Origin of the sequence: Reyranella aquatilis, from assembly GCF_020880995.1 — a bacterium.
GTDB classification, from domain to species: Bacteria; Pseudomonadota; Alphaproteobacteria; order Reyranellales; family Reyranellaceae; genus Reyranella; species Reyranella aquatilis.
The window spans coordinates 394181-451851 of record NZ_JAJISD010000003.1 but is presented as its reverse complement, the minus strand read 5'-3'; the positions used below and the strand labels follow the sequence as shown (position 1 = coordinate 451851).

52 protein-coding genes and 1 tRNA gene (2 of these 53 running past the window's edge) are annotated in these 57671 nt (G+C 66.9%); 34 read left to right on the top strand and 19 right to left on the bottom strand.

What is annotated here, in order from left to right; translation table 11 throughout:
- A protein-coding gene (locus tag LJ725_RS10290) for a metal ABC transporter solute-binding protein, Zn/Mn family (protein ID WP_230550567.1) crosses the window boundary here: on the top strand, positions 1-588 show its 3' portion. It extends 327 nt beyond the left edge of the window; the window shows 588 of its 915 coding nt (coding positions 328-915); the start codon falls outside the window, past its left edge; the stop codon is at positions 586-588.
- On the opposite strand, the gene folD is transcribed toward LJ725_RS10290, so the two are convergent.
- From folD to LJ725_RS10260, 6 genes are all read right to left on the bottom strand, one after another.
- Positions 589-1491, bottom strand: coding sequence for a bifunctional methylenetetrahydrofolate dehydrogenase/methenyltetrahydrofolate cyclohydrolase FolD (gene folD, locus LJ725_RS10285; RefSeq protein ID WP_230550566.1), 903 nt, complete (start codon positions 1489-1491; stop codon positions 589-591).
- Entirely contained in the window at positions 1484-1756 is a 273-nt protein-coding gene (locus LJ725_RS10280) for a DUF167 domain-containing protein (RefSeq protein WP_230550565.1), read from the bottom strand. Before LJ725_RS10280 ends, folD begins: the two co-directional genes overlap by 8 nt.
- Positions 1757-1814: 58 nt before the next feature.
- Positions 1815-2108 (bottom strand): YggT family protein, encoded by a 294-nt coding sequence (locus LJ725_RS10275; RefSeq protein ID WP_230550564.1) that lies wholly within the window; start codon positions 2106-2108, stop codon positions 1815-1817.
- A 78-nt stretch (positions 2109-2186) separates the two neighbouring features.
- Positions 2187-2837 carry an FHA domain-containing protein gene (locus LJ725_RS10270; RefSeq protein ID WP_230550563.1) on the bottom strand — a complete coding sequence of 217 codons (651 nt, stop codon included), beginning with the start codon at positions 2835-2837 and terminating at the stop codon, positions 2187-2189.
- The gene (locus tag LJ725_RS10265) at positions 2838-3065 is read right to left on the bottom strand and encodes a hypothetical protein (RefSeq protein ID WP_230550562.1); all 228 of its coding nucleotides are present in this window, start codon (positions 3063-3065) and stop codon (positions 2838-2840) included. It lies immediately after the preceding gene.
- Positions 3066-3078: 13 nt separating this feature from the next.
- Complete coding sequence (locus tag LJ725_RS10260) at positions 3079-3471, bottom strand: RidA family protein (RefSeq protein WP_216957777.1); 393 nt, start codon at positions 3469-3471, stop codon at positions 3079-3081.
- Between the two features lie 102 nt (positions 3472-3573).
- On the opposite strand from LJ725_RS10260, the gene LJ725_RS10255 reads away from it, so the two are divergent.
- The 3 genes from LJ725_RS10255 (at position 3574) to LJ725_RS10245 (ending at position 5092) form a co-directional block, all read left to right on the top strand.
- A tRNA-Ala gene (locus LJ725_RS10255) sits at positions 3574-3649 on the top strand.
- Positions 3650-3747: 98 nt separating this feature from the next.
- Entirely contained in the window at positions 3748-4413 is a 666-nt protein-coding gene (locus tag LJ725_RS10250) for a hypothetical protein (RefSeq protein WP_230550561.1), read from the top strand.
- Between the two features lie 19 nt (positions 4414-4432).
- Positions 4433-5092: a hypothetical protein gene (locus LJ725_RS10245; protein ID WP_230550560.1), complete on the top strand. Its 660-nt coding sequence runs from the start codon at positions 4433-4435 to the stop codon at positions 5090-5092.
- A gap of 75 nt (positions 5093-5167) precedes the next feature.
- On the opposite strand, the gene LJ725_RS10240 is transcribed toward LJ725_RS10245, so the two are convergent.
- Complete coding sequence (locus tag LJ725_RS10240; RefSeq protein WP_230550559.1) at positions 5168-6235, bottom strand: ferritin-like domain-containing protein; 1068 nt, start codon at positions 6233-6235, stop codon at positions 5168-5170.
- Positions 6236-6380: 145 nt separating this feature from the next.
- Between LJ725_RS10240 and LJ725_RS10235 the strand changes: the two genes are divergently transcribed.
- Together LJ725_RS10235 and LJ725_RS10230 are read left to right on the top strand one after the other, a co-directional pair.
- Positions 6381-7403: a ferredoxin--NADP reductase gene (locus LJ725_RS10235; RefSeq protein WP_230550558.1), complete on the top strand. Its 1023-nt coding sequence runs from the start codon at positions 6381-6383 to the stop codon at positions 7401-7403.
- Positions 7337-8020 carry a YoaK family protein gene (locus LJ725_RS10230; protein ID WP_329958357.1) on the top strand — a complete coding sequence of 228 codons (684 nt, stop codon included), beginning with the start codon at positions 7337-7339 and terminating at the stop codon, positions 8018-8020. The genes LJ725_RS10235 and LJ725_RS10230 overlap by 67 nt, the downstream gene beginning before the upstream one ends.
- Before the next feature lie 8 nt (positions 8021-8028).
- On the opposite strand, the gene LJ725_RS10225 is transcribed toward LJ725_RS10230, so the two are convergent.
- A complete protein-coding gene (locus LJ725_RS10225; protein ID WP_230550556.1) occupies positions 8029-9096 on the bottom strand; it encodes a ferritin-like domain-containing protein in 1068 nt (355 codons plus the stop codon).
- Positions 9097-9170: 74 nt separating this feature from the next.
- Positions 9171-9869, bottom strand: a complete 699-nt coding sequence (locus LJ725_RS10220) for a response regulator transcription factor (protein WP_230550555.1) — start codon at positions 9867-9869, stop codon at positions 9171-9173.
- Between the two features lie 105 nt (positions 9870-9974).
- Between LJ725_RS10220 and ribA the strand changes: the two genes are divergently transcribed.
- The 14 genes from ribA to LJ725_RS10150 all read left to right on the top strand — a co-directional run bounded on the left by ribA (position 9975) and on the right by LJ725_RS10150 (position 25059).
- Positions 9975-11138, top strand: coding sequence for a GTP cyclohydrolase II (ribA, locus tag LJ725_RS10215; protein ID WP_230550554.1), 1164 nt, complete (start codon positions 9975-9977; stop codon positions 11136-11138).
- Positions 11139-11160: 22 nt separating this feature from the next.
- Positions 11161-12393 carry an ABC transporter substrate-binding protein gene (locus LJ725_RS10210; RefSeq protein ID WP_230550553.1) on the top strand — a complete coding sequence of 411 codons (1233 nt, stop codon included), beginning with the start codon at positions 11161-11163 and terminating at the stop codon, positions 12391-12393.
- A gap of 82 nt (positions 12394-12475) precedes the next feature.
- Positions 12476-13942: a GH1 family beta-glucosidase gene (locus LJ725_RS10205; protein ID WP_230550552.1), complete on the top strand. Its 1467-nt coding sequence runs from the start codon at positions 12476-12478 to the stop codon at positions 13940-13942.
- Positions 13943-14131: 189 nt separating this feature from the next.
- Positions 14132-14974: a VOC family protein gene (locus LJ725_RS10200; protein ID WP_230550551.1), complete on the top strand. Its 843-nt coding sequence runs from the start codon at positions 14132-14134 to the stop codon at positions 14972-14974.
- Positions 14975-15023: 49 nt separating this feature from the next.
- Positions 15024-16118: a M14 family metallopeptidase gene (locus LJ725_RS10195; protein ID WP_230550550.1), complete on the top strand. Its 1095-nt coding sequence runs from the start codon at positions 15024-15026 to the stop codon at positions 16116-16118.
- On the top strand, positions 16112-17611 hold the full coding sequence (locus tag LJ725_RS10190) for a class I adenylate-forming enzyme family protein (RefSeq protein ID WP_230550549.1): 1500 nt from the start codon (positions 16112-16114) through the stop codon (positions 17609-17611). The genes LJ725_RS10195 and LJ725_RS10190 overlap by 7 nt, the downstream gene beginning before the upstream one ends.
- A gap of 3 nt (positions 17612-17614) precedes the next feature.
- Positions 17615-18628 (top strand): zinc-binding dehydrogenase, encoded by a 1014-nt coding sequence (locus LJ725_RS10185; RefSeq protein WP_230550548.1) that lies wholly within the window; start codon positions 17615-17617, stop codon positions 18626-18628.
- Positions 18625-19053: a PaaI family thioesterase gene (locus LJ725_RS10180; protein ID WP_230550547.1), complete on the top strand. Its 429-nt coding sequence runs from the start codon at positions 18625-18627 to the stop codon at positions 19051-19053. Before LJ725_RS10185 ends, LJ725_RS10180 begins: the two co-directional genes overlap by 4 nt.
- Positions 19054-19116: 63 nt before the next feature.
- Positions 19117-20721, top strand: a complete 1605-nt coding sequence (locus LJ725_RS10175; RefSeq protein WP_230550546.1) for an ABC transporter substrate-binding protein — start codon at positions 19117-19119, stop codon at positions 20719-20721.
- On the top strand, positions 20706-21722 hold the full coding sequence (locus LJ725_RS10170) for an ABC transporter permease (RefSeq protein WP_230550545.1): 1017 nt from the start codon (positions 20706-20708) through the stop codon (positions 21720-21722). Before LJ725_RS10175 ends, LJ725_RS10170 begins: the two co-directional genes overlap by 16 nt.
- Positions 21722-22561, top strand: a complete 840-nt coding sequence (locus LJ725_RS10165; RefSeq protein ID WP_230550544.1) for an ABC transporter permease — start codon at positions 21722-21724, stop codon at positions 22559-22561. Before LJ725_RS10170 ends, LJ725_RS10165 begins: the two co-directional genes overlap by 1 nt.
- The gene (locus LJ725_RS10160; protein WP_230550543.1) at positions 22561-23538 is read left to right on the top strand and encodes an ABC transporter ATP-binding protein; all 978 of its coding nucleotides are present in this window, start codon (positions 22561-22563) and stop codon (positions 23536-23538) included. Before LJ725_RS10165 ends, LJ725_RS10160 begins: the two co-directional genes overlap by 1 nt.
- Before the next feature lie 2 nt (positions 23539-23540).
- Positions 23541-24482 (top strand): ABC transporter ATP-binding protein, encoded by a 942-nt coding sequence (locus LJ725_RS10155; RefSeq protein ID WP_230550542.1) that lies wholly within the window; start codon positions 23541-23543, stop codon positions 24480-24482.
- A gap of 19 nt (positions 24483-24501) precedes the next feature.
- Positions 24502-25059, top strand: coding sequence for a hypothetical protein (locus tag LJ725_RS10150; RefSeq protein ID WP_230550541.1), 558 nt, complete (start codon positions 24502-24504; stop codon positions 25057-25059).
- Between the two features lie 69 nt (positions 25060-25128).
- Here LJ725_RS10150 and LJ725_RS10145 read toward each other — a convergent pair whose 3' ends face one another.
- From LJ725_RS10145 to LJ725_RS10125, 5 genes are all read right to left on the bottom strand, one after another.
- Positions 25129-26052: a serine/threonine dehydratase gene (locus LJ725_RS10145; RefSeq protein WP_230550540.1), complete on the bottom strand. Its 924-nt coding sequence runs from the start codon at positions 26050-26052 to the stop codon at positions 25129-25131.
- A gap of 134 nt (positions 26053-26186) precedes the next feature.
- Positions 26187-26735: an HD domain-containing protein gene (locus LJ725_RS10140; protein ID WP_230550539.1), complete on the bottom strand. Its 549-nt coding sequence runs from the start codon at positions 26733-26735 to the stop codon at positions 26187-26189.
- Complete coding sequence (locus tag LJ725_RS10135; protein ID WP_230550538.1) at positions 26732-27802, bottom strand: alpha/beta hydrolase; 1071 nt, start codon at positions 27800-27802, stop codon at positions 26732-26734. The genes LJ725_RS10140 and LJ725_RS10135 overlap by 4 nt, the downstream gene beginning before the upstream one ends.
- Positions 27799-30471: a spermidine synthase family protein gene (locus LJ725_RS10130; protein ID WP_230550537.1), complete on the bottom strand. Its 2673-nt coding sequence runs from the start codon at positions 30469-30471 to the stop codon at positions 27799-27801. Before LJ725_RS10130 ends, LJ725_RS10135 begins: the two co-directional genes overlap by 4 nt.
- 179 nt (positions 30472-30650) lie before the next feature.
- A complete protein-coding gene (locus tag LJ725_RS10125) occupies positions 30651-31520 on the bottom strand; it encodes a protein-L-isoaspartate O-methyltransferase family protein (protein WP_230550536.1) in 870 nt (289 codons plus the stop codon).
- 170 nt (positions 31521-31690) lie between these two features.
- Between LJ725_RS10125 and LJ725_RS10120 the strand changes: the two genes are divergently transcribed.
- Positions 31691-32695, top strand: coding sequence for a Bug family tripartite tricarboxylate transporter substrate binding protein (locus LJ725_RS10120; RefSeq protein ID WP_230550535.1), 1005 nt, complete (start codon positions 31691-31693; stop codon positions 32693-32695).
- A 3-nt stretch (positions 32696-32698) separates the two neighbouring features.
- On the opposite strand, the gene LJ725_RS10115 is transcribed toward LJ725_RS10120, so the two are convergent.
- Entirely contained in the window at positions 32699-33493 is a 795-nt protein-coding gene (locus LJ725_RS10115) for an SDR family NAD(P)-dependent oxidoreductase (RefSeq protein WP_230550534.1), read from the bottom strand.
- A gap of 208 nt (positions 33494-33701) precedes the next feature.
- Between LJ725_RS10115 and LJ725_RS10110 the strand changes: the two genes are divergently transcribed.
- Positions 33702-34175, top strand: coding sequence for a carboxymuconolactone decarboxylase family protein (locus tag LJ725_RS10110; RefSeq protein ID WP_230550533.1), 474 nt, complete (start codon positions 33702-33704; stop codon positions 34173-34175).
- A gap of 27 nt (positions 34176-34202) precedes the next feature.
- Here the strand turns inward: LJ725_RS10110 and LJ725_RS10105 are convergent, their stop codons facing one another.
- Both LJ725_RS10105 and LJ725_RS10100 read right to left on the bottom strand, forming a co-directional pair.
- A complete protein-coding gene (locus LJ725_RS10105; RefSeq protein WP_230550532.1) occupies positions 34203-35555 on the bottom strand; it encodes a sensor histidine kinase in 1353 nt (450 codons plus the stop codon).
- Complete coding sequence (locus LJ725_RS10100; RefSeq protein ID WP_230550531.1) at positions 35552-36235, bottom strand: response regulator; 684 nt, start codon at positions 36233-36235, stop codon at positions 35552-35554. The genes LJ725_RS10105 and LJ725_RS10100 overlap by 4 nt, the downstream gene beginning before the upstream one ends.
- A gap of 121 nt (positions 36236-36356) precedes the next feature.
- On the opposite strand from LJ725_RS10100, the gene LJ725_RS10095 reads away from it, so the two are divergent.
- From LJ725_RS10095 to LJ725_RS10070, 6 genes are all read left to right on the top strand, one after another.
- Complete coding sequence (locus LJ725_RS10095; protein ID WP_230550530.1) at positions 36357-37601, top strand: efflux RND transporter periplasmic adaptor subunit; 1245 nt, start codon at positions 36357-36359, stop codon at positions 37599-37601.
- 49 nt (positions 37602-37650) lie between these two features.
- Entirely contained in the window at positions 37651-40806 is a 3156-nt protein-coding gene (locus LJ725_RS10090; protein WP_230550529.1) for an efflux RND transporter permease subunit, read from the top strand.
- Positions 40803-42338, top strand: a complete 1536-nt coding sequence (locus tag LJ725_RS10085) for an efflux transporter outer membrane subunit (protein ID WP_230550528.1) — start codon at positions 40803-40805, stop codon at positions 42336-42338. Before LJ725_RS10090 ends, LJ725_RS10085 begins: the two co-directional genes overlap by 4 nt.
- 19 nt (positions 42339-42357) lie before the next feature.
- Positions 42358-43401, top strand: coding sequence for an adenylate/guanylate cyclase domain-containing protein (locus LJ725_RS10080; RefSeq protein WP_230550527.1), 1044 nt, complete (start codon positions 42358-42360; stop codon positions 43399-43401).
- 73 nt (positions 43402-43474) lie between these two features.
- Positions 43475-46630 carry an efflux RND transporter permease subunit gene (locus tag LJ725_RS10075; RefSeq protein WP_230550526.1) on the top strand — a complete coding sequence of 1052 codons (3156 nt, stop codon included), beginning with the start codon at positions 43475-43477 and terminating at the stop codon, positions 46628-46630.
- A 46-nt stretch (positions 46631-46676) separates the two neighbouring features.
- Positions 46677-47474 (top strand): alpha/beta fold hydrolase, encoded by a 798-nt coding sequence (locus LJ725_RS10070; protein ID WP_230550525.1) that lies wholly within the window; start codon positions 46677-46679, stop codon positions 47472-47474.
- On the opposite strand, the gene LJ725_RS10065 is transcribed toward LJ725_RS10070, so the two are convergent.
- A complete protein-coding gene (locus tag LJ725_RS10065; protein WP_230550524.1) occupies positions 47475-48485 on the bottom strand; it encodes a tetratricopeptide repeat protein in 1011 nt (336 codons plus the stop codon).
- A gap of 111 nt (positions 48486-48596) precedes the next feature.
- On the opposite strand from LJ725_RS10065, the gene acnA reads away from it, so the two are divergent.
- The 6 genes from acnA (at position 48597) to LJ725_RS10035 (ending at position 57048) form a co-directional block, all read left to right on the top strand.
- Positions 48597-51284 (top strand): aconitate hydratase AcnA, encoded by a 2688-nt coding sequence (gene acnA, locus LJ725_RS10060; RefSeq protein WP_230550523.1) that lies wholly within the window; start codon positions 48597-48599, stop codon positions 51282-51284.
- 20 nt (positions 51285-51304) lie between these two features.
- Complete coding sequence (locus LJ725_RS10055; RefSeq protein ID WP_230550522.1) at positions 51305-51859, top strand: DinB family protein; 555 nt, start codon at positions 51305-51307, stop codon at positions 51857-51859.
- Entirely contained in the window at positions 51859-52980 is a 1122-nt protein-coding gene (locus LJ725_RS10050; protein WP_230550521.1) for an alpha/beta fold hydrolase, read from the top strand. The genes LJ725_RS10055 and LJ725_RS10050 overlap by 1 nt, the downstream gene beginning before the upstream one ends.
- A 6-nt stretch (positions 52981-52986) precedes the next feature.
- A complete protein-coding gene (locus LJ725_RS10045) occupies positions 52987-53658 on the top strand; it encodes a nitroreductase (protein ID WP_230550520.1) in 672 nt (223 codons plus the stop codon).
- Positions 53659-53746: 88 nt separating this feature from the next.
- Positions 53747-55684, top strand: coding sequence for an acetate--CoA ligase (gene acs / locus LJ725_RS10040; protein ID WP_230550519.1), 1938 nt, complete (start codon positions 53747-53749; stop codon positions 55682-55684).
- 8 nt (positions 55685-55692) lie between these two features.
- On the top strand, positions 55693-57048 hold the full coding sequence (locus LJ725_RS10035) for an amidase (protein WP_230550518.1): 1356 nt from the start codon (positions 55693-55695) through the stop codon (positions 57046-57048).
- Positions 57049-57171: 123 nt separating this feature from the next.
- Here LJ725_RS10035 and LJ725_RS10030 read toward each other — a convergent pair whose 3' ends face one another.
- Positions 57172-57671, bottom strand: partial view of a flavin reductase family protein gene (locus LJ725_RS10030; protein ID WP_230550517.1) — the 3' portion only. Its footprint extends 136 nt past the window's final position; only the last 500 of its 636 coding nucleotides appear in the window; its start codon lies beyond the right edge, outside the window — the gene reads right to left on this strand; it ends in the stop codon at positions 57172-57174.

Here is a 57671-nt window from a genome sequence, read left to right as displayed (position 1 = left end):
GGCGTCGCCACTCTGGCCGCCGGAGCGGGGCACGCGCACGGACATTCGCACGCCCACGGACCCGATCCGCATTGCTGGCAGGATGTCCAGCGCGTCCGGACCTACGTCGCCAACATCGCCAAGGGCTTCGTCGATGCCGATCCGGCGAATGCCGCGCACTATCGCGAGCGTGCCGCCGCGGTCGATCGCCGTCTGGTCGACCTGGATGCCTGGGTGAAGGCGGAGATCGCCAAGGTGCCGGCCGACAAGCGCCGCGCGATCACGGGACACGATTCGTTTCGGTATTTCTCCGCCGCCTACGGCGTGAAATTCCAGTCGCCGCGCGGCTACAACACCAGCAGCGAACCCTCGGCGCGCGATGTCGCGCTGCTCATCCGCGAGGCCCGCGAGCAGCGCATCAAGGCGATGTTCGTCGAGAACATGACCAACCCCGGCCTGGTCGACCAGATCGCCCGCGAATCGGGTGCGATCGTCGGGCCGCGTCTCTACACCGATGCCCTCTCGGGACCCGACGGACCGGCTCCGACCTACGAAAAGATGATGCGCCACAACGTGACGGCGCTCGTCGCCGGCATGCTGAAGAACTGATTACACCGCGACGAACGGCAGGCCGGCTGCGTTCCGGGTCGCCTGCAGCGTGTTGTACATCAGGCAGGCCACGGTCATCGGGCCGACGCCGCCCGGCACCGGCGTGATGTGTCCCGCCACCTTCTGCGCCTCGGCGAAGGCCACGTCGCCGACCAGCCGGCTCTTGCCCTCGGGCGTCGGGATGCGGTTGATGCCGACGTCGATCACGGCCGCGCCGGGCTTGACCCAGTCGCCCTTCACGAACTCCGTCCGGCCGATCGCCACGACGAGGATGTCGGCCGCGCGGCAGACCGCCGGCAGGTCGCGGGTGCGCGAATGGGTGATCGTCACCGTGCAATCGGCGCGCAGCAGGAGCTGTGCCACTGGACGGCCGACCAGATTAGAGCGGCCGACGACGACAGCGTTGAGGCCCGACAACGCGCCCAGCGCATCCTGCAGCAGCATCGAGACGCCGAGCGGCGTGCACGGCACCGGAAAGTCGAGCGGCGCGCCGGGCGCGATGGAGCCGAGCCGGCCGACGTTGACCGGATGGAAACCATCGACGTCCTTGGCCGGGTCGATGGCGATCAGGATCTTCGCCGTGTCGATATGCCTGGGCAGCGGCAGCTGGACGAGGATGCCGTTGACCGCCGGATCGGCGTTGAGCCGCGAGATCAGCGCCAGCAGGTCCGCTTCGGACGTGTCCTCGGGAAGCTGGTGATCGAAGCTCGCCATGCCGAGTTCGACCGCGAGCTTGCCCTTGCTGCGGACATAGACCTGGCTGGCCGGATCCGCGCCGACCAGGACCGTGGCGAGGCCGGGCTTCGGCCCGCCCTTCGAGACCAGGTCGGCCACGCCCGCGCCGACGCGCTGGCGCAGACCGCCCGCGAAGGCTTTTCCGTCGATCAGTTTCGCTTCAGCCATGCTTGCCCATCCATTCCACAATCCGCTCGACCAGCGCATCGGGCTCGCCCGAGACGCCGACTGTCTTCTCCCGCGCCGTCCCGCCGCGCACGATCGCCATGGTCGATTTCGGGAGGCGCCATGCCTGCGCCAGCAATGCGACGACGGCGTCGTTGGCTTTGCCATCCTCGGGCGGGGCCGTCACTGCGGCCTTGAGCGCGCCCTGGGCGGTGCACTCGAGAGCGGTCCGCCGCGCCCGCGGCTGAACGCGAAGCTGGATGGTCACGCCGCCGGTCGTCCGGCGCAGGAAAGCGGGATCTGGCGGCAGTGCGCTCAGCGGAGCGTCAGCGAACGAGGGCCGGCCAGACATACTCCCACAGCAGGCTGCGGATGAAGAACAGGCCGAGCAGCAGGATGACGGGCGAGATATCGACGCCGCCGAGATTGGGCAGGATGCGGCGGATCGGACGCAGGACGGGTTCGGTCAGCTTGAAGAGCAGATCGACCACGACGCGGATGAACTGGTTGCGGATGTTCACCACGCCGAATGCCACCAGCCAGCTCATGATCGCGCTCGCGATCACGATCCACGTGTAGATGTCGATGATCTTGTCGATCAGCACCGCCAACGACAGCATCTGGCCCCCGCGCCTTGAGGCCGGCCAACCGCCGGCCGCGGCACCCTACTCGGCAGCGATTGCCGATCACAAGCCCATTCAGGCCCGCGCCAGCAGGAGTTCGACGGTGCCGAGACGCACCGAGTGGACGGCGCTGATGTCGCGCGGACCGTGCTCGGGCAGCAGCCGAGCGCCGTCGATGAAGGTGCCGCCGGGCGTGCCGAGGTCTTCGAGGCCGATGCGGCGGCCCGACAAGAGGAGCCGCGCATGGGGCTGCCCGACCGAGGGATCGGGCACGCAGAGATCGGTCGGCCCGCCCGTTGCGGCACCGGTCAGCATGTAGGTGCCCGACGTCGCCTCGATGGCGAGCGACACCGTGCCGCCGTTGCCGAGCGTTCCAGCCAGACGCCAGCCGCGCGCATCCGGGAGCGCCATCGGCGGTGCGCCGAGCGCAACCGGTCCGGTGGCCGGCGCGGGCCGATGCGGCGTCGTGAAGCCGCCCCCGGCCGCGGCCGCCGGCTCGTCGCGTGGCCAGCGCATGAAGGCGAAGACCCAGAGAAGCACCAGCGGCACGATCGTGCCGATGCCGGTCAGCGTCACCAGAATTGCGCCCATCCCGGTCCAGCCGGGCAGGCCGGCCTTCTCGACGATGCGCCAGGCCATCCAGGCCGCGAGCACGGTGCCGACCAGCGCGAAGGCGCCGGTCAGCCCGAACAGGCCGGTGAGGGCCGCGATTTCCACCCCGAACATCTAGCGCCTCGGTCCGGATTCGCCCGCAGGCCAGGTACTGAAGGCCAGAATACCCATGACGATGAACAGCCCGATGACCGGCACCAGATGGAAGAGCGAGAGTGCCCCCGAGAAGCCGGCGCGCGTACAGATGCGCCATGTCGGGATGATGAACACGAGCGCCACGACCAGATGGCCGACCAGCAGGACGAACACCGTGAAGGAGCCCAGCGCGAGGAGCCAGCTCACCGGATCCATGACGTCAGACCAGGGCGACGACTTCGATCTCGACCATGACGTCGCGCGGCAGGCGCGCGACCTCCACGGTCGAGCGCGCCGGCGTGGCGCTGCCGAAATATTCCGGCAGGCCGTAGACCTCGTTCATGGCGCCGAAACTGTCCATGCTCTTCAGGAACACGGTCGTCTTCACGGCCTGGCCGAGATCGCTGCCGGCCGCCTTCAGCACCGCGCGCAGGTTCTTCAGGACCTGGTGCGTCTGCTCGGCGATGCCGCCTTCGACGATGTTGCCGGTCGCCGGATCGAGCGGGATCTGGCCGGCGCAGAAGACCAGCCCGTTGGCCACGACCGCCTGCGAATAAGGGCCGAGGGCCTTGGGGGCGGCGTCCGTCTGAACGATTTTCTTGGCGCTGGCCATGGGCTCACCTCATCAAAAACAGGGGCCGGACGCTATCACAGGCCGGTTTGCTTGACAGGGGGCCCGGCAACCATTATCCGCGCGGTTCTCCAAGGGTCGGAGGGGGCTGTAGCTCAGCTGGGAGAGCGCCTCGTTCGCAATGAGGAGGTCAGGGGTTCGATCCCCCTCAGCTCCACCAACCACCCCGATCCTTCGATGGCCGCAGACCGTTCCCGATGACGGCGAGCGGCCTCATTCGCTGGCCTGTCTCCGCGCATCGCGGCACAATTGCACTCGATGCGAAGACGCAAACGCCCCACACCCGCCGAACTGGGCCTCACCGCCGCCGAGGGTCGCCTCCTCCTGTCGCTGCGCACGCCGCAGCACATCCAGGAGTTCGTCTCCGGGCTGCAGGCCAATTTCGAGCAGGCCGGCTGGACGCTGCGCTCCGTACGCGGGGTCCTGCGCCATCGCGAGGCCCACTGCATCGAGGCGGCCTTCGTCGCGGCCTGCGCGCTGTGGCTGCAGGGCGAGCCGCCGCTGCTGCTGGACCTCACGGCCGACAAGGACGATTCGGACCATGTCGTCACCCTGTTCCGGCGCGGCGGCTGCTGGGGGGCGATCTCCAAGAGCAACCATGCCTGGCTGCGCTGGCGCGACCCGGTCTATCGCAGCCTGCGCGAGCTCGCGATGTCGTACTTCCATGAATATTTCAACAAGGGTCGCAAGACGCTGCGGACCTATTCGGCCTCGGTCGACCTGCGCCGCTTCGCGACCGACACGTGGGTCACCAGCGAGGAAAACTGCTGGGACGTGGGGGCGGCGCTCGATGATGCCCGCCACTACCGCCTGATCAGGCCGGCGCAGATGCGCTGGCTGATGCCGCCCGATGCCACCGTGCTGCGGGCCGACGACATCGTCCAATACGAAAGCCGCGATCGCAAGACGGCCCGCAAATACTGATCATTCAAGGGAGCACGACATGAGACGAGTCTTCTCGACCCTGCTGCTGATCCTGCTCGGCGGCGCCACGCCGGCCGCCGCGCAAATTCCTCCTGAATGGCAGTCCGCCGCCCAGGCCGTGATCGGCGAACTCGAGCGCGACACGCCGCAGGCCGCCAAGCCCTGGACCGGGGCGGAGCTGACGCAGGGCTGGAACCTCGCGCGCGCCTGGCGCCGGCACAACAACGGCAACATCGAGATCATCCTCGCCGAGTACCTGATGTTCGTGGCGCTGTGCCGCATCGGCTGTGCCGGCAGCACGGTCGAAGGTCAGGGCTATGTCGCTGCTGCGGGGGAAGTGAAGTCCCTGATCGCCCAGAATGGCGGATCCTATGCGCTGGCCGCCAACGCCAATACGTGGCTGGCCGGCCTTCCCGACCCGACGGGCGCTGCGAAGAAGAACGTGGCCCTCTGGCAGAAGGATCCCGACATCGCGTCGGCCGACTTCGCGACTGGAAACATCTATGCGCTCAGCTGGCTGCTGGCACGCAAGCGACCGACGCCCGAGGCCCAGGCCGACGCCTTTGCGCGCTTCGCGATCCTGGTGCAAGGCAAGGCGTGGATCGGCACGCGCTGCCTCGACATCACGAAGGTGGCAACGGTGCTGGGCGCTCCGCCGCGGATCGAGACTTGCCAGTAACCCCGTCGCTCAGGACGACCGGATATAAAAAGGGGGCCGTGAGGCCCCCTTTCGCATTCCGGATCGGATCGCGCCCTACTCGGCGGCGATCTGTTCCTTCACGAACTTCTTGGCGTCGAAGTCCTCGGCGACCTTGAGGTCGTTGCCGAGCAGCTTCTCGACGTCGATCTTGGCGTATTCCATCACGCCCATGTCGCCCAGCGCCTTCTGCACCTTCGGTCCGAACAGGCCGATCTCCTTGAGGATCGGAACGATGCGGGTGAACAGGCGCGTGCGGAACGACTGCATGGCGCCGGAGTTGTAGGCGTACTCCATGAGCTTATCGACCGGCAGGCCGGACCGCATCCAGACCTCGCCCTGATTGAAGCGGTCGCGCATGAAGTAGAGCGCCTCGACGACGAACTCCTCGCGCTCCGCGCGCTCGTGGTCGGAGATGTGCGGATAGTATTCGCGCAACGCCATGCGGCCGAACGTGACGTGGCGCGCCTCATCCTGCATCACGTAGGCGTTCACGGCGCCCGCCAGGTTGTTTTTCGCGGTGTCGCGGATGCGCTGGAAGGCGGCGAGCGCCAGGCCCTCGATCAGCACCTGCATGCCGAGATAGGTCATGTCCCAGCGCCGGTCGGTCAGCGTCTGCTCGAGCAGGTTCTTCAGCGACTCGGTGATCGGATAGGCCGCCTTGAACTTCTCGTGGATCAGCCGCTTGTAGCTCTCGACGTGACGCGCCTCGTCCATAACCTGGGTCGCGGCATAGAACTTGGCGTTCATGTCCGGCACGGTGTTGACGATCTTCGCAGTGGCGATCAGCGCGCCCTGCTCGCCGTGCATGAACTGGCAGATGGAATGGCACTGCAGGTTGAAGCGCAGCCAGTCCTTCTCCTTGTCCGTCATCTTCTCCCAGAAGGGCGAGCCGTAGATCGGGATCGTCTCGTCGGCCATGCCCATCGGGTTGCCTTCGAACAGCTCCTGGCTCCAGTCGATGCGGGTGCTGGTGTCCCACTGCTGCTGCTTGCCCTTCTCGTAGAGGTTCAGCAGGTCGGCGGAACCGTCCTCGTACTCCCAGTTGAACGCGATCTCGGTGGCGCCATCGAACTTCCAGTTCGTGACTTCGACCGGCAGCTGGTAAATCTTCTGCGTTGTCATCGGCTCTTGCCTCCTGGCCCTGAACCTTGTCCCATCCCTTAGGAGCGCCGGAACAATGACGCTCCGCTCATTTTTCTCGGCGGACGCTAGCACAGTCTGCTAGGAGAGTCCGCCCGGAAATCGGGCATCTGAAGACGAGTTTTTGATGTCCTATAATCAGCTGCGCATCGCGAAGATCATCCAGGAAACGCCGGACGCCCGGTCCTTCGTGCTCGAGATCCCGCCCGACCTGGCCGAAAAGTACCGCTACCGGGCGGGCCAGTTCCTGACCTTCCGCGTCCCGCACACCGACGGGACCTTCAACCGCTGCTACTCGCTGTCCAGCGCGCCCGAGACCGACGGGCTGCCCAAGGTCACGATCAAGCGGGTCGCGGGCGGCAAGGGCTCCAACTGGTTTCATGACGCGGTGACCGAGGGCGGCATGCTCGACGTCCTGCCGCCGGCCGGCCGGTTCGTGCTGGGAGAGGGCGACGCCCCCCTGCTCCTGTTCGGCGGCGGCAGCGGCATCACGCCGATGATGTCGCTGATCAAGAGCGCCCTGAAGCAGAGCGGCCGGAAGATCCGTCTGTTCTATGCCAACCGCGACAAAGCGTCGGTGATCTTCGAAGCCGAGTTCGAGGCCCTCATCCGGGCAAGCGCCGGCAGGCTCGAAGTGATCCACCACCTCGACGCGACCCAGGGCATCGTCAAGCCCGAGGAAATCGTCGCGGCGATGAAGGGCTACGAGGCGGGCGACGTCTATCTCTGCGGCCCCGGCCCCTTCATGAGCCTGGTCGAGCAGACGCTGTTCGAACACGGCATGCCGCACGAGAAGGTGAGGATCGAGCGCTTCGAGGCCTCCGGAAACGACGCGGTGCCGGTCGAGCCCAGCGAAGAGGGCGACGTGATCCCGGGCGAGATCACCATCCACTTCGAGGGCAAGGTACACAAGGTGGCCTACGCCAAGGGCCAGACCATTCTCGAAGCGGCGCGCGCCGCGGGGCTCAACCCGCTCTCCTCCTGCGAGGAGGGGTTCTGCGCCTCGTGCGCGGCCAAGCGCATCAAGGGCAAGGTCGTGCTGGCCAAGAACGACATCTATACGCCCGACGATCTCGCCAATAACTGGATCCTGACCTGCCAGGGCCACTGCTTCGGGGCCGAGGTCGAGATCACCTACGACGTGGTGTAGCGATCAGCGCCCGTCCCCTCGCCCAGGCGACCATTCTGACGGTGGTCGCCGGCATCGCCGACGCCGTGGGCTACGTCACCATGAACGGCGTGTTCGCCGCCAACATGACGGGCAACACGGTGCTGGCCGGCATCGACCTCGCGAAGGGCAACCATCTCGGTGCCTGGAACCATCTGACGCCGCTCGTCGCCTTCTTCCCGGGGGCCATGCTGGCGCGCGTCCTGGTTCGGCTGTTCAAGGGGCCGGGCGCGGCCATCCTGCTCGAGGCCGCGCTCATCGCCGCGGTGGGCTTCCTGCCGCTCACCGAGGAAAACGCGGTGATGATCGTGGCCTTCGCCATGGGGCTGCAGGCCTCGGCAATCACGAGTTTCGCGGGCCATTCGGTAAGCACGGTCGTGGTGACGAGCACCCTCGCCCGCACCGCCGACGCGGCGGTCGACCGGCTGTGGCCGGGGTCGCCGACGCCACCACCGTCCGCCGTGAACACGTGGCTGCTGGCGCTGACCTGGACCGGCTACCTGATCGGCGCCGTGATCGGCGGCGCGCTGCTGCCGATCATGGCCTATCCGCTGCTCGTGCCGGCCGCGTTGCTCGTGCTGTTGCTGCTTTTGCTCTGACGCCGGCCCTACTCCGCCGCGATCGACTTCTCGACGAACATCTTGCGGTCGAACTCCTCGGCCACCTTGCCATCGTTGGCGAGCACCTCGGCCACGTCGATCTTGGCGTAGTCCATGACGCCCATCTCGGCGAACGCCTTCTGCACCCGCGGGCCCCACAGGCCGATGTCCTTCACCGTCGGCACGACGCGGCTGAAGAGACGGCCGCGGAAGGAGTTCATCTGCTTGGAATTGTAGTGGATGTCGTCGAGCACCTTGGCCGGCAGGCCGAGCCGCTCCCACACTTCGGACTGGTTGAAGCGGTCGCGCATGAAGTACAGCGCCTCGACCACGAACTCCTCGCGCTCGTCGCGCTCGGCATCGGAGAGGTGCGGATAGTATTCGCGCAGCGCCAGGCGGCCGAACGAGACGTGACGCGCTTCGTCCTGCATGACGTAGGCGTTGACCGCCCCTGCCAGCGTGTTGCCGGCCTTGTCGCGGATCGACTGGAAGGCGGCGAGCGCCAGCCCCTCGATCAGCACCTGCATGCCGAGATAGGTCATGTCCCAGCGGCGGTCGGTCAGCGTCTGTTCCAGCAGCTTCTGCAAAGCCTTGTTGATCGGATAGGCAACCTTGAACTTCTCGTGCAGCAGCCGCTTGTAGGCCTCGACGTGGCGCGCCTCATCCATCACCTGGGTGGCGGCATAGAACTTGGCATTCATGTCGGGGACGGTGCCGACGATCTTGGCGCTGGCGATCAGCGCGCCCTGCTCGCCGTGCATGAACTGCGAGATCGAGTTGGCCTGGAGATGGAGCCTCAGCCAGGCCCGCTCCTTCTCGTTCATCCGGTTCCAGTAGTCGGTCCCGTAGATCGAGATCGCCTCGTCCTTCAGCTCCATCGGATTGTCGGGATTGAGTTCCAGAGACCAGTCGAGGCGCGTGCTGGCGTCCCACTGTTGCTGCTTTCCCTTCTCGTAGAGTTCGAGAAGCGTCGACGAGCCGTCGTCATATTCCCAGTTGAACTGGAGATCGGTCGCGCCGTCGAACGTCCACTGCGTCACATCGACGGGCAGGGCGTAGATCCGCTGCGTGGTCATGGCGTCACCTCCGGGCAGACTTCTGATGTTGCTTGCCAAAAAAGATGACGCCCCGTTCAGGAATTGGCAAGCCCCTAGGGCTGGAGGCGGTATCCGCCGCGGTCCGTCACCAGGATCGCGGCGCTGGCCGGATCCTTCTCGATCTTCTGGCGCAGGCGATAGATGTGGGTTTCCAGCGTGTGGGTCGTGACGCCGGCATTGTAGCCCCAGACCTCGTTCAGCAGGACGTCGCGCGCGACCGGCCGGTCGCCGGCGCGGAACAGGTACTTGAGGATGGAGGCTTCCTTGTCAGTCAGCCGCACCTTCTTCTTTCCGCCCTTCTCCATGAGCATCTTGGCGGCCGGGTGGAATTCGTAGGGGCCGATGGTCATGACCGCGTCCTCGCTGCGCTCGTGCTGGCGCAGATGGGCGCGAAGCCGAGCGAGCAGGACGTTGATGCGGAAAGGCTTCGTGACATAGTCGTTTGCGCCCGATTCCAGGCCAAGAATCGTGTCGGCATCGCTATCGGCCGCGGTCAGCATGATGACGGGCGCGCGCACGCCCTGGCGGCGCATCAGCTTGCACAGTTCCCGGCCGTCCATGTCGGGCAGGCCGATGTCGAGCAGAATCGCATCGTAATGGGCGAGCTTGGCCTTCTCGAGGCCCTCCGCCGCCGTTCCCACCTGGATGGTCGTGAATCCGTCGTAGAGATCGAGCTGTTCGGCGAGCACCGCGCGCAACGCCTGATCGTCGTCGACCAACAGGATTTTCTTGCCACGATTGTTCACGGACATGCGTTCTTTACCTGTCAGCCATCTCGAAAATCATTCTATCCGGTACGATCAGGGCACAAAAGCGGTTCACTTCGGCGAATTCCCGTGGCGTGATACCTTCGAGACATGAGTTCCAGCCCAGCCCACTCCCGCACCGCCTCTGCAGTGGCCGCCGTCGAGCGCGCCATGGCCGAACTTCGCCGCGGCGGCATCGTCGTGCTGCGGGACGCGGACGGGGCCGGCGGCCTCGTGATCGCCGCCGAATCCTGCGGGCCCCGGGCCCTCCAGCGGCTGCAGGGCCTTGCACAGAACGCCCCCGTGCTGGTCACCACGCGGCGCCGCGCGGAGGCGATCGGCATGGAAATCCCACCGCACATCGCGGGCGGGATGGGCGAAACCAACAAGCCCATTACCATCGACCTGCCCGAGGGCGTCCCGGTCGACGTCATCCTGCGGCCGCATGAAAGCGACCGGACCGGCCGTCACGTGGCGCTGCGCCACCTGTCCCGTCCGGTGGCCAGCCATGCCCCCGGCCTCGCCCAGTCCGCGATCGAGCTTGCCAAGCTGGCCCGCCTGCTGCCGGCGGTGGTGCTCGGGCCGTTGACCCGCGATACCGGCAACAAGCGGCGCGACTGGGCGCGCGAGCAGGACCTCGTCTACGTCGATGCGGCCGATGTCGCAGGCTACGAGGAGACGGCGTCGCGCACCCTGCAGCAGGTGGCGCAGGCGCACGTGCCGCTCGAGGGCGCGGAGAATGCCCGCATCCTCGCCTGGCGGCCCAGCGACGGCGGCAAGGAGCACCTGGCCATCGTCGTCGGCGAGATCGACACGACCGAGCCGGTGCTGATCCGCCTGCACTCGGAATGCTTCACCGGCGACCTGCTGGGCTCGCTGCGCTGCGACTGCGGCGTGCAGCTGCGCAGCGCCATCGCCGAGATCGCCAAGCACGGATCGGGCGTGCTGCTCTATCTCGCCCAGGAAGGCCGCGGCATCGGCCTGGTGAACAAGCTGCGCGCCTATGAACTGCAGGACGACGGCTTCGACACCATCGACGCCAACGAACAGCTGGGCTTCGATGCCGACGAACGCATCTACGCTCCCGCCGCCACCATGCTGTCGCGCATGGGCATCCAGCGCGTGCGGCTGATGACCAACAACCCGGAGAAGATCGCGCAACTCGAACGCTACGGCATCGAGGTCGCGGCACGCGTCCAGCATTCCTTCCCGTCCAACGGGCACAACGAGAATTACCTGCGTACCAAGGCAGAGCGAGCAGGCCACCTGCTCTAATAACGACGACTGGAGGAAACAAATGACCAAGATGAACCGCCGCGCTTTTGCGGCCGGAAGTGCTGCGTTCGCGTTTTCGCCCTACATCGCGCAGGCCCAGAAGAAGTACGACGCGGGCGTCACCGACAAGGAGATCAAGCTCGGCCATACCAATCCGTACAGCGGGCCGCTTTCGGCCTACGGCACGATCGGCAAGGCGATCGCCGCCTACTGGACGATGGTGAACGACACCGGCGGCATCAACGGCCGCAAGATCAACTTCATAACCTACGACGACGGCTTCTCCCCGCCCAAGACCGTCGAGATGGTGCGCAAGCTGGTCGAGGACGACAAGGTCTTCGCCATCTTCCAGCTGCTCGGCACGCCCACCAACACGGTCGTGCAGAAGTACCTGAACCAGAAGAAGGTGCCGCAGCTCTTCGTCGCCACCGGCGCCTCGAAGTGGGGCATGCCCAAGGAGTTCCCATGGACCATGGGCTGGCAGCCCGACTACCACACCGAGGCTGCGATCTATGCCAAGCACGTGCTGGCCAAGTACAAGGACAATCTCAAGGATCTGCGGATCGGCATGATCTACCAGAACGACGATTCCGGTAAGGACTACATCGGCGGCTTCCTCGACGGCCTCGGCAAGGAGAACGAGAAATACGTGACGGCGAAGGTGAGCTACGAGGTCACCGATCCGACCGTCGACAGCCAGATCATCCAGATCAAGAGCTCCGGCGCCAACGTCTTCTTCAACGACTGCGCACCGAAGGCGGCGGCGCAGGCCATCCGCAAGGTGGCGGACCTGGGCTGGAAGCCCGACCATTATCTCGCCAACGTCTCGGCCTCGGTGGCCGCGGTGCTGAAGCCCGCCGGCTTCGAGAACAGCAAGGGCATCATCACCGCCGCCTACCTGAAGGACGCGACCGACAAGCAGTGGGTGAACGACGCGGACTACAAGGAATGGGACGCGTGGATGAAGAAGTACCTGCCCGACGCCAATCCCGCCGACTCGGGCAACGTCTATGCCTACGCCGTCTCCTCCACGATGCGCCATTGCCTCAACGCCTGCGGCGACAATCTCACGCGCGAGAACCTGATGAAGCAGGCCGCAAGCATGAAGAACCTCGTGGTGCCGATGCTGCTGCCCGGCATCAAGATCAACACCAGCCCGACCGACTTCTATCCCATCCAGTCGGTGCGCCTGTCCGCCTTCGACGGCGAGACGTGGCAGCTGTTCGGCGACGTGCTGAGCAACGAAAGCACCTGAGAACGAACCCCGCCCGCACCGGGCGGAATGGCACGCGGGATGCTTTGGTGCGGTCAATGACCGACCGGAGCCGTCCCGCCCCATGCCCTTCGATCTCACCCGCCGCCGCGCGCTCCTGACCGCGGCGGGCGCCACGGCCCTGGCCGCGACGGCCGCTGGATCGGCCCATACCGCCCCCCGCTCGTCCCCGGGGACGCGCCGGCCTGCCGCGGCTTTCCCCGAGGGCTTCCGCTGGGGCACCGCGACCTCGTCCTACCAGGTCGAGGGCGCCACGCACGAAGCCGGGCGCGGCCCCTCGATCTGGGACACCTTCACGCAACAGCCCGGCCGCATCCGGGACGGCTCGACCGGCCAGGTCAGCGTCGATCACTTCAACCGCTACAAGGAAGACGTGGCGCTGATGAAGTCGATGGGGACCCACACCTATCGCTTCTCGATCGCCTGGCCGCGCGTGTTTCCCGAGGGAAGCGGCCCCGCCAATCCCAAGGGATTCGACTTCTACGACCGGCTGGTCGACGCGCTGCTGGCAGCCGGCATCGAGCCCTACGCCACGCTCTATCACTGGGACCTCCCCCAGGCCCTGCAGGATCGCGGCGGCTGGGAATCGCGCGATACCGCCGAGGCGTTCGGCGAGTACGCCGCGCTTGTCGCCGGCAAGCTCACCGACCGGGTGCGCCAGATCTTCACCCTCAACGAGATGCAGACCTTCGTCGAGCAGGGTCACGAGACGGGAAACTTCGCGCCCGGCCTCAAGCTGCCGCCCGGCCGGCTGAACCAGGTTCGACATCACGCCGCGCTGGCGCACGGGCTTGCCGTGCAGGCGGTGCGCGCCAATGGGCGCCGCGGGACGCGCGTCGGCCCGGCGGAGAACATCGCCACCGCGATCCCCGCCGTCGAGACGATGGAGAACATCAGGGCCGCCGAGCTGGCGACGCGCGAACTGAACGCGCCCTATCTCACGGTGATGATGGAGGGCCGCTACACCGACGCCTATCTGGCGAGGGCCGGACGGGATGCGCCGCGCTTCACCGAACAGGACCTCAGGACCATCTCCAGCAAGGTCGATTTCGTCGGCCTGAACGTCTACGCGCCCACCCAGTACGTACTGGCCAGCGAGGCCGCGCCCGGCTACGCCGCCCTGCCGTTTCCGAGTTCGCATCCCCACATGGCGTCTTCATGGCTGACGCTGGGGCCGGAGGCGCTTTACTGGGCGCCGCGCCATGCCGCGCGCCTGTGGCAGGTGAAGAACATCTTCATCACCGAGAACGGCGCCTCTGCCGCCGACCAGCCCGCGCCGGACGGCGCGGTCTATGACGTCGACCGGGTCATGTATCTGCGGAACTGCCTCATGCACCTGCAGCGGGCGACGGCCGAGGGCGTGCCGGTACGCGGCTATTTCCTGTGGAGCCTGCTCGACAACTTCGAATGGGCAGACGGCTATGCGACGCGCTTCGGCCTCGTCCACGTCGACTACGCGACACAGAAGCGGACGCCCAAGCTCAGCGCCGCCTTCTTTCGCGAAGTGATCGCTCGCAATGCACCGGCCTGATGTTGCGGCAAGACGCGCGCCACAGGGCATGATTGATCGCGCGAGCATGGAAATAGGATTTTCATTCTTCCAGGGATGCCAGATTTGGAAATGGTTTCCGCGCATAAATGGATCGTGACCAAATATAAGAATTCCTGACGTGTTTGCTGTGCCAAGATCGGCGACGGTGAACGGCAAGAGGGGACCGAGATGAAGCTGCCGCTGGCGACACTGGACCATGTGGTCATCAACGCGCGCGACGACATGGACCACGCAGCCGACGTCTATACGCGGCTCGGCTTTTCGCTCACCGAACGCGGCTATCATTCGCTGGGCTCGATGAACCATCTCGCGATGTTCGGGACCGACTATCTCGAACTGATCGCGATTCCCAAGGACGCCCAGTCGGGCCGCCTGGACCTCCTCACCTTCCCGTTCGGCCTCAACGGCCTGGTGTTCGGGTCCGAGGATTCCGCCGTTACCTACGAAGCTCTCAGCAAGGCGGGCGTTCCGGTCGAGGCGCCGGTCGAGTTCACGCGCCCCGTTAAGGTCGGCGGCGAGATGCGGGACGCGCGGTTCCGCACCGTCCGCATGAAGGCCGGCGTCGTGCCGTACGGGCGGGTCTACTACTGTCACCACTTCACCCGCGACGTGGTGTGGCGCGACGAGTGGCGCCACCATGCGAACGGCACGGTCGCCATCGTGCGCTTCCTGATCGTCGAGCCGGATCCGTCGGCGGCGGCCAAGCTGTATGCCGACATGTTCGGAGAGGAATCGGTGCGCGACATCCAGGGCGGCAAGTCCGTGGTGGTCGGCAATTCGAGGGTCGACATCGTGACCGAGGCCGAGCTCAAGGCGCAGTTCGGCGATGCCGTGCCCGATCCCGAGGGCCGCAAGGCCTACATGGCGGGGCTCACCTTCCGCACGCTGTCTGCCGCAAAGGCGGCACGTGCCTTGCAAGCCGGCGGCATCGCCGGTGTGACCGAGAGCGCGGGTCGCGTGGTCGTGCCGGCCCGGCAGGCGTTGAACGCGGTGTTGGAGTTCATCGAATAGACTGAAGAGCGACGTCAGGGCTGCTGGGGAGCGGCCGAGAAGGGATTCGATGGAATATTACGATTGCTTCGCGGCGAGCTATGCCAACGCGCGCGCGAAATTTCTCAAGGCCGCGACGGCGGCGCAGGGCGATGTGCGCTCTTTCCTGCACCCCGCGAAGAAGGCGCCGGACGGCGGTCCGCTGGCCATCGACGTGGCCTGCTTCGGCGACCGCAAGGCGCCTAGGCAGGCGCTGTTCGTGAGCGGCACGCATGGCCAGGAGGGCTTCTCGGGTTCTGCTGTCCAGATCGGCTGGCTGAACTCCGGTGGCGCGCAGCGGTTGCCGTCCGATGTCGGCGTGGTGCTGGTGCATGGCCTCAATCCCTACGGCTTCGCGCACTTCACGCGCACGACCGAGAACAACGTCGATCTCAACCGCAACTTCATCGATCGCGAGGCCGGATCCGCGCCCGCCAATCCGCACTACGAGACGCTGCATGCCGACCTGCTGATCCACGAATGGACGGATGCGGAGAACGAACGCGTCGCGGGCGTGCTCGAGCGTTTTGCCGCCACCAACGGCCGCGACGCGCTGTTCGATACGCTGGCGCGCGGCCAGTACGAGCACCAGGATGGGCTGATGTTCGGCGGCAAGGACCGCGAATGGTCCAACCGGACGCTGGAAACCATCGTCCAGGAGACGCTGGCCGGCGCCGAACGAGTGGCCTTCATCGACTGGCACACCGGCATCGGCGAGTACGGCAAGCCGTTCTTCCTGTGCTTCAACGATCCGGCCGGGCCCTTGTTCGCGCGCGCCTGCGACTGGTGGGGCAAGGACAATGTCGACGGCGTACGGCCGCACGGCATGGCCCGTCCCAACTACACCGGCCTCGTCTTCCAGGGCGTGCAGCGCTTCCTGGGCAATCGCGAGATGTGCGGCGCGGTGATCGAGTTCGGCACCCGCGGCGTCAACATGCGCCGCGTGCTGCGCCTCGACCAGTGGCTGCGCCGTCATCATCACGGCCTGGATCCCGACGTTCTCGCCACGCTGCAGGCCGACATGATGGACGCGTTCTGCCCGTTCGACGGACAGTGGCGCAAGGACACGCTCGACTACGGGCTGAAGCTCACCGACCAGGCACTCTCGGGACTTTCCTCATGGTGACCATCAAGTACGACAACCAGGGTGACGCGATCTCGCGCGACGTGCCGCTCGACAGCCTCGCGCTGATCGACGCGGGCGGTAATGGCACCGAACGCAGCTACACCTACGCCGACATCCTGCGGCTGAGCGGCGCCGTGGCACGCGGCCTACTGAAGCGCGGCCTGCAGCGGGGCGACCGGGTCGCCATCCTCTCGGCCAACCGCGCCGAGTTCCTGCTGACCTTCCTTGGAACGATGCAGGCCGGCCTCGTGTCGGTTCCGGTGAACTACAAGCTGCCGGCCGAGACGGTCGCCTACGTCGTGGGCGACTGCGACGCCAAGCTGGTGATCGGCGACGATGCGCGTCTCCCGCTGGCGCCCAACGACGTACCGAAACTCTCCTTCGACAGGGACTTCGAGAGCCTGCTCGACGAGGGCCCGTTCACGCCGCTTCCAATGAAGCCCGAGGAACCGGCGATGTTCCTCTACACGTCGGGCTCGACCGGACGCCCCAAGGGCGTGGTGCTGTCGCACTACTCGCATCTCTGGGCGATCAGCCAGCGCGTGCGCCGGCCGGGGCCGCTCGGTCAGCGCGCCCTCGTGGCCGCGCCGCTCTATCACATGAACGGTCTCGCCATGTGCCAGACGACCTTCTCGCAGGGCGACACCGTGGTGCTGCTGCCGCAGTTCACGACCCGGGGCTACATCGAGGCCGCGGCCCGGCATCGCGTGGCGTTCCTCACGTCGGTGCCCACCATGATCGCGATGATGCTGCGTGAGCGCGAGTTGCTCGCCAGCGCCGATCTCTCGGCCGTCGAGGCCGTCCGCATGGGCTCCGCGCCCGTTACCCAATCGCTGATCGACCAGGTCCACGCGGTGTTCCCGAAGGCTGTGGTCAGCAACGGCTACGGCACCACGGAGGCCGGCCCCGTCGTGTTCGGGCCGCACCCCAGGGGACTGCCGCAGCCGGTCCTCTCGACGGGCTATCCCCATCCCGAGGTCCAGCTCCGCCTCGTGCGCGACGGCAAGGAAGTTCAGGACGAAGGCGAGCTCCAGATGAAGTGCGGTGCGCTGATGACGCACTATCACAAGCTGCCGGCCAAGACGGCCGAGGTGATGACGCCGGACGGTTACTATCGCACCAGCGACGTCTTCCGCCGCGACGAGAATGGCTTCTTCTATTTCGTCGGCCGCGTGGACGACATGTTCGTGTGCGGCGGAGAGAACATCTATCCCGGCGAGGTCGAGAAAATGCTCGAACGCCATCCCGGCATCCACCAGGCCGCCGTGATCCCCGTGCCCGACGAGCTGAAGGGCCACAAGCCGATCGCGTTCGTCGTGAAAGCCGCGGATGCCGAGCTCGACGAGCAGGCGGTGAAGACCTACGCGCTGGCCAATGCGCCGGCCTACCAGCATCCGCGCCGCGTCCTGTTCGTCGACGAGATGCCCCTCGCCGGCACCAACAAGATCGACAAGCGCGTGCTCGCCAAACAAATCCCAACCGGAGAAGTCTGACCAATGAAAGCAGCTGTCGTCCGTGAACATGGCGGACCGGACCGCCTCGTCTTCGAGACCAACTTTCCCGACCCGACGCCCGGCGAGGGCGACGTCATCGTCGCGGTGAAGGCCTCGTCGCTGAACTATCACGACGTCTTCACCCGCCGCGGCATGCCGGGCATCAAGGTGCCGATGCCCGCCATCATGGGCCTCGACGTCGCTGGCGAGATCGCCGAGGTCGGCCCGGGCGTCACCGGCTGGAAGAAGGGCGACCGCGTCCTGGTCGATCCGATCAACCGGGTCGAAGGCGGCCTGATGGGCGAGACGGTGCATGGCGGCCTGGCCGAACTGTGCAAGGCACGCGCCCACCAGCTCGTCAGGATCCCGGATGGTGTCAGCTACGCCGATGCGGCAGCCCTGCCTGTCGCCTACGGCACGGCGTTGCGCATGATGGTGACCAACGGCCATGTCGCGAAGGGCGAGAAGGTCCTGATCCTCGGTGCGTCCGGTGGCGTGGGCGTCTGCTGCCTGCAGCTCGCCAAGCTCGCCGGCTGCGAGGTCATCGCCTGCGCCGGCACCGACGCCAAGGCCAAGCGCCTGCAGGAGCTCGGCGCCGACAAGACGATCAACTACATCGAGAAGGATTTCATGAAGGAAATCTTCGCGATGTACGGCAAGCCGACGCGGCGCGGCAGCGGCACCGACCAGGGCGTCGACGTCGTCGTGAACTACACCGGCGGCGACACCTGGGTGAACTCGCTGAAGACCCTGAAGGTCGGCGGGCGCCTGCTGACCTGCGGCGCCACCGCGGGCTACGCCCCCACCGAGGACATCCGCTTCATCTGGACCTTCGAACTCAAGATCCTGGGCTCGAACGGCTGGATGCGCACTGACATCGAGAAGCTCCTCGAACTGGTGCAGAGCGGCAAGCTCAAGGTCCTGGTCGACAAGGTCTTCCCGCTGTCCGAGGCACGCGAGGCGCTGCGCGTGATCGAGGATCGCGAAGTGTTCGGCAAGATCGTGGTGGCCCCATGAGCGACAAGCTTCAACCGCTGACCTCGGAAGAGATGCAGGCGCAGCTCGACCGCTCGCCGTTCATCGCCTTTCTCGGCCTGAAGGTGATCGCCAGTGATCCGGCAAAGGAGGAGGTCACCATGACCTGCGCCATGCGGCCGGAGTTCGAGCGCGGCGCCGGCACGGGCCAGTGGCACGGCGGTCCGCTCGCTGCGATCATCGACACGGTCGGCGACTATGCGCTGATCATGGCGCTGCGCCGCCCCCTGCCGACCATCAACTTCCGCGTCGACTATCTCCGGCCCGCGATCAAGACATCGCTCATTACGACGGCGCGCGTGCGCCGTGCCGGCAAGAGCGTGGGCGTCGTCGATGTCGACGTGTTCAACGAGCAGAAGGCCCTCCTCGCGGTGGGACGTGCGACCTATTCGACGCTGCAGACTTAGACCACACGGTATGAAGTTTGCTTCGTCCGGCCCGGGACTTGGGGATTGGGAACGGAGGCTGTCATGACGATCAATGTTTCACGACGCGTGTTCGGAGCGGGCGTTCTGGCGGTCGGTGTGGCCGGCGCATCCCGAGGAGCGTTCGCACAGGGCACGCCCAGACGGGGCGGTACGCTGGTGGCGACCTGGGGCGGCGGCGAGCCGCAGGCCTGCTACGTGCCGGCCGGCGGCGGCTCGAGCCCGACCTTCTCGTCTTCCAAGCTGTTCGAGCGGCTGGCCAAGCGCAACATGGACGGCAGCTTCGAGGGCGTCCTCGCCGAGTCCTGGAAGCCGTCGGCCGACTTCAAGTCCTACACGGTCAAGGTCCGTAAGGGCGTGAAGTTCCATGACGGCAAGGACATGACGGTCGACGACGTCGTCTATTCCGTCAGCGAGATCTGGAAGAAGTATGCCGTCGCGTCGGCACTCACCGACTTCGCGGGCATCGAGTCGCCGGACGCCGACACCGTCGTCTTCAAGTACAACAATCCGACGCCGGAGTTCTTCTTCGCGTCGACCCTGTGCTCGCCGGTCGCCTACATCGTGCCCAAGCACGTCTACGCCGGCAGCGATCCCGTCACCAATCCGGCCAACAACGCACCGATCGCCACCGGTCCATGGAAGTTCAAGGAGTGGGTGCGCGGCAGCCACTTCGAGTACGTGAAGAACGAGAACTACTGGAAGAAGGACGAGCCCTATCTCGATCGTCTGATCATCCGCTACGTGCGCGATCCGGCCGGCCGAGCGGCCGCGATGGAAGCGGGCGACATCCATATCGGCGTGTTCAATCCGGTTGCACCGCCGGACATCAAGCGCCTGACCGGCACGGGCAAGTTCGTCGCGACGCCCAAGGGCTACGAGGAAGCCGTCTGGTCGACCACGCTCGAATGCAACATGCGCAATCCGATCTTCGCCAAGCGCGAGGTCCGGCAGGCGATCTTCAACGCGATCAACCGCGATTTCATCGCCAAGACCGTCTACTACGGCTACGCGCGGCCGGGCACGAGCCCGATCTACTCCCCCAACAAGGAGTTCTTCACGGCCGACACCTTCAAGACCCCGTTCGACCCGAAGAAGGCGGCGGCGCTGCTCGACGCGGCGGGTTTCCCGAAGAAGGCCGACGGCAAGCGCTTCACCCTGAACCTGCTCTCGGCCGGCTGGTTCCCCGAGAACGGCAAGGTCGGCGCCTATGTGAAGCAGGTGCTCGAGGATGTCGGCATCGGCATCAACCTCACGGTTCCCGACCGCCCGACCTCGATCAAACGCATCTACACCGACTACGATTTCGACCTGGCGATCTCCAATCAGGCCAACCCGTCGGAGCCGGTGCCGTCGACGACACAGTACTTCACGACCGACGGCATCCTGAAGGGCGTGCCCTTCCGCAACGCCTCGGGCTACTCCAATCCCGATGTCGACAAGCTGGTCGACAGGATCAAGGTCGAAACGGATCCGGCGAAGCGCAAGGCACTGGTCGTGGACTTCCAGAAGGTCATCACGCAGGAAGCCCCGCTCCTGCCGCTGGTTGAACTCGAATCGATCACCCTGGCCAGCACCAAGGTGCAGAACCACTCGAACGACCCGAACTTCCTCGCGGCGAGCTGGGGAGACCTATGGCTGGCGAGCTAGTCTCGCCAACGCCTGCGCTCCGCGGCTCCGCACGCCGGGCGGCGGCGCTCAAGCTGCTGCGGCGACGGCTGATCCAGGCCGTCCCGCTGATGCTGGGCGTGGTGGTCATCAACTTCTGCCTGATCCAGATGGCGCCCGGAAGCTTCCTCGAGCTGATGACGGCCGAGAACCAGGTGAGCGATCCGGCGACGGTCGCCCTGCTGCGCAAGACCTATGGCCTGGACGATCCGGTCTGGATGCAGCTCCTCAAGTACATCTGGGCGCTGCTGCATTTCGACTTCGGCTTCTCCTACCGGCAGAATATGCCGGTCATCCAGGCGATCTGGATCCACCTTCCCGCCACCATCCTGCTCATGGTCTCGAGCATTGCGCTCGCCGTCACGATCGGCGTCGCGGCCGGCGTGGTGGCCTCGATGAAGGTCCGCACCTTCTGGGACAGCCTCGTCTCGGTCGCGGCCATGTTCTTCTACGCCGCCCCCAGCTTCTGGCTGGGCATCATGCTGATCGTGCTGTTCTCGGTGAAACTCGGCTGGCTGCCGGTGGGCGGGATGATGAAGATCGGCGGCAACGGCGGCGTGCTGGAGATCCTGCACCACCTGATCCTGCCGACCCTCGCGCTCGGCCTCTTCTATGCCGCGATCTACGCCCGCGTCATGCGCTCCTCGATGCTCGAGGTAGCGCAACTCGATTTCGTGCGCACTGCGCGCGCCAAGGGCCTTAGCCGCAATCAGGTCACGATCCACCACGTGCTGCGCAACGCGCTGCTGCCGGTGGTCACGATCCTGGGCGTGCAGATGGGCACCGTCCTCGCGGGCAGCGTCGTGATTGAGAGCGTGTTCAGCTGGCCGGGCGTCGGGTCGCTGCTGTTCGACAGCGTGAGTTCGCGCAACTACCCGGTCGTTCTCGGCATCATGGTGCTGGGCTCGCTGGTGGTCATCGCAGCGAACATCGCAGTCGACCTGATCTACATGTGGCTCGATCCGCGCATCGAGATCCGCTGATGCAGAGGTTCGAGTTTCTTGGTCGTTTCGCGCGCAACCGCGGCGCCCTGGTCGGTGCCGGCCTGATCCTCGTGGTCGCCCTGATGGCGATTCTCGCGCCGGTCTTCTTTCCCACCGACCCGTTGCGAATCGTCGGCCTGCCCGAATTGTGGCCGGGCGAAGATTCCGAGTTTCCGCTCGGCACCGATTCGCTGGGCCGCGACATCCTCGCGATGATCGTTCACGGGGCCCGGGCGACCCTGCTCATCGGCCTTTTCGCTTCGGCGGTGGCCACCATTATCGGTGTGGGAGTCGGCGCCATCGCGGGCTACTTCGGCGGGTGGGTCGACGAGATCGCCATGCGCGCGGCCGAGCTGTTCCAGACCATCCCGAACCTGATCTTCGTGCTCACCATCGTGGTCATCCTGGGTTCGACGCTGAGCAACATCGTGATCGCCATCGGCATTGTGAGCTGGACCCCGATCGCGCGCATGACGCGGGCGGAGTTCCTGGCACTGCGCGACCGGGAGTTCGTCCAGGCCTGCCGCTCCATGGGCATGAGCGACTTCCGCATCATCCTCACCGAGATTCTGCCCAACGCGCTGCCCCCGGTGATCGTTCTCTCCTCGCTCGTCGTGGCCGGCGCCATCCTGTTCGAATCGGCCGTCTCCTTCCTCGGCCTCGGCGATCCCAATGTCGCGAGCTGGGGCCGGCTGGTCGGCGACGGACGACAGCTCATCCGCAGCTCCTGGTACATCTGCGCCATCCCGGGCATCGCCATCATGATCACCGTGCTCTGCCTGAACCTGGTGGGCGACGGGCTGAACGATGCGCTCAATCCCAAACTGAGGGATCGGTGATGAAGCCACTCCCTCTGGAAGTGCGCGACCTGCGCACGACGCTATTCACGCGCCGCGGCGAGATGAAGGCGGTCGACGGTCTGAGCCTGACCGTCGGCCCCGGCGAGACCGTCGCGATCGTGGGCGAATCGGGCTGCGGCAAGTCGCTGTCGGCGCTGTCGATCATGCGCCTGCTGCCCGACCCGCCGGCCCGCATCGTCGGCGGCCAAGTGAAGCTGAACGGACGGGACATCGTGCCCCTGCCCGAGGAGACCATGCTGGGTATCCGCGGCAAGGAGATCGGCATGATCTTCCAGGATCCGATCAGCTCGCTGAACCCGGTGGCCACGGTCGAGAAGCAGATCGTCGAAGTGCTGATGACCCACACCGAGCTGGGTCGCGGGCAGGCGCGCGTGCGCGCCCACGAGCTGCTGGAGCTGGTCGGCATGCCCGACGCGGCCCGTCGCCTCGATGCCTATCCGCACCAGCTCTCCGGTGGCATGTGCCAGAGGGTCGTGATCGCCATGGCGATCGCCTGCAGCCCGTCGGTTCTGATCGCCGACGAGCCGACCACGGCGCTCGACGTCACGGTGCAGGCGCAGGTTCTGGCGCTGCTGAAGAAGCTGCAGGCCGACGCCGGCATGGCGATGATCTTCATCACCCACGATCTCGGCGTCGTGGCCGAGACGGCCGACCGGGTGGTCGTCATGTATGCCGGGCGCAAGGTCGAGGAGGCCTCGGTCGACGACCTGTTCGACAATCCGCTGCACCCCTACACGGTTGGCCTGATCGGCGCGACGCCGACGCCCGGCGCCGAGCGGGCCGAGCGACTGGCCGACATTCCCGGGATGGTCCCGCCGCTCAATGCCCTGCCGCAGGGCTGCGCCTTCGCGCCGCGCTGCAAGCGGGTGATGGACCGCTGCCTCGCGGAGAGGCCGGCTCTCACGGCACCGGGGCCGGGCCGGCTCGTCGCCTGCTTCGCGGCCGAGGGGAGCTGACCGTGTCGTTGCTCTCGCTGAAGGACGTGCGCGTCCAGTTCAACACCTCGGGCGGCATCGTACGCGCCGTCAATGGCGTCAGCCTCGATCTCGCGGTGGGCGAAACGCTGGGCCTGGTAGGCGAATCAGGCTGCGGCAAGTCCACGCTCGGCAAGGCGATCATGAAGCTGGTCCCCGCGGCCGGCGGCCAGATCCTCGTCGAGGGGGTCGATATTGCGCCGCTGAGCGGCGAACAGCTTACGGACATGCGCCGCAAGGTGCAGATGATCTTCCAGGATCCCTACGGTTCGCTGAACCCGCGGTCGACGGTGGGTCGCTCGGTGGCGCAGCCGCTGGTGCTGGCTGGCTGGAAGCCCGATGCCATCGCCGAACGGGTCGAGACGCTGCTGCGCTGGGTCGGCCTGCCGAGCGACGCTAGACAGCGCTATCCGCACGAATTCTCCGGCGGCCAGCGCCAGCGCATCGGCATCGCCCGCGCCCTGGCACTCAGCCCCAAGCTGATCATCTGCGACGAGCCGGTGTCGGCGCTCGACGTCTCGGTCCGCGCGCAGGTGATCAACCTGCTCGAGGACCTGAAGGGGCAGTTCGGCGTCTCCTATCTGTTCATCAGCCACGATCTCAGCGTTGTCGAGCACATCGCCGACCGGGTCGCCGTGATGTACCTCGGCATGCTGTTCGAGGTCGGCGGGCGCGACCAGATCTGGAAGAGCCCCCAGCACCCCTACACCAGGGCGCTGCTGGCGGCCGCGCCGATCGCCAACCCGAAGCTGGCCCGCGCCCGCCAGCGCACCGTCCTGCAGGGCGAGCTGCCGAGCCCGCTCAACCCACCGCCGGGCTGCCCGTTCAATTCGCGCTGCCCGATGGCCCAGGAGCGCTGCCGGGCCGAGAAGCCGGTGCTGCGTCCGCTCGGCAACGGCGCGCAGGCGGCGTGCCATTTCGTCTGATTTGGCTATGATCCGAGGCATGAGACTGCCCGCCTTCCTGCCCGTCCTGTCCGCCGCCCTGCTCGGCGCCGTCACCGCCTCCGCCCAGACCATGGAGTTCGCCTGCCCTGATCCGGGCACGACCTTCACCTACGACAGCGGCGTCAAGGTTGTGGCGCGCGGCCGCAGCGGCATGGACTGCAACATGGAACGCGTGGGCGGCGGACCCTTCAAGCTGCGGGCGCTGCTGTTCGACAATCCGTCGGCCGACGGCAACGACACCTCGGCCTTCATCGCCGCGTTGCGTCCCGAACGCCTGTGGCCACTTGAGGCCGGCAAGAAGATCGAGGCCAGCTACAAGATCGGTGGCGGCACCTGGACCTACACGCTCGCCGTCGTGCGCTACGAGCGGCGTACCGGTCCGGGCGACAAGATGATCGACACCTTCCTGATCGAGATGAACGAGACCGGCGACAAGGGCCAGCGCTCGGTTTCGCGCTGGTGGATCGCCCCGTCCGACAAGTTCGCCATCCGCTACGATTTCAGCGACGGCGCCGGCAAGGCCAACCGCGCCGTCGTGACCGAGATCACGCGCTAAGAAACGGCCGACGCATTGCGTCGAAACCTAAGGGTAGCATAGCAGAATGCTGCTCAATCTCGGTTTGCCTTACGCCACCGAACCCGGATCGGTGTTGGCGCCGCAAATCAGCGTCGCCACGCGTTCGCCCGGCGCCGGGCGATAGGCGCCGGCGCGCAGCGCGGCGAGGCCGGTGGCGCCGGCCGGTTCGGCGACGATGCGCAGCCCGTCCCACAACGCGCGCTGCGTCTCGCGCACGGCGTCGTCGGTGACGAGCACCGAATCGCGAACCAGTGCTCGCGCGACCTCGAAGTTCGGCGTGCCGATGCGGCTGGCGCCGAGCGCGTCGGCGGCGATGCCGGAGATGGCGACGTCGACCGGCTTCCCGGCCTTCAGCGCCGCGTGCAGTGTCGCCGTGCCTTCGGTCTCGACGGCGACGATCTTCTTCGCGGTGCCGATCGCAGCGGCGCAGCCGGCGATCAGGCCGCCGCCGCCGACGGCGATCAGCAGCGTGTCGAACTCGGCCTGTTCCGCGAACTCGAGCGCGACGCTGCCGGCGCCAGCGAACACGACCTCGTCCTCGTAGGCCGGCACCATCAGCGCCCCGGTCTCGGCGGCGCGCGCCTCGGAGGAGGCGCGGGCCTCGGCATAGACGGCGCCCACCAGGTTCACGACCGCGCCGTAGCTGCGCAGCCGCGCCACCTTGGCGGGCGATGCGATGGTCGGCACGAAGATTTCGGCCCGATGGCCGAGCGCCCGCGCGGCATAGGCTGCGGCCGCGCCATGGTTGCCGCCCGACGCCGCGATGATGCCGGCGGCCGGCACCTTCGAAGCCAGCAGCTTGTGGAATGCGCCGCGTCCCTTGAACGTCCCGCTGACCTGCAGCGATTCGAGCTTCAGGGCCAGCGGTGCCGTCACACCGAGCGAACCGGCGCTGAGTTCAATCACCGGGGTGCGACGCACATGCGGACGGATCAGGCTCCAGGCGGCCTCGACTTCGGTGCGGGAGATCATCGTCTTCGTCTTCCTGTTCCTCCCCCGTCATCGGGGGAGGTGGCCCGCAGGGCCGGAGGGAGTGGGCAACGAGTATGGGGCTTTGCCCCTCCGTCTCCTTCGGGGACACCTTCCCCGCGGGGCGGGGGAGGCCGTTACTTCCGGCAGGCCGGGACGTGGCGCAGGTAGTGGTCGAAGTCCGGCGTGCGCGCGCGCGGGTCCTTGGCTTCCTCGTCGTAGCGGCGCAGGCGCACCGCTTCGGCGTGATAGGGGTTGGCGCGGAAGGCCTCGACCTCGTCGGGCGACATAAGTCCACCCTGAAGCTCCAGACTGCGCACCGAATCGGGCGCAAGCTTGCCGAAATAGTCGGACTCGACGGTGCAGAGATAGCGCTTGGCGGTGACGTGCAGGCGGACGGGCTCGCTGACCGCGGGACCGAAGCGTTCTGCCAACCACTGCGCACCCAGCTCCTCGTGCACGTCGTCGACGCCGCGCGAGGCGGGATCCTCGCCGAGATCGTGGATCATGTGGCCGACATCGTGCAGCAACGAGGCCAGCACGGTGGCCGGAGGCGCGCCGTCGGCCTCGGCCAGCGCCGCCGACTGCAGTGCGTGCTGGAGCTGGTTGATGTCGGACAAGCCGTAACGCCGTGTAGCGCGGCCGGCGAAGATTTCCAGGAGTTCCTGGCGCAGCGGGTCGTTCATGCGCTCCTTTTACCATGAACCGGGCCGTAACCGGGAATCAGCGAAAGGGCCTGCTGCAACGGGTCGCCCTGCCACGCGCGCGTAACAAAATCGCCATGCATGTCGAGCCCGCCGGTAGGCCCCAAGAAGGCGACGGTCCCGGGCGTCAGACTCTTGGGGAGCGTGCGCGTGAACTGAATGCGCCGCTTGGCGAGCAGGCCCTGCAGCGCCGCGTTCTCGTCCTTGGTCGATTCGGTGTAGGCACTCAGCAGGAACGCCTGCTGGCGGCGGGCAGCGAACCAGGCGGCGAACTTGTCCTCCTCGCCGTAGAGCGCGTCCAGCAGGATGAGCCCCTTCACGCGATGGTTGGCACCGCCGCGCTGCAGCGCGTAGGCCGCCGACAGGTAGCCGCCGCTGTAGGCCACGATCACCACGGAAGCCAGGTTGAAGCCGCGGCCGGCGCTGCGGTTGCCATAGAGGCGCATCAGCCGCTCGGCCGCTTCGTCGAGATACTTGGCGAAGTGCCCGCCGCGCCAGAAATTGCCGGCGCTCGAATCGAGTGCGTCGAGCGCGAGTTGCGGCGCCACCAGGGCGATGTTCTGCCCCGACTCCGCGATCTGCCGCGGCACGGCCTGGCGCACCGCCACGTCGCGCTCGAGCGTCGCGCCCTGCCCGTGCAGGAAGAGCACGATCAGGACGGGCCGCGTCGGATCGAATCCCTGCGGGAGATAGAGCAGCGAACGGCGGTCGCTGTAGGCCGTCTCCTCCCAGTAGACGTCGCCGCGGCCGGTCGTGTGGCCGCGCCGCTTGCCGTCGCGCGCGTCGAGGAACGGCTTGGTCGTGTCGGGCAGGAAGCCGCGATAGGGAAAGGGCGAGGCGTCGAAGGCGACGAGCTGGGTCTTCGCCTCCTTGAGCGCCGGCGCCGGCGACGGCGCGGCAGCCGCGGGCTTGGCCGCATGCGCCTGGTCGGCTTTGGCGGCAGGCTTTGGAGCCTGCCGCTTGCTCGGCGTCCTCGGCTTCTTCGGCTGGGCGTGCGCGGCAGTCGGCATCAGGAGAGCCCCCAGCAGCAGCAGCGCCCGCCGCTTCACGCGGCGGCGGGCCGCCCTGCCCCCGTTGACTGGGACGGCAGCGGCATGAGGACGGAGAAGAACGTCGGCAGCGCGATCAGGTAGGCGAAGGCGCCGACCAGGACCACGGCCGGCAGGCCGAAGCTGGTCGCCACGATCGGCACGAGCGCGGCGCCGATGACCGAGAAGCAGCCGTTGATGCCCCAGGCCCACAGGAACATGTGGTCCTTGCCCAGGCGGCCGAGCGTCGTCATCGCCGTCGGCATGGGGAAGCCCATGAGGAACGCCGGCGGGAAGATGATCAGCAGGCAGAGCAGGATGCGCAGCGCGTAGGGAAGCGTGCCGATCCAGTCGAGCGCGTAGTCGATCGTGAAGGCATAGGTCACCAGGATCGCGAAGATCGCCAGGAACACCTTGGGCATGAAGGTGCGCGACCGGTCGAGGAAGCGTTCGGAGTAGAAGCTGCCGATGCCGGAGAAGACCAGCATGCCGGTGATCAGCACCGACGCCGACACCGTGGCGTTGGAGAGTGCCAGGATGAAGTGGGAGATCATGCCCACCTCGACGATGATGTACCCTAGCCCCAGGCACAGGAAGTAGATCATCGTGCCGGCCTTGCCGGGATAGCGGCTGAAGATGGTGCGCCAGCCGAAGATCACCGGGAACAGCACCAGGGTCAGCGCGAAGATCGTCGCGATGCCGAGCGTCGCCCACAGGAGCAGGTAGCCCCACTCGTCCTGCACCAGCTCGAGCCGGTCGGTGAACTTCAGCAGATCCGGCACCTTGATGTAGGCGGCGAAGTAGGGCTGGTGGTTGGTGAGGATGCGCGTGTCGAAGACGTATTCGTCGGCGACCTTCTGCCAGCCGCCCTCGATCAGATAGTGCCAGGCGAGGCGGCCCAGAACGGTGGCCGGAACCTTCGGCGTCGGCGGCGCCGCGCCGTCGGCGGGAGCGGCGCCGGGCGCGGCGGCGTCGGTCATGCCGGGCGGCGGCTTGTCGTTGGGCTCGCTCTCCGCCGGCGCGGTCGGATCGGCCGCATGCCCGGCGAAGAAGAACTGGTCGCGATAGTCCTGCAGGATCTGCTTCAGGTCGGACGTGTCGACCTTGAAACCCGGATAGTAGATCTCGTCGAACGACATCGCCTTGGTATGGGCGTTGAGTTCCTCGATCTCCTTCGGGGTGAAGCCGTCGCGCTTGTAGAGCACGGTCGCGGTGGAGAGGTAGGACGACACGACGTAGAACTTCTGCGCGATGTCCTTGCCGCCATCCACGTCGCGCGCGGCGGCGACCATCGTGGCGTAGAGCTTCAGCACGGACTTCGGCGGCTCTTCCTTGTTCCACAGGGTCACCGACAGGACACCACCCGGAGTCAGGGCGCGCATGTAGGCGCTCATCGCCTCGCGGCTGTAGGAATACTTCTCGACGATCGAGAAGCCGCCGGGGCTCGACAGGCCGGCCGAATCGGCCAGCGACAGGTCGATCACGTCGTAGCGGTTCTTCGTATGGGCGACGTAGAGGCGGCCGTCATAGTCGATGACGTTGACCTTGGGGTTGTTCAGGATGTCGCCGGTGAAGTCGCGCAGGTGCTTGTCCTCGCGGAAAGCCGTCAGCAGCGCGGGATTGCCCTCGGCCACCGTCACCTGGCTGGAACCCGACTTCAGCGCCACCGCCGTCGAGATGCCGCCGCCGAACTGGACCACGAAGGTCTTCGGGTCCTTCTTCAGCAGGTACGGGTAGTACATCGGCAGGTACTTGAAGTAGGCCGTCTCGTCGGCCGGCAGGTCCTTGATGATGCCGGCGGGGCCCTCGGAATCGATGTAGAGGCCGAGATAGGCGTTCGACGGCATCTTCTTGAGGTTGAACGCCGCGTTGTCGGACTGGCCCGGCGCGAAGTGCAGATAGGAGCTGGAATAGACCTCGATGTAGCCGAACGGCGAGGCGCGCTCGTAGACGCGCTTGTTGTCGGGGAACTTGCGGGCGTAAGAGACACCCTTGTAGTCGGACACGGCGAGCTTGGGCACGCCCAGCACCTGCGGCGCGAGGTGATGCACGGCGGCCGCCAGGATCGCTACGACAACGATCGCGAACACGCCGCGGCGGTCGCCCAGCGCCACGAACCACAGCACGCCACCGGCCAACCACAGGACCAGTGGCGCCATGATCAGGTCGTCGGGCCGCCAGAGGTACATGGCCAGCAGCACGGTGAGGCCGCACAGGCCCGAGCCGACGAGATCGGCGAAATAGACGCGGCTGAAGGTCTTCTGGGCCTTCAGGAAGATCACGCCGAGATAGAGGGCGCCCGCCAGGAACGGCAGGAAATAGAGCACGAAGTTGGCGAACAGTCGCCACTTCTGCATCGGATCGGAGATCAGGAAGATGGCGTTGAACGGCACCTGCTGGGCGGCGAGGTTGCACACCACCATCAGCGGCCCGAAGGCCAGCAGCGCTCCCTTGACCGAGCCCACCCAGTGCCGCTCGAACCAGCTCTTGCCCACGCACATCACGGCGCTGGTGAGACCGAAGCCGAACATCGCGAGGCTCACGACCAGCGAGCCGAAGTGGGCCCAGCTGCCGACCGAGAACACGCGCATGATGCCGATCTGCAGCGCGATGATGCTGCCGGCGACCAGGCCTACGGAGAGATAGAAGGAGAGCGGCGGGCGATGATCGAGATCGACCGTGATGGACAAGGGGGATCTCCGTTGTTTTTGTTGGATCGCTTTGTGCGATCTCTAGAGGGGCAGTCGTTCAGTCTGATCCGTCACCGGTGCCGTCCCGGCACGTAAGCCGAGGGACCTTTACCGGTTCGATAAAGGTCCCTCGTATCACTGCGATGACGCTGTCGTCTCGAGGTCGCTCGACGCGACCTTTAGCGGTTGTGCGTGCCGACGATCTTGTCGCCTTCGAGCTTAGTGAAGGGCACGAACGGCACGATCTTGCCGCCGTAGATGTCCTCGCGGCTCGTGGTGATGGAGCCATCGGCACCCTGCGTCTTGGTCACCTTGAGCACGCGCTGCGCGCCCGGCGGGCCAACCGGGATCACCATCAGGCCGCCGGCCTTGAGCTGCTGCAGCAGCGGCGGCGGCACGTGGTCGATGCCGCAGGTCACGATGATCTTGTCGAACGGGGCAGCGTCTTCCCAGCCGTAGAAGCCGTCGGCAGCCTTCGTCTTGATGTGCTTGAACTCGGTGTAGCCCTTGTCGATCAGCTTGTCGTACAGGCCGCGCGTGCGCTGGGCGAGCGGCGCGATGATCTCGATCGTGTAGGCGTTCTCGGTGAGGTTGGCGATGTAGGCCGACTGCACGCCCGAACCGGTGCCGATCTCGAGCACCTTCTCGCCGCGCTTCACGTCGATGACGTTGGTCATGCGGCCCTGCACGTGCGGGCCGGACATGGTCACGCCGTAGCCGATGTCGAGGAAGGCGTGCTCGTAGGCGCGCTTGTGAATCGCCGGGCTGATCGCGGAGAACTCTTCGCGCGGGGTGAGCAGGAAGGCGCGCATGGTCGCCTGACCCCAGATATCCTTGTTCTTGATCAGCGCCTGGAAGCGATCCCAGCGCTGGCCGAGGAACACGGGATCCTCACCGCGGGCCTTGCCCCAGGCGATGAAATTCTCGCGCGAATCCATCGGCGGGTTGAGATCCCAGCTGTAGGGCTTGATCGTGGCAGCGATGGCCGGGGCGGCCAGGGCACCGGCGGCGAGCGCAACCGAGCCGGAGACGAAAGTACGCCTCTTCAAGATATTCCTCCTTGGCGCGGACCCGTTGAGAGAGGGCAGAAACCACCGGAAAAGCCCGGCGATTCGGGGCGGCCGCACGTCGAATAGATACGGGAATTGTGGCGGATTTGCCAGCGCAGCCGTGCTAGTTCCTCCGCAACAAAGACGATGAATCACGGGAGGAATGAAGAATGACCCGCAATCTCTCTCGCCGGGCCGCCCTGGGCGCCGCCGCGGCCCTGCCGGCCGCCGCCCTGCTGCCCGTCGGCCTGCGCGCCCAGGCGCCCTGGAAGCCGACCCAGAACGTCCGCATGGTCGTGCCGGCGGCCCCGGGCGGCACCACGGACATCGTGGCCCGCCTGCTGGCCGCCTACCTGACCGAGGCCTGGGGCCAGTCCTGCGTCGTGGACAACAAGTCGGGCGCCGGCGGCGTCATCGGCTCGACCGAGGTGGTCAAGTCGGCTCCGGACGGCAACACGATCCTGATGGGCAATATCGGCCCGCAGTCGATCGCCTACTCGCTCTACCGCAACATGCCCTACACGCCGGCCAGCCTGATCCCGGTGTCCAACGTCATCACCGCACCCAACGTTCTGGTCGTCCACCCCTCGGTTCCCGCCACGACGGTGCCGGAGTTCGTCGCCTGGCTGAAGGCCCAGAACGGCAAGGCTTCCTACGCCTCGTCGGGCACCGGCCAGTCGCCCCATCTCTGCGGCGCCTGGTTCCTGCAGCTCACGGGCACAAAGGCCGAGCACATCCCCTACCGCGGTGCCGCCCCGGCCCTGACCGACCTGGCAGCCGGCGTCACCCAGTTCTTCTTCGACAACCTCACGACCGCCATCGAGTTCGTGCGCGCCGGCAAGCTCCGGGCGCTCGGCCTGACTTCGGCCCAGCGCAACCCGATGGTGCCGGACCTCGTGCCCATCAACGAGACCATGCCGGAACTCAAGCCATTCGACGTCTCGACCTGGTTCGGCGTCTTCCTGCCGGCCAATACGCCCAAGCCGATCGTCGATTCGCTCAACCTTCAGATGAAGGCGTGGCTCGCCGACCCGAAGACCCTGGATCGATTCAAGACCATGGCGGGCTTCCCCGCCTACGGCACGCCCGACCAGTTCAAGGCCTTCGTCGACGCACAGATCGCGCAATGGAAGGGCGTCATCGACAAGGAAGGCCTGAAGCTCGACGTGAACTGAGCCTCACATGATCTGGTTCACCACGCCGCCATCGACACGAAGGGCGGCGCCCGAGGTGCCGGACGCGGCTTCGCTGCAGAGATAGACCCCCAGTGAAGCCACCTCCTCCGCCGACGTGAAGCGCCGGATCAGCGATGTCGGCCGGAAGTCCCGCAGGAAGGCCGCCTCGATTTCCGCGACGGTCACGCCTGTGGCGCGCGCCCGCTCGGCACGCATCCGGTCGGTATTCTCGGTGTGTGTCGGGCCGGGGAGCAGGGCGTTCACGGTGACGCCCGTGCCCGCGAGTTCCATGGCGAAGCCGCGAGATACGGAAAGCTGCGCGGTCTTCGTCATGCCGTAATGGATCATCTCCCTGGGAATGTTCAGCGCCGATTCGCTCGAGACGAAGACGATGCGACCCCAGCCACGCCCGGCCATGCCTGGCGCATAGTGGCGCGTGAAGCGCACCCCGCTCATCACGTTGACCTCGAAGAAGCGCTGCCATTCGCCGTCGTCGATCTCGAACGCCGGCTTGCGGCCGTAGATCCCGAGATTGTTCACCAGGATGTCGATCCGCGGCACCTTGCCGAACACGAGTTGCGCGCCCTCCGCCGTGGCGCAGTCCGCCACGATGCCTGTGGCTCTTGCTTCCGGCAGGGCTTCCTTCAACCGCCTCAACGCGTCGTCGACGCTCGCCTGCCCGCGGCCCGTGATCACCACGCTCGCTCCTTCGGCGGCGAGACCCTTGGCGATGGCGTAACCGATCCCGGCGGTCGAGCCCGTGACGAGTGCATGCTTGTTGGCGAGCCCCAGTTCCATGGCATTCCTCCCTCGGGCACGTCCCGTAGGATGGGACGTTTCCTCCCCTGTGTTAGCCGATATGTCTGTAGAAGGCCCGCGACCTGTAGCGACCGAGGCCGGTGTTGGCCCGCTCACCGCGCTTCCCTTCGCACGGCAGGCGCCATTCCGGGTCTTGCCAGGCAGCGCTCCTCGCATAATATCAGCATTCTGATATCAGGAGCCCATGATGTCCCCGCCCCGCCTCTCCTACGATGCCTTCGCCCGGATCGCACCCGCCGCCCAGCAGGCGCTGATCGACATGGGCAGGCAGGCCGACGAGTCCGGCATCGACAAGCAGATCGTCGAGCTGTTGAAACTGCGCGTCTCGCAGATCAACAACTGCGCCTTCTGCCTGCAGATCCACCTCAACGTCTCGCGCAGGATCGGGGTGCCGCAGGAGAAGCTCGACCTCGTCGCGACGTGGGAGGAGGCCGGCATCTTCACGGAGAAGGAATGCGCGGCCCTCACCTGGGCCGAGACGCTGACGCAGTTGGCCGGACGCCGCGTGTCCGACGAGGCGCACGAAGCGATCCGCCGGCATTTCAGCGAAGAGGAGGTCACCTTCCTCACCGTCTCGATCGCCACCATCAATGCTTGGAACCGCCTGGGCGCCGCCTTCCGCTTCGCCCCGCCGATCCAGAAACGGTCGGCCGCCGCGTGATCGCGCGCGACCGGCTGCTCGATCGGGTCAGGCCAGCCGCAGTCGGAGCGTGAAGACCGAGCCGCCTTGCGGCCGGTCTTCGACGGTGATGGTGCCGTCATGCGCGGCGGCGACGCGGGTCACGATGGCAAGGCCCAGACCGCGGCTCTCGGGCCGCGAACGATCACGTCGCCAGAAGCGCTTGAAGATCGTCTCGCGTTCCGACAGCGGCACGCCCGGTCCCTCATCGAGAACGAGCACCGTGCCGTCGGCGGCCACGTCGACCTCGACCGTGCCGCCGGTCGGGCTATGGCGAATGGCGTTCTCGATCAGGTTTCGCACCGCTCGGAAAAGCGCCTCGGCGTGACCGCGCACCCAGACCGGGGTTTCCGCGCCGGTGAGCGCGATGGTCTTGCCATCGTTCACGGCCAGCGGCGCCATGAAGGCCACGGCATCGGCACAGACAGCCTGCAGATCCGCCTTCGAGCCGCCGTCCACGACGAAGGCCTCGAGTTCGGCGATGTCGAGGACCTGGTTCACCGTGCGCGTCATGTTGACGATGTCGTTCTGCAGCGACTGCCGCATCGCCGCATCCTCCAGCGAATCGACGCGCGCCCGCATGATGGCCAGCGGCGTCCGCAACTCGTGCGCCATGTCGGCGGTGAATTCGCGCTGCGCCCGGTATCCCGCCTCGAGCCGGTCGAGCGCCTCGTTCACCGCGTGGACGAGCGGCACGATCTCGGCCGGCATCGACTGCTCCGACAGCCTGACGTCAGTGCTGGTCGGCCCGATCGACGCGGCGGTGTCGGAGGCCTGCCGCACGGGATCGAGGGCACGGCGGAAGATCACGATGTCGATCAGCAGCAGCACCAGCAGGATCGGAAAGGTGATCCAGGCGACGCGCGGCAGGAACGAGGCGACGATATCGTCGATGATGACGTCGCGATGCGCGAGATCCTGCCCGACCTGGATCCAGTAGAGGTGGTCGCCGATGGCGCGCGGCACGTTGACCCCGATCAGCACCGTGCCGTTTCGGCGCCGACGGCTGAAGGAATCGTTGGTCAGCGGCTCACCCACCACCGAGAGGGGAAGATCGTCGCCGCGGGACGTGAACAGGACCCTGCCCTTCGAATCGAGGATGGCATAGGCGTAGAGACCGTAACCGCCCGAATAGATCGGCTCGGCTTCCGGCGGGATCTCGAGGGTGAGGTCGCCGGTGGCGGTCGGCCGCATGAAGCTCGCGATCGTGAGCGCCTGGGCGCGCAGTGCATCGCGATGGAGGCTGTTGGCCGCCTCGTTGAGCAACCAATAGAGCGCCAGCGGCATCAGGATCGACGTCACGCCGATCGCCACGACATGCAGCGCGACGACGCGGGAGATGATCGATCGGAAACGGTTCAAGCGGCGGCCTTTTCCTCGGCCAGCAGATAGCCGACGCCGCGCACCGTATGGATCTTCACCGTGGCCCCGCAGTCCTGCAGCATCTTGCGCAGGCGGTGGACGTAGACCTCGACGGCGTTGGAACCGACGTCGCCCGACAGACCGAACAGCTGGTCCTCGAACAGGCGCTTGGGCACCACGTTGCCGCCGCGGCGCAGCAGGATCTCCAGGATCGCCGTCTCGCGCGCGGGAAACACCCGCACCACGCCATCGACGAACACCTGGCGACCCTCCGTCTCGAGCGAGACGTTGCCGAAGGTGAGCTGGCGGCCGAGGAGGTTGCCCGGTCGTCGCAGCAGCGCCTGGAGGCGCGCGACCAGCTCCTCCATGGCGAACGGCTTCACGAGATAGTCGTCGGCGCCGGCCCGCAGACCGTTCACGCGATCGCTCACGCCGTCACGCGCCGTCAGCACGAGCACGGGCGTCGAATCGCCGCGCCCGCGAATGCCGCGCAGCAGCGACAGCCCGTCCTGATCGGGCAGGCCGAGATCGAGCACGATCGCGGAGTAGCGCATGGCGGCCAGCGAGTGCGCCGCATCGCCGGCATTGCCGACGGAATCGGCCGCAAAACCGCTGCGTGCCAGACCTTTTACGAGCAAGGCAACGAGTTCGGCATTGTCCTCGACGAGAAGGACTCTCATGGATGCCTGCCCCTCCCCGGGCACGATCGAACGTAGCGATCCTAGCACGGACGGCGGGGACGAAGCGGATTCGGCGCGACACGTCAGGCGCACGTAATGTGAAGCGCCTACGGTCCACGCCATGACAACCGCCCCCGAAGCTCTTCCCAAGTCCCGCCTGCGCCCCTATCGCCTGTGGTTTGCAGGCGCCGGGATTGCCGCGCTGGCGTTGGCCGGCGTCTGGACGATCGACACGGGGCCCACGAACGCCCTCGTCCGACCGGTGGCCACGGTGGAGAGCGACGGGGCGTTCCATCCGACCGAGACGCAGTGGTCGGGCCTGCGCTTTTCGCCGGTCGAAGCCGCCTCCTTCCGCGACGAGCGCGCGACCGACGGCAAGATCGGCAACAACGAGGACACCACGACGCCGGTCTTCTCGCCGTACTCCGGCCGGGTGACGCGGCTGATCGCGCGGCCCGGCCAGTATGTCGAGCGCGGCGCTCCCCTGTTCGCGATCGAGGCCAGCGAGTTCGTCCAGGCCCAGAACGACCTGGTAAGCGCCGTCGCCGCCGTCGACAAGGCACGGTCGAAGCTGGTGCTGGCCCAGAATTTCGAGAAGCGCCAGAAGGAGCTGCTGTCGATCCGCGGCGGCGCGCTCAAGGACCTCGAGCAGGCGCAATCCGACCTCGTCGCGGCCCAAGGCGACCTGCGCTCGGCGGAAATCGCGCTGGCGGCCGTCCGCAACCGGCTGCGCATCCTCGGGCGTACCGATGCCGAGATCGATGCCCTGGAGAAGGTCGATCACATCGGTGCCGAGACGATCGTCTCCGCCCCCATCGCCGGCACGGTGATCCAGCGCAAGGTCGGCCTCGGCCAGTACATCAACGCCGGCGCGGCCGATCCGGTCTTCAGCATCGGCGATCTATCGAAGGTCTGGCTGATCGCCAACGTCCGCGAATCCGACGCCCCCAAGATGAAGGTGGGCGCACCGGTCGAGGTTTCGGTGCTGGCCCATCCCGGCCGCACCTTCAACGCCCGGCTCGCCTATGTGGCCCCGGCGCTTGATCCCAACACCCGCCGCCTGCCGGTGCGGGCCGAGATCGACAATGCCGACCGCGAGCTGATGCCCGAAATGTTCGCCAGCTTCCGCATCGTCACCGGCGAGCCGACGAGCAACCCCGCGGTTCCGCAGGAAGCCGTCGTCTACGAGGGCGCCAACGCCCGCGTCTGGGTCGCCCGTCCGCAGGACAAGTCGGTCGTGTCGCGCCCCGTCGAGGTCGGCCAGACCGCCAACGGCATGGTCGAGGTCAAGAAGGGCCTGGCCCTGGGCGAGAACGTGGTGACCAGCGGTACTCTCTTCATCGATCGCGCCGCCAAGCGCGACTGACGGCCCGGCCGCGCCTCTCCGGCGCGGTCATCCAACCCATCGGCTGACCATGAAATCTGTCGTCGCCGCCGCTCTCAAGCAGCGAGTCCTCGTCGTCATCCTGAGCATGGTGCTGTCGATCGCCGGGCTGTTCGCCTACGCGCGGCTCAACATCGAGGCGTACCCCGATCCGGTGCCGCCGCTGGTCGACATCATCACCCAGAGCCCGGGCCAGTCCTCCGAGGAGATCGAGCGCTACATCACGATCCCCATCGAGATCCAGATGGCCGGCCTGCCCTACGTCCAGGCCATCCGCACCGTGTCGCTGTTCGGGCTGAGCGACGTGAAGGTACAATTCACCTACGACGTCACCTACCAGCAGGCTTCGCAGATGGTGATCAACCGTCTGTCGCAGCTCGGCTCGCTGCCCAACGGCGCGCAGCCCGTCCTGTCGCCCACCAGCCCGATCGGCGAAGTCTTTCGCTACCGCATCGTGGGGCCGCCAGGCTACTCGGTCGCCGACCTCAAGACCCTGCAGGACTGGGTGCTGCAGCGCCGACTGAAGGCGGTCCCGGGCGTGATCGACGTCACCGGCTGGGGCGGCAAGACCAAGACCTACGACATCACGGTCAATCTCGACCGGCTGCTCGCCTACGGGCTCACGCTGAAGCAGGTGCTCGACGGGCTGAACAACGCCAACATCAACGTCGGCGCCAACACGGTGAACATCGGCTCGCAGTCGGCGATCGTGCGCAGCGTCGGCCAGATCCGGTCGATGGACGACATCCGCAACACCATGCTGACCGTGCGCGACGGCGCGCCGGTGCTGGTCTCCGACGTGGCAGATGTCAGCGTCGGCAACCAGCCGCGCCTCGGCATTGCCGGCCAGAACGACGACGACGACATCGTGCAGGGCATCGTGCTGATGCGGCGCGGTGCGGAGACCATGCCGACCCTGACGGGCGTGCTGGCCGAGGTCGAGAAGGTCAACGGCGGCGGCATCCTGCCGCCGGGCGTCCGGATCGAGCGCATCTACGATCGCAGCGCGCTGGTCGAGGTGACGACCCATACCGTCCTGCACAACATGGTGGTGGGCGTCTGCCTGATCTTCCTGATCCAGTGGTTGTTCCTCGGCGACCTGCGCAGCGCGCTGATCGTCTCCGCCACCATCCCCTTCGCGCTCCTGTTCGCGGTGGTGGTCCTGGTGGTGAGCGGCGAGTCGGCGAACCTGCTGTCGATGGGTGCCATCGACTTCGGCATCATCGTCGACGCCACCGTCATCATGGTCGAGAACATCTTCCGCCATCTTTCCGAGGGCGATCACAAGACCGGCCCGCAATTGCGCGCCCCGGACGGCCTCACCGGCAAGCTGGCGACCATCTTCAATGCGTCGACCGAAGTCACCACGGCGATCTTCTTCTCGGCCACCATCATCATCGCGGGCTTCCTGCCATTGTTCACACTCTCGGGCGTCGAAGGGCACATCTTCGGACCGATGGCGCGCACCTATGCCTACGCGCTGCTCGGCGGCCTGATCGCGACCTTCACGGTCTCGCCGGCACTCTCGGCCCTGTTGCTGCCCGAGAAGGTCGCCCACGCCGAGACGCGCGCCGTGCGCATGATCCGGGCCGCCTACGAAAAACTGCGCGACCTTGCGCTGGGCAGCCGTCGAGCGACGGTCGCCGCCGGGCTGGGCGCGCTGGCGCTGGCCGGCCTGGCCGGCAGTTCGATCGGTCTGGAATTCCTGCCCAAGCTCGAGGAAGGCAACATGTGGATCCGCGCCGTGATGCCGGCGTCGATCTCGCTCGAGGCGGGCAACGACTACGCCAATCGCATGCGCAAGCTCATCAAGAGCTTCCCCGAAGCCGAGACAGTGATCTCCCAGCACGGCCGGCCCGACGACGGCACCGATTCGACGGGCTTCTTCAATGCCGAGTTCTTTGTGCCACTGCGGCCGATGGACCAGTGGCGCAAGGGTCTCGACAAGGAAGGGCTGATCGCCGAGATCGGCAGCGCGCTGGAGAGGGGCTTCCCGGGGGTCGAGTTCACCTTCTCGCAGTACATCCAGGACAACGTCCAGGAAGCGGCTTCGGGCGTGAAGGGCGAGAACTCGGTGAAGATCTCCGGCAACGATCTCGAGACGCTGGCCAAGCTCGGCAACGAGATCAAGTCGGTGCTCGCGACCGTGCCCGGCATCACCGACCTCGCGGTTTCCGCCTCGCTCGGCCAGCCGACCATCCGCATCGACATCGATCGCTCCAAGGCCGCACGCTATGGGCTGTCGCCGGGCGACATCAACGCCACCGTGCAGGCCGCGATCGGCGGCCAGGCCGCCGGCGACGTCTACGAGAGCGGCAGCGATCGCCACTTCCCGATGGTCGTCCGCCTCGCCTCGCGCTACCGGGAGAGCCTCGACGCCATCAACCGCATCCAGATCGGCGTGCAGGGCGCCAACGGCATCACCCAGGTCCCGCTCAGCGAAGTCGCCAAGGTCGAATTGGTCTCCGGCGCCTACTACATCTACCGCGAGCAGCAGGAACGCTACGTGCCGGTGAAGTTCAGCGTCCGCGGGCGCGACCTCGGCAGTGCGATCATCGAGGCGCAGGAGCGCGTTGCCGAAAGGGTGAAGATACCGGGCGGCTACCGCATCGAATGGGTCGGCGAGTTCGGCAACCTGAAGAATGCGCTGCAGCGCCTCGCTCTCGCCGTGCCGATCGCCATCGGCCTGATCGGCCTGCTCCTCTACATGAGCTTCGGATCCTTCCGCGACACGCTGCTGGCCGCCAGCGCCATCCCGATGGCCCTGATCGGCGGCATCCTGGGTCTCTGGGTCACGGACATGCCGTTCAGCATCTCGGCCGCCATCGGATTCGTCGCGCTGTTCGGCATCGCCGCGATGAACGGCATCATGGTGCTGAGCTGCTACAACAGGCTGATCGACGAAGGGCGCGACCGCGGACTGGCACTTTATGAAACCTGCTCGGTGCAGATGCGGCCGGTCCTGATGACCTGTGTCGCCGCCGCCGTCGGCCTTCTGCCCGCCGCCTTCTCCACGGCGATCGGCAGCCAGGTCCAGCGGCCGCTGGCGATCGTGGTCGTGGGCGGGACCCTCCTGGCGCCGCTGATGTTCCTCACGGTACTGCCGTGCCTGATCGGACTGTTCTCCCGCCGGCGCGCGCCCCAGCCGGCAGCCCATTCCCACGATACGGTCGCGGAGGCTACATGATGCGACGTCCCTTCCTCGCCGTGCTGCCGCTCGTCGCGGCCGGCGCCCTTGCCGGCTGCATGGTCGGTCCCGACTTCGTTTCACCCGACGGCCCCAAGACGGCGACCTACGTTCCCGACCAGAAGAGCGACCTCGTCGCGGCCGGTATCCCGGGAGGCGAGGCACAACGTATCGTCCAGAGCATGGACATTCCCGGCCAGTGGTGGGGCGTGTTCCAGTCGCCGCAGCTCAACGGCCTGATCGAGCAGTCGCTGCGCGCCAATCCCGACATCAAGGCCGCCATCGCAGGCTTGCGGGTGGCGCAGCAGAACGCGCGGGCGCAGCGGGCGACCCTGTTTCCCACTCTCCAGGGCACGTTCAGCGCCACGCAGAACCAGACGCCGGCCAGCCTGCAATCGGCGACGGCCGACCAGCAGCCGATCTACGGCCTGTTCGTCGCCGGCCTGCAGATTACCTATGCGCTCGATCTCTGGGGCGGCAATCGCCGGCAGATCGAATCGCTCGACGCGCTGGCCGAGGCGCAGTGCTTCCAGCTCGAGGGCGCCTATCTCTCGCTCGCCTCCAACGTCGTCGCAGCCGCCATCGTCGAGGCGTCGCTGCGCGGGCAGGTGGCCGCGACCAAGCGGATCATCGCAGCCCAGCGCGAGACGCTCGGCATCCTCACCCGCCAGTCGGGTCTCGGCGCCATTCCGGGTGCCGACGTCGCTACCCAGCAGGCGGCGCTCGCCCAGGCCGAGGCGACGCTGCCGCCGCTCGAGAAGGCGCTGGCGCAGCAGCGCAACCTGCTGGCGGTCCTCACCGGGCGACTGCCCAGCGAAGCGGGCCCCGAGCATTTCGAGCTGGGCGACCTCAAGCTGCCGCACGAACTCCCGCTCACCCTGCCCTCGCAACTCGTCGAGCAGCGTCCCGACATTCGCGCCGCGGAGGCCAATCTCCATGCCGCCAGCGCGCAGGTCGGCGTCGCGGTCGCCAACCAGCTTCCGCAGGTCACGCTGGGTTTCGGCCTGAACAGCAGCGCCCTTTCGCTCGGCACGCTCTTCATGCCGGGACTCGCCGGCGCCACCACCGGCGCCAGCGCCATCCAGACGCTGATCGACGGCGGCGCACTCGCCGCCAAGAAACGGTCGGCGGTCGCCGCCCTCGAACAGGCCGACGCGCAATACCAGTCGATCGTCCTCCAGGCTTTCCGCAACGTGGCCGACACGCTGAACGCGCTCGAATACGACGCCGTCGCGCTCAAGTCGGCCGTCGAGGCGGAGCGCGCCGCCGCCACCGCGCTCAACATTGCCCGCAAGCGCCTCGAACTCGGCGACACGACCTACGTCATCGTCCTGATCGCCGAACTCACCTATCAGCAGACGCTGCTTACACGCGTCCAGGCGCAGGCCGCACGTCTCACCAACACCGCGGCGCTTTTCCAGGCGCTGGGCGGCGGCTGGTGGAACCGCGACGGCACCGGTCCGGGCAACGGCCGGTCGCGTTGCAAGCCGCCGGCCTCTCCCTGGTCCATCTCCTCCAACACCCAGCGCTGACACGGCGGATCGGTATGCCATGTCGGTCATGGCAACGAAGCGACGCCCGCCGGCCACCGCGTTCAAGGGGGCCATCCTGCTGGGCGCCTTCGTCGTGTCGGCGGCGGTGGGCTATGCCGACATCGTCACCGGCGACCTGCGGCTCACCGCCCTCTATCTCGTCGTCATCTTCGGCGCCTCGTGGCTCGCAGGACGCTGGACCGGCGTCCTCGCCGCGCTCATGGCCTTCGGCTGGATGATCGGGGCCAATCCGCCGCCCGCCTTCATCAGTCCGCGCTTCAGCTACTACGCCGTCGAAGGCATCGGCACGGCCGCGGTCTTCCTCGCCTGCGCCCTGCTGGCCGATCGGCTGCGGCACAGCCTCGACCGGGAGCGCCTGCAGAATCTCAACCTGTCGCGCTACCTGCCCTCCGAGCTGGTCGACCGCCTGGCCCGCGAGGGACTGCGGGCAACGCGGGGCCGGCGTACGAACGCCGCCATCCTGTTCATGGACATGCGCGACTTCACCGCTTCGGTGCAGACGATGGAGCCCGATGCGCTTTTCGGGTTCCTGCAGGAGTATCGCATGCTGATCTCGCGCACCGTGGAGGCAGAGGGCGGTCTCATCGACAAGTTCATCGGCGACGGCGTGCTCGCGGTCTTCGGCGCGGTGCAGTCCTCGCCGGAGGACGCCCTGGCCGCCATCCGCTGCGGTCTCGCGCTGATTGCGGCGATCGATGCCTGGAACGTCGCGCGCACCCGGCACGGCGAGCCCCCGGTGCGCGTCGGCGTCGGTATCCACTACGGCGAGATCGTCATCGGCGCCATCGGCGACGAGCAGCGCCTCGAATACTCCGTGGTCGGCCATGCCGTGAACGTCTGTTCGCGCATCGAGCGGCTGACGAAGAAGTACGGATCGCCGCTGCTGGTCTCGGAGGAGGCGCTGGCGGAGGCCGCGCGCAGTGGTCTCGCACCCGATAGCTGGCACCGGATCGTCGACGAGGACGTGCACGGCATTTCAGGCGAGCTGCGACTGGCGGCGCCCGCCACCGGAGTTGCAGAGGCGATGTACTCGCAACGCTAGTGTGGTTGCGCGACTTGTGTTTTAGCTGACGGCGAAGGCATCGCCGCCCGACGGCCTGCCGTGGGGTCCTCGGATGAATGCAATTGTCGGCGCAGCACTTCGGCAGCGCGTCCTGGTCTTGATTCTCGCCGTGCTGATGATCGGCGGCGGCCTGTTCGCCTACAAGCGCCTCAATATCGAGGCCTATCCCGACCCGGTTCCGCCTCTGGTCGACATCGTGACGCAGAATCCCGGCCAGTCGTCGGAGGAGATCGAGCGCTACATCACGATCCCGATGGAAGTGCAGATGGCGGGCCTTCCCTACGTGAAGTCGATCCGCTCGATCTCGCTCGTCGGCCTCAGCGACGTGAAGGTGCAGTTCACCTACGACCTCACCTACCGCGAGGCCGCGCAGCTCGTGACCAACCGGCTGGCCCAGCTCGGTCCGCTGCCCAACGGCGCCCAGCCGATCATCTCGCCCACCAGCCCGATCGGCGAGATCTTCCGCTACCGCGTGACCGGGCCGAAGGGCTTCAGCGTCACCGACCTCAAGACCATCCAGGACTGGATCCTGCTGCGGCGCCTGAAGGCCGTACCGGGCGTGATCGACGTCACCACGTGGGGCGGCAAGAGCAAGACCTTCGACATCACCGTGGACCTCGACCGCCTGCAGGCTCACGGGCTCACGCTGAAGCAGGTGATCGACGGATTGAACAGCGCCAACGTCAATGTGGGCGCCAACACCGTCAATCTCGGACCGCAGTCGGCCGTGGTGCGCGCCGTCGGCCAGATCCGGTCGATGGACGACATCCGCAACACCATGCTCCTGGCACGCGACGGATCGCCGACCCTGGTGTCCGACATCGCCGAGGTCACCGTCGGCAACGAGCCGCGGCTGGGCGTTGCCGGGCACGACGACGACGACGATGTGGTCGAAGGCATCGTGCTGATGCGGCGTGGCGCGGAGACGATGCCGACCCTGCGCGCCGTCGAAAAGGAGGTCGAGCGCATCAACGCGTCGAGCCTGCTGCCGCCGGGCGTCCGCATCGAGCGCATCTACGACCGCAGCGTCCTCGTCGAGGTGACGACCCACACCGTGCTGCACAACATGGTGATGGGCGTCTGCCTGATCTTCCTGATCCAGTGGCTGTTTCTCGGCGACCTGCGCAGCGCGCTGATCGTTTCCGCCACCATTCCCTTCGCCCTGCTGTTCGCTGTCGCGATCCTGGTGCTGAACGGCGAGTCGGCGAACCTGCTGTCGATGGGCGCCATCGACTTCGGCATCATCGTCGACGCCACCGTGATCATGGTCGAGAACATCTTCCGCCATCTTGCCGAAGCCAGCCACGGACCGGGTTCGCGGCAGGTGAGGGAGGAGCCCGAGGGTCTCACCGGCAAGCTGTTCACGATCTACGAAGCATCCGGCGAGGTGACCAAGGCGATCTTCTTCTCGGCCACCATCATCATCGCGGGCTTCCTGCCGCTGTTCACCCTCTCGGGCGTCGAGGGGCGCATCTTCGGGCCGATGGCCCAGACCTACGCCTACGCGCTGGCGGGCGGCCTGCTGGCGACCTTCACGGTGTCGCCCGCGCTCGCCGCGCTGCTGCTGCCGGAGAAGGTCTCCGAAACCGAGACCTTCCTCGTCCGCGGCCTGCGCCGCCTCTATCGCCAGGCTTACGCGCTGGCGCTCGGCTGGCGCCACGCCATGCTGGCCGTCGGCCTCGGGGTCATGCTGGCGGCCGGCTTCGCGGCCAGCACCGTCGGCCTCGAGTTCCTGCCCAAGCTGGAGGAAGGCAACATCTGGTTGCGCGCGGCCCTCCCGCCATCGGTCTCGCTCGACGAGGGCAACGGCTACGTCAATCGCATGCGCCGGCTGGTGAAGAGCTTCCCCGAGGTCGAGACGGTGGTCTCGCAGCACGGACGGCCGGACGACGGCACCGATCCGGACGGCTTCTCCAACGCCGAGTTCTTCGTGCCGCTGAAGCCCGCCGACAAATGGCGCAAGGGGCTGGAGAAGCCCGACCTGGTCAACGAGATGGCCGACGCGCTGCGCAAGGCGTTTCCCGGCGTGACCTTCGCCTTCTCGCAGTACATCCAGGACAATGTGCAGGAAGCGGCCTCCGGCATCGACGCGGAGAACGCGATCAAGATTTCCGGACCCGACCTCACCACGCTGCGCAAGATCGCGGTCGACATCCGAAAGGTGCTGGAAACCGTGCCCGGCATCACCGACATCCAGGTGCCGCCGCTGCTGGGCCAGCCGACTATCCGCATCGACATCGACCGCGCGAAGGCGGCGCGCTACGGCCTGTCGCCGGGCGACATCAACGCCACGATCCAGGCAGCCGTCGGCGGCCAGGCCGCGGGCGATCTCTACGAGGAAGGCAGCGACCGGCATTTCCCGCTGCTGGTCCGGCTGGCGCCCCGCTATCGCCAGGACATGGATGCGATCCGGCGGATCTCCATTGGCACTGTCGGGCCCAATGGCAGCGTCGTTCAGGTGCCGCTAGGCGAAGTGGCGACGGTCCAGCTCGCGACCGGCGCCTTCTACATCTATCGCGAGCAGCAGGAGCGATACATCCCGGTGAAGTTCAGCGTGCGCGGCCGCGACCTCGGCGGCGCGGTGCTGGAGGCGCAGCAGAAGGTGGCGGAGCAGGTGAAGCTTCCGGGCGGCTACCGGCTCGACTGGGCCGGCGACTTCGTGAACTTCGAGAGCGCCATCGCCCGGCTCGCGATCGCGGTGCCGATCGCCATCGGGCTGATCCTGCTGTTGCTCTATGTGAGCTTCGGCTCCCTGACCGACACGCTGCTCGCGGGCGCCGCCATGCCGCTGGCCATCTCCGGCGGCATCCTGGCCCTGTGGGCGGCCGACATGTCGTTCAGCATCTCGGCCGCGATCGGCTTCGTGGCGCTGTTCGGCATCGCGGCGATGAACGGCATCATGGTGGTGAGCTGCTTCAACCGGCTCGTCGCCGCGGGGATCGAACGTGAGCAGGCGTTGCGCGAAACCTGCGAGCAGCAGATGAGGCCGGTGCTGATGACCTGCGTCGCCGCCGCCGTCGGCCTGCTGCCCGCCGCCTTCTCGACGGCGATCGGCAGCCAGGTCCAGCGGCCGCTCGCCATCGTCGTCGTGGGCGGCACCCTGCTGGCGCCGTTCCTGTTCTTGACGGTGCTGCCGGCCGCCATCGGTGTCTTCTCGCGGCGCCGGACGACCGTCCCAGCCCCACAAGCCGGCCTTGCCCCGGCGTGACGACCGCCGCCTTGACCGGAGCCTGAGCCGCGCTGAAAAGAGGGCGATGCCCTCTCCGGACGAAATGATCGATCTCGGCGACCGCCGCCTGCGCGTTCGGCGGCTCAAGCCCGCGCGCGACGACGGCTTCGATCGCACCGTGCTCATTTTCCTGCACGAGGGTCTGGGCTGCATCGAGATGTGGCGCGACTTCCCCCAGAAGCTCTGCGACGCGACGCGCTGCAGCGGGATCGTCTACGACCGCACCGGCTACGGAAAATCGAGCGCCTGGCCGTCCGATCCCGGCGTCCGCTACATGGAGATCGAGGCAGACGACGTCCTGCCGCGCCTGCTGACCGCGCTCAACGTCGAGGATTGCGTGCTGGTCGGCCACAGTGATGGCGGCACCATCGCCCTCAACTACGCCGCCACCGACCCCGAGCCGCTGCGTGCCGTGGTGACGCTGGCCGCGCATGCGATCAACGAACCGGTCTGCGTCGAGGCCATCGCGCGGGCGCGCGCAGCGTTCGCCGACGGCGACCTGCGCCAGAAGCTCGCGAAGTACCACGGCGAAAACGTCGACGGCGCCTTTCGCCTCTGGTCCGACGCCTGGATGGCGCCCGGCTTCGAGCCGATGGACGCCAGCGGGCGGCTGCCGGGTGTGCTGGTGCCGGTGCAGGCGATCCAGGGCGAGGACGACGAATACGGCAGCGAGCTGCAGCTCGGCATCATCGCCGGCAAGGTCGGCGGCTATTGCGAGACCCGGCTGGTGCCGGACTGCGGCCACAGCCCGCACCTGCAGCAGACGGCCTACGTCCTGTCGGAGATCACGCGCTTCGTATCGCCGCTGGCGCTGGCCGGCTGATCAGAGCCGCTTCAGCTCGCTCGACGCGGCCCAGTTGAACTCGGAGGTGGTAGGGCAGCGCGCCTGCGCGAGCTGGAACTGCTCGCGGGCGCGCTGTTTCTCCCCCTTGCGCACCGCTTCCACGCCCATGAAGAAGGCGGCCGGGCACTTGCCGTTGGCCCGCTTGGCGGCATCGTCGGACTCGGCCGCCACCTCGAGTTCACCGGCCGTACCCTTGCCGATAAGGTAGCGGATGATCGGGCCCGGCCACTCGTTGAGGCTTTCCGCGCCGGCCTCCCGCGCGAGCGCCGTGCGCGCATCCCGTTTGGCGCCGACCTGCGCCGCGTAGCGCCACAGGAGCGGTGCCTGCTTCGACTTGAAATTGGGACGGTCCGCCAGGGTCGCGTTGAAATCCTCGATGGCCTGCGGGAAGTTGCCGAGGTTGAAGTTGGCGAGGCCGCGATAGTACAGGGCCGAACGCCGCTCGACGGGGTTCTGGGCGGCGGCCAGGGCGGCGTCGAGCAGGCCGAGGGCGCGCGAGAAGTCGGCGATCTGCATGTAGACCTGCGCCTGCGCCATTGTCAGGGACGGATCGCCGGGCTTGCGCTGAAGGGCGCTGTCGAGGGTACGCAGGGCGGCCGCCCGGTCGCCGCTGCCGGCCAGGCCGGGCATCGTGCTCGAAAGGACGATCTGCCAGTTCCCCGGCAGGACCTTGCCCATCTCGGTGATGTCCTTCTGGCTCTCCGCCTCTCGCCCCAGCCGGCTGAGCTGGAAGGCCCGGATGCTGAGATAGATCGAGCGGTCGACCGCCGAGAGCTGGGAGGCCGAGAGGATCTTGTTGAGGGAGTCGAGCGAATTGCCGCCCGCCACCCCCGCCCCGCTGGGCGCGGCGGGGGCCAGCGTCCCGCCCGAGGAGAAATCGCGCGCCGAGGGGTCCCACGATTCAGTCGCATTGCGCTGTGCGGATGCCTCTCCTGCGAGGGCGAGCAGGGCTGCAAAAACCCCAAATGTCTGGACTATTCGACGTCGCATGCGGGCAATCTGGCACAACGGCCGCAAAGCCGCATCCCCGATTGCCTGTGAGGGTCCCTGCCCCTATTTTGCCCCACATCCGGATCGAACCGACCCTTCAGGAGTAAAGACATGGCCGCCGCCCACCCCAACAGCTTCAAAGCCCGCAAGACGCTGAAGGTCGGGAGTCGCAGCTACACCTACTTCAGCCTGAAGGCGGTCGAGAAGGAAGTCGGCGACCTTTCCCGCCTGCCGTTCTCGCTGCGCGTCCTGATGGAAAACCTTCTGCGGCACGAGGACGGCACGACGGTCAAGAAGACCGACATCGCGGCCTTCGCCGAGTGGATCAAGAACGGCGGCCGCTCCTCCAAGGAGATCAATTTCCGCCCCGCGCGCGTGCTGATGCAGGACTTCACCGGCGTTCCGGCGGTGGTCGATCTCGCCGCGATGCGCGACGCGATGGGCAAGCTGGGCGGTGACCCGAAGAAGATCAACCCGCTGGTTCCGGTCGACCTCGTGATCGACCACTCGGTGATCGTCGACAATTTCGGAAATTCGAGCGCCTTCGGCGCCAACGTGAAGCTCGAGTACGAGCGCAACCTGGAGCGCTACCAGTTCCTGCGCTGGGGCTCGATGGCGTTCGACAATTTCCGCGTCGTGCCGCCGGGCACCGGCATCTGCCACCAGGTCAACCTCGAGTACCTGGCGCAGGTGGTCTGGACCAAGAAGGAAGGCAAGGAGACGATCGCCTATCCCGACACGCTGGTCGGCACCGATTCGCACACCACGATGGTGAACGGCCTCGCGGTGCTGGGCTGGGGCGTCGGCGGCATCGAGGCCGAGGCTGCCATGCTCGGCCAGCCGCAGCCGATGGTCATCCCGGACGTGGTGGGCTTCAAGCTCACCGGCAAGCTGAAGGAAGGCGCGACCGCGACCGACCTGGTGCTCACCGTCACCCAGATGCTGCGCAAGAAGGGCGTGGTGAACAAGTTCGTCGAGTTCTACGGCGAGGGCCTCGAGGACCTGCCGCTCGCCAACCGCGCGACCATCGCCAACATGGCGCCGGAATACGGCGCGACCTGCGGCTTCTTCCCGGTCGACGAGATCACGCTGGGCTTCCTCAAGACCACCAACCGCGGCCAGGCGGCCAAGCTCACCGAGGCCTACGCCAAGAAGCAGGGCCTGTGGCGCTCCAAGAAGTCCCCCGAGCCGGTATTCACCGACACGCTGTCGCTCGACCTCGGCGACGTCGTGCCGAGCCTCGCCGGTCCGAAGCGCCCGCAGGACCGCGTGCCGCTGGCCGAAGCCGCCCACCAGTTCGTCGCGAACATGGAGAAGGAATTCGACCGCAAGGACGACGGCAAGCGCATCAAGTGCGAGGGCACCGACTACGACCTCGGCCATGGCGACGTGGTGATCGCCGCGATCACCTCCTGCACCAACACGTCGAACCCGTACGTGATGCTGGGCGCCGGCCTGATCGCGCGCAACGCCGTTAAGCTCGGCCTCAAGGTCAAGCCGTGGGTGAAGACCTCGCTGGCCCCGGGCTCGCAGGTCGTGACGGAATACTTCGAAGCCTCCGGCCTGCAGAAGGACCTGAACAAGATCGGCTTCAACCTGGTCGGCTACGGCTGCACGAGCTGCATCGGCAATTCCGGTCCGCTGCCGGATCCCGTCACCAAGGCGATCGGCGACGGCGACCTGGTGGTGAGCTCGGTGCTCTCGGGCAACCGCAACTTCGAGGGCCGCGTCAATCCGCTAACCCGCGCCAACTACCTCGCCTCACCCATGCTGGTCGTGGTCTACGCGCTGGCCGGCTCGATGAAGATCGACATCACCAAGGATCCGATCGGCATCGGCAAGGGCGGCAAGCCGGTCTACCTCAAGGACATCTGGCCCTCGAACACCGAGGTCGCCAAGACAGTCGACAAGTTCGTCACGGCCAAGGCCTTCAAGAAGCGCTATGCCAATGTCTTCGAGGGCGACCGGTTCTGGCGCGGCATCAAGACCAAGCCCAGCCTCACCTACACGTGGGATGACAAGTCGACCTACGTGCGCAACCCGCCCTACTTCGAGGGCATGGGCAAGACGCCTGCGGCGCTCGGCAATATCAAGGGTGCCCGTCCGCTCGGCCAGTTCGGCGATTCGATCACCACCGACCACATCTCGCCCGCCGGTTCGATCCGGAAGGACAGCCCGGCCGGCAAGTACCTGATGGAGCAGGGCGTCGAGGCCAAGGACTTCAACCAGTACGGCACGCGCCGCGGCAATCACGAGGTGATGATGCGCGGCACCTTCGCCAACATCCGCCTGAAGAACGAGATGGTTCCGGGCATCGAGGGTGGCTACACGCACCACTTCACGACCGACCAGCCCGAACCGATCTACGACGTGGCGATGCGCTACAAGAAGGAGCACACACCGCAGGTCCTGATCGCCGGCAAGGAATACGGCACCGGCTCCTCGCGCGACTGGGCGGCCAAGGGCGTGAACCTGCTGGGCGTCAAGGCGGTGGTCTGCGAAACCTTCGAGCGCATCCATCGCTCGAACCTCGTCGGCATGGGCGTTCTGCCGCTGCAGTTCAAGGACGGCATGACGCGCAAGACGCTGAACCTCACCGGCCGCGAGACCTTCGACGTGAGCGGCATCGACGGCGAGCTGAAGCCCGGCATGGACGTGCCGCTGACCATTCATCGCCCCGACGGCGCGTCAGAGACGATCATGCTGACCTGCCGCATCGATACCGCGGAAGAGGTCGGTTACTTCAAGAACGGCGGCGTGCTGCACTACGTGCTGCGCAACCTGGCCCAAGCAGCCTGACGCCGGCGGACACGGGATCCATGGCGACGGGGCTGCCAGGCCATGCCGTCGCCATGGCCCGCAACAACATCTGGGCGAACCATCGGCTGCTGACCGCCTGCAAGGCGCTGACACCGGAAGAGTTCGCCGCCCCGCGCACGAGCTTCTTTCCCTCGCTGCGCGCCACGCTCAATCACATCCTCTGGGTCGACCTCTATTACATTGACGCCCTGCATCGCGATCCGACGGTGCTGCGGCGCTATCACGACCCGGTTCCGGATTTCCCCGACGCAGCCTCTCTCTACGACGCGCAGATCGCCAGCGATCGCCGGCTGCTCGCCTTCTGCGAGCGCCAGACCGACGAGAGCCTGGCCGAGGGCCTGTCGCTGCCGCGGCCCAACCGCACGCCACCGCCCTCGAGCGTCATCTCGATCCTCGAACATCTCTTCCAGCACCAGACGCACCATCGCGGCCAGGCACACGCCATGCTGGCCGGCACCCGTGTGAAGCCGCCGCAACTCGACGAGTTCTTCCTCGCGGGCGAACAACACCTCCGGCGCGACGAGCTGCTGGCGCTGGGGCTGGAACCCTCCTGATGCGTCCGCGCTCTTCCTTCGCGGGCGCGGCCATCGAAGTGAGCGACCTTGGCCGCTCGGTCGCCTTCCACCGCCTGTGGCTGCCCATGCTGGGCTTCCACCGTGTCTGGACCAGCCCCGACCGCGTGATGTGGTCGCGTGGCTACGATCATTTCGTGATGCGCCAGGCCAAGGACGGGATCTCCTACGGGCCGGGTGCGCTGTGGCTCGCCGTCTCGGCCGAGAGCCGCGGCCAGGTCGATCAGGTGTTCGCCGAACTGCGCGACGCCGGTGCCGAGATCATCCAGCCACCGCAGGAACTCGACTACCTCGCGCCCGGTTACTACTCGGTGGGCTTCCGCGACCCTGACGGCGTGCCGATCGAGGTCATGCACCGCTGGGAGGACCTGCCCGAGGTCCCCGACGCCGAGCAGGTGCGCGTGCCCGGCCACGGCGTCAGCCTGGGCGGATACTTCTTCAAGCCGGTGGCCGGCCAGCCGCCCTATCCCGCGTTGATCCTGCTGCACGGCTTCGCGGGCCACGCCTACAACATGGTGGGCCTGGCGCGCGCAGCGTCGGCCAACGGCTACGCCGCCCTCTCTTTGTCGCTGCGCGGCTGGCTGGGCTCGGAGGGCGAGAACGACCAGGGGCTGCGCCAGCCCCTCGACGTGCTGGCGGCCATCGACTGGCTGGCCAAGCGACCGCTGGTGGATCGCGACCGAATCGCGCTGGTCGGCGCCTCGATGGGCGGGCAGGTGGCGCTGCTCGCCGCCGCCCACAAGCCGCCGATCCGCGCCGTGGCGGCCTTCTTCGCGCCCACCGATCTGGCACGCTGGCGCGAGGCCAATCCCTACATGCGCGACTATCTCGATGATCTGTGCGGCCCCGAGGGCCTGCCGGTGCGCTCGCCCATCCTGCGCGTGGCGCAGATCGACGCGCCGGTCCTCCTTCTGCACGGCGATCGCGACGAGAACGTGCCGGTCGAACAGTCGCTTGCCATGGCCGAGTCGCTGCGCAATCACGGCAAGGACGCCGAGGCCGTCGTAATCCCCGGCGCCACGCATTACTTCACCGAGCAGCAGAATGCCGCGGCGCGGCGCACGCTGTTCGATTTCCTGCGTCGTCATCTCACCCGGAGCTAACCGTCCATGCGCGTGTCCGAAGCCATCAACTCCCGCCGCTCGATGCGGGTCTTCAAGCCCGATCCGGTGGCCAAGGCCGACATCGAATGGATCATCGAGAACGCCAACCGCTCGGCTTCGAACGGCAACCTGCAGCCCTGGAAGCTCTACGTGACGATGGGCGCGGCGCGTAAGCGGCTGTCCGCCGCGATCCTGAAGGCCATGGACGAGGGCGATAACGGCCCGGGGGCCGAATACAACGTCTACCCGCAGGAATTCACGCCGGTCTACGACGCGCGCCGCAAGCTGGTCGGCAAGCAGCTCTACACCCTGCTCGGCGTGCCGCGCGGCGATGCGGCGGGGATGCTCAAGCAGTTCCGCAAGAACTACGAGTTCTTCGACGCGCCGGTCGGCATGATCCTCTGCGTCGAGAAGCGCATGGGCAACGGCCAGTGGATCGACTGCGGCATCTTCCTCGACCAGCTCATGCTGCTGGCCCGCGAGAAGGGCCTGCATACCTGCCCTCAGGCCGCCTTCAGCCGCTACCAGCATGTCGTGCGGCGCGAGCTCGGCATTCCCGACGACCAGATCGTGATCTGCGGCCTGGCCCTAGGCCATGCCGACCCCGACGTGGTGCCCAACAGCCTGATCACCGAGCGCGCGCCGATCGGGGACTTCACGACCTGGTTCGCCGAATGACGGCCTAAAGTCGAATTGCCGACCCTGCCGGGCGCACGCTAAAAACGCAGGTAATTCAGGGCATAAAGCCGAAGCCGGAGGAAAAGCCATGGCCGATGAGGTGATCGCCGTCAGTTCGGACTGGGCCAAGCGCGCCTATGTCGACGACGCCAAGTACAAGGCCATGTACGAGGCCTCGACCACGGATCCGGCCAAGTTCTGGGAGGAACACGGCAAGCGGATCGACTGGATCAAGCCCTACAGCCCCTCGGCCGTGCGCGACGTCGATTACAACGGCGACGTCCGCATCCGCTGGTTCCACGATGGCGTGCTGAACGTCTCGGCCAACTGCATCGACCGCCACCTCAGCCATCGCGGCGACCAGACGGCCATCATCTGGGAAGGCGACGATCCCTCGAAGTCCAAGAAGATCAGCTACCGCGAGCTGCACGGCGAAGTCTGCCGCATGGCCAACGCGCTGAAGGAACTCGGCGTCAGGAAGGGCGATCGCGTCACCATCTACCTGCCGATGATTCCCGAGGCGGCCTACGCGATGCTGGCGTGCACGCGCATCGGTGCCATCCATTCCGTCGTGTTCGGCGGCTTCTCGCCCGACAGCCTCGCCAACCGGCTGGTCGACTGCGACAGCAACGTCGTGATCACGGCCGACGAAGGCCTGCGTGCCGGCAAGCATGTGCCGCTCAAGGCCAATTGCGACGAGGCGCTGAAGAAGGCGCCCGGCGTGAAGAAGGTGCTGGTCGTGAAGCACACCGGCGGCAAGGTCGGCTGGGAGGCCGGCCGCGACGTGTGGTGGCACGAGATCGCCGCCAAGGTCCCGGCCGACTGCGCACCCGAACCGATGGGTGCCGAGGATCCGCTGTTCATCCTCTACACGTCGGGCTCGACCGGCAAGCCGAAGGGCGTGCTGCATACGACCGGCGGCTACATCGTCTTCGCGTCGATGACCCACCAGTACGTGTTCGACTATCACGACGGCGACGTCTACTGGTGCACGGCCGACGTGGGCTGGGTGACCGGCCACAGCTACATCCTCTATGGACCGCTGGCCAACGGCGCCACGACGCTGATGTTCGAGGGCGTGCCCAACTATCCCGATTCCAGCCGCTTCTGGCAGGTGATCGACAAACACCAGGTGAACATCTTCTACACCGCGCCCACCGCGATCCGCGCCCTGATGCGCGAGGGCGAGGCGCCGGTGAAGAAGGCGTCACGCGCGAGTCTGCGCCTGCTGGGTTCGGTGGGCGAGCCGATCAATCCCGAGGCCTGGCTCTGGTACCATCGCGTGGTGGGCGACAGCCGCTGCCCGATCGTCGACACCTGGTGGCAGACCGAGACCGGCGGCATCCTGATCACGCCGCTGCCCGGCGCCACGGCGCTCAAGCCCGGTTCGGCGACGCGGCCCTTCTTCGGCGTGCAGCCTGTCATGGTCGACGCCGAGGGCAATGAGCTGCAAGGCGCCTGCACCGGCAACCTCTGCCTGGTGAACTCCTGGCCAGGCCAGATGCGCACGGTCTATGGCGACCATCAGCGCTTCATCGATACATACTTCAGAACCTATCCCGGCAAGTACTTCACCGGCGACGGCGCCCGCCGCGACGAGGACGGTTACTACTGGATCACCGGTCGGGTCGACGACGTGATCAACGTCTCCGGACATCGCATCGGCACCGCCGAGGTCGAGAGCGCGCTGGTCGCCAACACCAAGGTGGCCGAGGCCGCCGTCGTCGGCTTCCCGCACGACATCAAGGGCCAGGGCATCTACGCCTACGTCACCCTCAAGGCTGGCGAGCATTCCTCCGAGGAGCTGCGCAAGGAGCTGGTCGCCTGGGTGCGCAAGGAGATCGGCCCGATCGCCACGCCCGACGTGATCCAGTGGGCACCCGGCCTGCCCAAGACGCGCTCGGGCAAGATCATGCGCCGCATCCTGCGCAAGATCGCCGAGAACGATTTCAGCAACCTGGGCGACACGTCCACGCTCGCCGACCCGACGGTCGTCGACGATCTCGTGAAGCACCGCGGCAAGTAAGGACTCCGATGGCCAACCCGACGATCATCCAGCTCGCCGCGGACCTGGCCGCCGGCCGCACCACCTCGCGCAAGCTCACCGAAGAGGCGTTGACGCGCATCGCTGACCCGAAAGGCGAAGGCAGCCGGGCCTTCGTGAAGGTCTGGAAGGACCAGGCGCTGGCCGCCGCCGAGGCGAGCGACGCGCTGCGCAAGGCGGGCCTCGTGCCCTCAGCCCTCGCCGGCATTCCGGTCTCGATCAAGAACCTGTGCGACGTCGCGGGCGAGACGACGCTGTCAGGCTCCAAAGCGCTCGACGATGCAAAGCCCGCGACCGCGGACGCCCCCGTCGTGGCGCGCCTGCGCGCCGCCGGCGCGGTGATCGTCGGCAGCACCAACATGAGCGAGTTCGCCTTCTCGGGCGTCGGCTTCAACCCCCACTACGGCACGCCGGGCAATCCGGCCGACCGGACCCGCGTGCCGGGCGGCTCCTCTGCGGGCGCCGCTGTCTCGGTCGCCGACCGCATGGCCGTTGCAGCGCTGGGAACCGACACTGGCGGCTCGGTGCGCATTCCCGCCGCGGTCTGCGGCGTAGTCGGCTTCAAGCCGACGGCGCGACGCGTGCCGATCGACGGCGTCATTCCACTCTCGACCTCGCTCGATTCGATCGGGCCGCTCGCCAACTCGGTCGAGGATTGCGCCCTGGTCGACGCTGTCTTCGCCGGCGAACTCGGAGACGGGCCCATCTCGGTGCCAGATGCCGCGCCCCTCGCCGGCCTGCGCTTCGCGATCCCGAAGCACTTCGTGATGGACGAGCTCGATGCGACCGTGGCCAAGGCGTTCGAGCGCGCAGCCCAGGCACTGGCGGCCAAGGGTGTGAAGATCGAGCAGATCGACCTCGCCGAGTTGAACGAACTGCCGGTCATCAACGCCAAGGGCGGCTTTGCCGCGTCGGAAGCCTATGCCTGGCACAAGGATCTGATCGCGCGTCGCGGCAAGGACTACGACCCGTTCGTCCATCCGCGCATCATGCGCGGCAAGGACATGACCGCCGCCGACTACATCGAACTGCTGGCCAAGCGCGCCGACCTCTGCCGCCGCGTCTCGGCCATCACGTCGAACTACGACGCGGTGATCATGCCGACTTGCGCCATCGTGGCGCCGACGATCGAAGAGGTCTCGACGCCCGAGGGCTTCACGAAGAAGAACCTGCTGCTGCTGCGCAACACCACGGTGGGCAACTTCCTGGACCGCTGCGGCATCAGCCTGCCCTGCCACGCAAAGGGTGAGCTGCCCGTGGGCTTCATGTTGATGGGCGAGGCCATGGCCGACAGGCGCGTGCTTGCGATGGCACGGTCGGTGGCGCCGGTCGTCGCGGGGCAGTGACACGGCAGCAAAGGTCCTTCGCTGCGCTCAGGATGACAACGTTTCTGCAGCTGCGTACTGTGCCGGCCACAACAACAGTGTCATCCCGAGCGTAGGCGAGGGACCTTTCCTTCCACCTGTCCGCTACTGATACCGCGGATCGTCCGGACGGCGCATCTTCCAGACGTTCTCGACCGTCGTGTATTCGCTGTAGCCCAGCCGCGCGACCGGCTTCATCGACATGATGTCGACGCGGCCTTCCTTCAGGATGCCGTCGTCGATGTGGATGCCCACTACCTGGCCCAGCACGATCGAGCCGCGCTTGGCTTCGTGGCCGGGCTCCTCCGGCAGTTCGATCGTCTTCCAGTACTTGCACTCGAGTGCGACCGGCGATTCCTTGACCCGCGGCGGCTTCACGAAGCGGCAGGGCTCCGGCGTCAGGCCGGCGAGCTTCATCTCGTCGATGCCATAGGCCACCATCGCGGTGGTGATGTTCATCTTCTCGCTCATCTCCGCGGTCACCATGTTGACCACGAACTCGCCGGTTTCCTCGGCGTTCATGCGGCTGTGCTTGGTGGGCGTATCGCCGTAGGTGCCGGTGATGGCGAAATAGACCATCGGGGGAAATTCGCCGACGCCGTTGT

Bases quoted from the DNA above. Each gene is read 5' to 3' on its own strand.
- LJ725_RS10160 (WP_230550543.1), top strand. From the start codon at position 22,561: ATGAAGCCACTCCCTCTGGAAGTGCGCGACCTGCGCACGACGCTATTC.
- LJ725_RS10260 (WP_216957777.1), bottom strand. From the start codon at position 3,471: ATGGCCAGCGCCAAGAAAATCGTTCAGACGGACGCCGCCCCCAAGGCC.
- LJ725_RS10100 (WP_230550531.1), bottom strand. From the start codon at position 36,235: ATGAGAGTCCTTCTCGTCGAGGACAATGCCGAACTCGTTGCCTTGCTC.
- LJ725_RS10240 (WP_230550559.1), bottom strand. From the start codon at position 6,235: ATGACAACGCAGAAGATTTACCAGCTGCCGGTCGAAGTCACGAACTGG.
- acnA (WP_230550523.1), top strand. From the start codon at position 48,597: ATGGCCGCCGCCCACCCCAACAGCTTCAAAGCCCGCAAGACGCTGAAG.
- LJ725_RS10195 (WP_230550550.1), top strand. From the start codon at position 15,024: ATGGAATATTACGATTGCTTCGCGGCGAGCTATGCCAACGCGCGCGCG.
- LJ725_RS10050 (WP_230550521.1), top strand. From the start codon at position 51,859: ATGCGTCCGCGCTCTTCCTTCGCGGGCGCGGCCATCGAAGTGAGCGAC.
- LJ725_RS10235 (WP_230550558.1), top strand. From the start codon at position 6,381: ATGTCCTATAATCAGCTGCGCATCGCGAAGATCATCCAGGAAACGCCG.
- LJ725_RS10190 (WP_230550549.1), top strand. From the start codon at position 16,112: ATGGTGACCATCAAGTACGACAACCAGGGTGACGCGATCTCGCGCGAC.
- LJ725_RS10090 (WP_230550529.1), top strand. From the start codon at position 37,651: ATGAAATCTGTCGTCGCCGCCGCTCTCAAGCAGCGAGTCCTCGTCGTC.
- LJ725_RS10095 (WP_230550530.1), top strand. From the start codon at position 36,357: ATGACAACCGCCCCCGAAGCTCTTCCCAAGTCCCGCCTGCGCCCCTAT.
- LJ725_RS10275 (WP_230550564.1), bottom strand. From the start codon at position 2,108: ATGCTGTCGTTGGCGGTGCTGATCGACAAGATCATCGACATCTACACG.
- LJ725_RS10175 (WP_230550546.1), top strand. From the start codon at position 19,117: ATGACGATCAATGTTTCACGACGCGTGTTCGGAGCGGGCGTTCTGGCG.
- acs (WP_230550519.1), top strand. From the start codon at position 53,747: ATGGCCGATGAGGTGATCGCCGTCAGTTCGGACTGGGCCAAGCGCGCC.
- LJ725_RS10270 (WP_230550563.1), bottom strand. From the start codon at position 2,837: ATGTTCGGGGTGGAAATCGCGGCCCTCACCGGCCTGTTCGGGCTGACC.
- LJ725_RS10165 (WP_230550544.1), top strand. From the start codon at position 21,722: ATGCAGAGGTTCGAGTTTCTTGGTCGTTTCGCGCGCAACCGCGGCGCC.
- LJ725_RS10220 (WP_230550555.1), bottom strand. From the start codon at position 9,869: ATGTCCGTGAACAATCGTGGCAAGAAAATCCTGTTGGTCGACGACGAT.
- LJ725_RS10245 (WP_230550560.1), top strand. From the start codon at position 4,433: ATGAGACGAGTCTTCTCGACCCTGCTGCTGATCCTGCTCGGCGGCGCC.
- ribA (WP_230550554.1), top strand. From the start codon at position 9,975: ATGAGTTCCAGCCCAGCCCACTCCCGCACCGCCTCTGCAGTGGCCGCC.
- LJ725_RS10200 (WP_230550551.1), top strand. From the start codon at position 14,132: ATGAAGCTGCCGCTGGCGACACTGGACCATGTGGTCATCAACGCGCGC.
- LJ725_RS10035 (WP_230550518.1), top strand. From the start codon at position 55,693: ATGGCCAACCCGACGATCATCCAGCTCGCCGCGGACCTGGCCGCCGGC.
- LJ725_RS10065 (WP_230550524.1), bottom strand. From the start codon at position 48,485: ATGCGACGTCGAATAGTCCAGACATTTGGGGTTTTTGCAGCCCTGCTC.
- LJ725_RS10180 (WP_230550547.1), top strand. From the start codon at position 18,625: ATGAGCGACAAGCTTCAACCGCTGACCTCGGAAGAGATGCAGGCGCAG.
- LJ725_RS10225 (WP_230550556.1), bottom strand. From the start codon at position 9,096: ATGACCACGCAGCGGATCTACGCCCTGCCCGTCGATGTGACGCAGTGG.
- LJ725_RS10110 (WP_230550533.1), top strand. From the start codon at position 33,702: ATGTCCCCGCCCCGCCTCTCCTACGATGCCTTCGCCCGGATCGCACCC.
- LJ725_RS10080 (WP_230550527.1), top strand. From the start codon at position 42,358: ATGTCGGTCATGGCAACGAAGCGACGCCCGCCGGCCACCGCGTTCAAG.
- LJ725_RS10070 (WP_230550525.1), top strand. From the start codon at position 46,677: ATGCCCTCTCCGGACGAAATGATCGATCTCGGCGACCGCCGCCTGCGC.
- LJ725_RS10115 (WP_230550534.1), bottom strand. From the start codon at position 33,493: ATGGAACTGGGGCTCGCCAACAAGCATGCACTCGTCACGGGCTCGACC.
- LJ725_RS10120 (WP_230550535.1), top strand. From the start codon at position 31,691: ATGACCCGCAATCTCTCTCGCCGGGCCGCCCTGGGCGCCGCCGCGGCC.
- LJ725_RS10150 (WP_230550541.1), top strand. From the start codon at position 24,502: ATGAGACTGCCCGCCTTCCTGCCCGTCCTGTCCGCCGCCCTGCTCGGC.
- LJ725_RS10250 (WP_230550561.1), top strand. From the start codon at position 3,748: ATGCGAAGACGCAAACGCCCCACACCCGCCGAACTGGGCCTCACCGCC.
- LJ725_RS10055 (WP_230550522.1), top strand. From the start codon at position 51,305: ATGGCGACGGGGCTGCCAGGCCATGCCGTCGCCATGGCCCGCAACAAC.
- LJ725_RS10140 (WP_230550539.1), bottom strand. From the start codon at position 26,735: ATGAACGACCCGCTGCGCCAGGAACTCCTGGAAATCTTCGCCGGCCGC.
- LJ725_RS10045 (WP_230550520.1), top strand. From the start codon at position 52,987: ATGCGCGTGTCCGAAGCCATCAACTCCCGCCGCTCGATGCGGGTCTTC.
- LJ725_RS10085 (WP_230550528.1), top strand. From the start codon at position 40,803: ATGATGCGACGTCCCTTCCTCGCCGTGCTGCCGCTCGTCGCGGCCGGC.
- LJ725_RS10170 (WP_230550545.1), top strand. From the start codon at position 20,706: ATGGCTGGCGAGCTAGTCTCGCCAACGCCTGCGCTCCGCGGCTCCGCA.
- LJ725_RS10185 (WP_230550548.1), top strand. From the start codon at position 17,615: ATGAAAGCAGCTGTCGTCCGTGAACATGGCGGACCGGACCGCCTCGTC.
- LJ725_RS10210 (WP_230550553.1), top strand. From the start codon at position 11,161: ATGACCAAGATGAACCGCCGCGCTTTTGCGGCCGGAAGTGCTGCGTTC.
- LJ725_RS10205 (WP_230550552.1), top strand. From the start codon at position 12,476: ATGCCCTTCGATCTCACCCGCCGCCGCGCGCTCCTGACCGCGGCGGGC.
- LJ725_RS10075 (WP_230550526.1), top strand. From the start codon at position 43,475: ATGAATGCAATTGTCGGCGCAGCACTTCGGCAGCGCGTCCTGGTCTTG.
- folD (WP_230550566.1), bottom strand. From the start codon at position 1,491: ATGGCTGAAGCGAAACTGATCGACGGAAAAGCCTTCGCGGGCGGTCTG.
- LJ725_RS10145 (WP_230550540.1), bottom strand. From the start codon at position 26,052: ATGATCTCCCGCACCGAAGTCGAGGCCGCCTGGAGCCTGATCCGTCCG.